Here is a 57,671-nt window from a genome sequence, read left to right as displayed (position 1 = left end):
TATGGTTATTGCCGACTGCTTAACTGATAACGTAAAACGTACTTTCACCGAAGTTCGCCAAGCATTCGTTAAAAACGATGCCAAGTTAGGCGGCCCAGGTACTGTTGGCCACATGTTCGATCATCAAGCGGTATTTGTATTCGCAGGCGATGACGAAGATGCAATTCTTGAAATGCTAATGATGGCTGACGTCGACGTATCTGACGTTGAGCTAGAAGATGGCATGATCAGTGTTTATGCACCACATACCGAGTTCTTCAAGGTAAAAACGGCATTAGCAGCTGAACTACCAGAAGACACTGACTACGTTATGGAAGAAATTACTTTCTTACCACAAACAATGACAGCGATTACTGACGCAGAAGAGATTGAGCAATTCGAGAAGTTCCTTGCTGCGCTTGAAGATTGTGATGACGTTCAGAACGTTTACCACAACGCAGAGCTTCCACAGTAAGAGTTACTACTATGTAACGCTTACTTCTGCTGACTCGCAAAACGTTAGTCAGCAAAAAGGCACTCAATGAGTGCCTTTTTTATTGTCTGCGATTTGCACTTACTTCTTCAGTAAGTAACGCAACATGACACCCTGCTGGCTGATATCGAGAACCTCGTAACCGTGGTTCTTTGCATCATTTGGAATATTATTGATCGACTGCGAGCAGTCGGTAATCACTTCCAATACTTCACCCGGCTTAAGTGATTGCATCGCTTCAAGCGTCGCAACCGCAGGGTAAGGACAAGGTTCACCGTAAATTTCTAGATTGTAATCAGGCACGACAGACGCTGTCATACTATGCTCCTAAGCAAAAATGGCTCAAATAAACTTGAGCCGAATATAGAGTAAATACTGTTATCAATACAGGCTGAAGCTTTAACCTTTGACACTAGCAGGCTCTAAAGCTTGAGCAACATTAACCAATGCAGCTTCTTTCAAGCTGCTTTGCTTTTTAAAGAAGCGTTGCTCCCAGATTAAAATCAGCACAAACGATAGCCCCAGCAATAAATAGGTGACACCTAGGCCACCTAGCGGACCAAACAGCTCAAGTAGATTGACCTTGTCCCAGCTTGTCGCTAATGGAGCGGCAATCCCGTCCCAGTAATAAGCCAAGATGGTCGCACCGATAATGTTACCAAGCCCTACCCACCAGAAGTGCACTTGCCCCTCTAATGCGCGGTACATCCAGCCAGTTTCACAGCCACCCGCGATAACAATACCGATACCAAATAGTAAGCCACCAATCACCGCATTCGGGCCTGCCCACAGGGTTTTAGGTGTCATGCCTAGCTGCACATAACTGTAAATACCGATAACACTGACTGCCATACCTAAGATAATCGCCTTAGCCATATGGGTACGGCCAGTGATCCACATATCCCTAAAAGCAGAGGTAAAACAGATCTGCGCACGTTCAATCAACAAGCCAAACATAATGCCCATTAACATGGCGATACCCAGCTTTGTCGAGCTCTGCATGATATAGAATGAACCCGCTATCATGGCTGCAAACACAAGCCAACCTAAGCGAAAACGGTTTTGAACCTGATTTGGATTAGGCTTGGCAATTTTCTTAAGCCCACCTAACTTTACCGTGGCCGTAGAACGGAAAAACGGCAGCAAGGTGATCTTAGCGCCAATATAGGTTCCCGCCGCTGCCGCAAAAGCAAAGATCCATGCATGTAGAGTAAATTGTGGAATGCCAGTAAAGAAGGCCGCTAAATTACAGCCCATAGCTAAGCGCGCGCCAAAGCCTGCAATCATGCCACCTACCAGCGCCTGTGCGATGCGCTTCTTGGAACTCGGCATACGCAATTTCAAGTTGTTGGCCCACAGTACCGCCGCCATACAACCACCAAACATACCGATAATCATCACACCACCGACACGATCCAGCGGTGTGCCATTAAGGCCGATGATCTTAAAGTATTGCCAAGATTCAGGCTCAGCGCCAAACCACTGCAATACATGACCGCCCCAGCGAGTAAACTCTCCAGTTACCGCCCAAAGTGAACCGGTAAGACCAAAAAAGTAGGTCGACAAAATACCTGCCGCAATAACGGCAGCAAAAGGCGACCAAAATTTAATAAAAAATTGATTTTTAAACGTTAACCACATATTTAAAACTTACCAACTAATATGAGAACTAAGATTAGACACTTAAATTAAGCACTTAAATTAAGCACTTTGATTAAGGGCTTAAATTAAATGCTAAAATTTACAACACAAATTAGCAGTTAAAGTAACAAATTTAGCTAGATTACAGCCAAGTTATTATTTTCAACATTACTTAGTGTTTCATTACATAAATACAACCTTTCAGGATGGGTATAGATTGTCACTCTATTTTCACGACAAAACCCAACCAAAGTAATATTCGATCTGTTTGCGATATCAATCGCTAACGAAGTTGCAGAGGAAATTGCAAATATAATACTAATATTTGAAATAGCTGCTTTTTGCACCATTTCAAAGCTGGCTCGACTGGTTAATAACAACGCAGACTGACGAATCTGGTTATCGCAGCTGATATGACCAATTAACTTATCGAGGGCCACATGGCGACCAACATCTTCGAAGCAGCACATAATATCACCTTCTGTCGACAACATGGCAGCAGCATGTGTCGCTCCGGTCAAATTAAATGCTGTTTGATGCTTATGGAGATTCATTAAGGCCTTTTTTAAACTATTTAAGTTAAACTTTTCAGCCCCGGTGACTTTTACAATCGGTTTAACCGTTTGCTCTATCTGCTCGATACCGCAAAGACCACACCCGGTACGCCCTGCGAGACTACGGCGATGTTCTTTTAGCTGCATAAAGCAACGCGGAGCGATCTCAATGTGCACTAAAACACCCGTGGCTATGGTCTCGATTTCGATGGAGCGGATCTCTTTCACATTCTCAATAATCGATTCAGACAAACTAAAACCGATAGCAAATTCTTTTAATGCCGTTGGGCAAGCCATCATTACCACATGGGAAATGCCATTATAAATCAGCGCAACTCTTACTTCTTTCGCCACAGTTTCGATTAATGCTTGCTCTCTATCATTACGAAAACAAGTGACTGAAGTCTGCTCGGTAATATTATTTAAGCCACATACAAGTTCCGTCATAGCGTTATTCCATTTGTTCTGGTAAATAATGTCTCACTTAGCGATCTAAATATCGATAAATGTAACTTGGATTCACATTTAATAAAGTTTGAAATCGACCGATATTGTTTAGCTAAACACAATTATCTATTATCTCCGCAAGTGATACGGAAGAACGTCGTTTCCGGTGAAACGTCTGGATTTCAAATCCAGGTGGGGCTGCCAGCAGTCCCGGGTAGGTTCAACTCCTATGTTCTTCCGCCAAATCACTCATTATAAAAATGCTGCCATCTCGAATGACTCTCGAATTATCCTTTTTCTTTCTCCACGTTAATCCACTGCGGTCATAAAACTCTAAAAGTTGAATGCTGGCTTTGCGGCCGAGCTTAATAATCGAATTAAAATCAGCAGTTTTTATTTCGCCACAAACATTAATTTGCTGCCTAATAACATCGGCGTAAAAATAAAGACGCTCAGTTAACATGAAGCGATCTTTAATAATGGCGGATAAATAACCCAATTGAATCAACTTGCGGCACAGCGCCCGTATGGTTGTGATCTCTAAATTAAGCTGCTTAGCCAGATCTGATGACCATAGCGGGCCATTCGCAGCCAACATCAATTGTTTAATGCTCAGCCACAGCTGCAGCTCTTGCTCCGACAAGCTCAAGCTATGTCTCGGCAGATGCAGCAGGCCCCGGGTGCTCTGCAGCAGTTGCTGCTCACGCAGACAATCCGTTAACTTAAGCAGTACAGGCAAAGGGTATTGACCGTGGGTCATACGCTGTAGACGGTTAATGCTTAGACCAAGCAGCTCAGGCGATGCCTGGTGATAATCTTCCACTAGGGTTAATAACTGAGCCTCAATCTGCTGCTTTAATGTATGAGATAACAGGTAACCATCAAGCTCTAGCAGCTGTTCATCGGCTATTAACGGAGTTTGCTCCGTTAGCTGATTTGCCCGCATGAAAGCTGACTTCTCAACGCAGTGATCTTGTGTTTGAACGAGTAAACTGCATTTAACCGAGCTGCACTCTTTTAATGCTGCTAAATAAGCCAAACGTTCGGAGCTACGCTTACCACGTTTTGGCGGATTAATATCTAATACTCGCAGCGCACCTAGCGTGGTTCTTGCCGCCGCGTCTCGCACTATGATTCGGTCTTGTTCCACACAATGAAGTGGCAACTCACACTGCAACTCCACCAAAGATTGACCATCTGCTAGCGTGTGTAATAGACCAAGGCGCGCCGTGGTATGACTATTACCTAGATGCACTTGTACGCTTTGCCAATGCTTAAACGGCAAACACGATTCAAATACGCCGCAAATCACCTTAGGCGGGGCTATCGGCTCAAGTGCGGTTAACCAATCTCCGCGCAGGGCACCACGATGCTGGTCAACCCCAGTTAAATTTAGCGCCACTCGCTGACAATGCCTTGCGTTATCACTCGCTCGACCTTGGCTATGTAGGGTCCTGACTTTTACCGCTTTACGCTGTCCCGATAGATACAAACTTTGCCCCTGTGCCACTTGGCCACTAATCACAGTGCCTGTAACCACAAGGCCCGCCCCTTTAACGCTAAAGGCTCTATCGATCGCCATACGAAAGCTCGACTCTAGGCTTGAGTGGCTCAGTGTTTTTGTTTGGGTTTCAGCCAACTGTTTAATGGCAAGGCTAAGCTCACTGACGCCAAAGCCTGTCTGAGCTGACACCACATAAATAGCACTCTGCCTGTGATGCTGCGCGAGTAGTTCACTCACCTCAAGTTTGACCATCTCAACGCGTTCGCAGTCAACCTTATCTTGCTTGGTCAGCACCACGATTAAGTGCTCGAGGTTGAGTAGCTGTAAGATGGCCAGATGCTCATGAGTTTGCGGCATGACACCATCATCACAGGCGATGATTAGCAGCGCATGTTTGGCGCAGCTCACTCCTGCCAGCATGGTATTGATAAACTTACTGTGGCCCGGCACATCGACAAAGGCTAGACGCTCGCCATCCGCTAAATCCATAAAGGCATAACCTAACTCGATGGTCATGCCGCGCTGCTTCTCTTCCGGAAGGCGGTCGGCATCGGTTCCTGTTAGCGCCTGAATTAAACTGGTTTTGCCGTGATCGACATGACCAGCGGTAACAATAATCATAACGTCACCTCCACACTTGCTGATGTGGCTAGCGTATTAATATGAGCTTGCTCAAAGTCGATTAAACTTGTTGTCAGGGCTTCGATAAGCTGGGCATCGTTGTCAGTGCCACGCAGATCCAGCCACAACTGATTGGCAGTTATACGGCCGATGATTGGCAAATTTACCGCCTTAAAGAACTTGTCGAGTTGTAACACGCTTAGCTGGCTGTTTACCTTAGAAGAGAAGCACAGCGCAACAGAGTCCAGCAATACATCCGGCTGTGATCCGCTACCCACTTGGGTTTGACATGGTTTTATCGTGATATCAAACTGGGTTTGCTGGATACTGCAACTCGCCCTTAATTGCAGCGATAAGGCCTTAAGCTCAGCTAGAGGACGTGACAGTTTTCTAAAGATGGGCAGCAGACTATGCAACGCTTGAGGATTACGATATTGCATCAAGGTGGCTTCGAGGGCGGCAAGGGTCATCTTATCGCAGCGCAGCGCACGCTTGAGTGGGTGCGCTTGCAGCTTAGCAATCAGTTCAGCGTCACCGACCACTAACCCTGCTTGGGGGCCGCCGAGCAGCTTGTCACCTGAGAAGCTCACGAGGTTGACGCCATCGCTAAGCATCTGCTGCGGCATCGGCTCTTTTGATAAACCAAAGCGTGATAAATCAGTGAGTGCACCGCTACCAAGGTCTGAGATTAACGCGATGCCCTGCTCTTTGCACAGTGCAGCTAATTCAAGCTCTTCGGTCACCTTAGTAAAACCACTGATATGATAGTTACTGGTGTGCACCTTCATAATTGCAGCTGTGTTGTCGTTAATGGCTGCAGCGTAATCTTTAAGGTGGGTGCGATTAGTGCAGCCCACCTCCACCAGCTTGCAACCCGCCTGCGCCATAATGTCGGGAATACGAAATGCGCCGCCAATCTCCACCAACTCACCGCGAGAGACAATCACCTCTTTACCTGCAGAGATGGCAGCAAGCATGAGTAACACAGCAGCTGCGTTGTTATTAACGATGCAGCAACTGTCCGCCCCCGTTAGCTCATGAATAAGCGCCGATATCGCACTATCACGATGGCCACGCTTACCTTGGCCCATATCAAACTCCAGCGGCACCGGGCTGCGCATCACTTGCGTAACCGCATTAATCGCCGCTTCACACATCTGCGAGCGGCCTAGGTTGGTGTGTAATATGGTGCCTGTTAAGTTAATAACCGGCGTCATACTTTGGCGCTGCGCGCTAACAATACGGCAAGCGAGTTCTTCGGCAATCTGGCTTGAGTCCAAGCACCAACTTGGCAAGCTTTGGCTCTTTGCTATTTGCTGGCGTGCATCTTTAAGCATTTGTGCCAGCAGGGACTTAATCCAGGGCTTGCCCTGTTGCTCGATAAAACTTATCACTTGAGGTATCAGTAGCAAGCTGTCCATTGCAGGTAAACAACGGTATAGGGCTTGGGTTGAGTTGATAGCTTGAGTCATAGGTCTTCGTCTGATTGTTTGTTTATAAAAATGAGTTAACTGCGCGAGTTAATTAAGTTAGTTCAATAAAAGAGCCGCACCGTAATGCGGCTCTTGATTGACTTGCTTACAGCTTCACTTACAGGCTGCTTACTGCCTGTTCATATAAGCTGGTTAGTGAATATCACCAACTTTAGGCTGAACCACATCACTCTCTAGCTGAGGCTCCTGCTCATGAGCTAGTAGCAGAGGGTTAACCGTGGTTGCACTGTATCCCTGCTCAACCAAATAGCTATCCATTACCAGAGTCGCTAAGTCATCTGCTGCAACCTCAAGCCTAGGGTTGATGTCGGTAAAGAACATCTTGGTGTACCCCATACAGGTATTGCAGCTTTCAACACGAATAGCGGCATTGGTTTCGGTTTCAGCCCACAGGAACACGCCCTTGCTTTCGCCACATGAGGTGCACTCGGCGCGCACTTCATGCCACTCGGTTTCACACAAGCTGCAATGCAGATAGCGCAACCCTGTACGTGGCTCTTCCTTGATCACGCTACCCACAGGGTGGCTACCACAAACGGGACATAATCGTTTGTGGGCCTGTGCCGCGTCAGCTAAACCCTGAGCAACATCAACAGCCCAATGTGACCAGTACACCGACAACGCCGCCCAGACAAATAGACTGTACTGCGCAGGGACTTCGGCAATACGTCCGCTAAGCATGGACTTGGCGTAACCTTGCAACACATCGGCTTCAGCTTTAGCTAACTCCTTTAGCACCACATGCAAGTCAGTACTGACTTTTGGCATTAACTCACTAATTAGCTCAAGCAATACCGACTGCCAATAGTTGCCCCACTCAAAGTGCTGCTGTGCCATCGGCTGACTTTGGCTTAGATCTAACTTTGGCTGAGGGCCAAAGCAGCTCCTTGCCGCCTCACCATACAGTGCCGCTACCTTTTGTTGAGCAATCACTAACTGCTCGAGTAAGCCGAAGTACTCTGCTAATCCAGACTCCTCGGCTAGAGCAGCGAGTCGCTGCGCTCTAAATTGATAAACGGCTTTTGGATCCGCTGGGATCACGGTCTTAATATCCAATGACTGGCTAGGGATCTTTTCAGCGTCGAGTATTGCTGTGCTCATAATTAGTGTTTTTCCTGCTTATTAGTCTTTAATTCAGGATCGTTTAGCATGTTAGGGTGATGCTTCTTGCACCAAGCCCGCGACACATAGCCGTACAACATGCCAGCAACCGATCCTTCCACCCACGTTGCCATCCAGAAGTGCACAATCACAAAGATCAACATGATCACTGCACAGATTGCGTGTATCAAAATGGCCCACTGGATAGTGATTGCCGCGAAGTGTGGGGCAAAATAGGGCTGCCACATCATGAAACCAGTAATCGTCAAGCCGATTGAGGTCACCACGAAGGTGCGGAACAGCACTTTTTGACCTGGGTTGTAATGGCCGATTGCGGGGATTTTGTCCTCGTTTTCGAACATCACATCCTTAATCGCTAACATCCATGTCAGATCATTCTTTTCCCACTTGTTATGGTGGTAATAACGCACCAGCATCAACATTAACGGTAAGCACATCAGCAAACCGGCAATCGGATGAACAAAGCGCGCCATCTGTGGCGTACCTGCAATCGACCCCAACCATTGAAATGATGGGAAGAAGAATGCAAAGCCTGTTAGGAATGTCACCAAACCTGCTGCAACCACAAACCAGTGACAGATGCGGTCGAACAACTTATGACGCAAAATCATATTCTGCTTATGCATGAGTGTTACTCCTTATCTGACTTATCTGAGTGAGTGTGATCAAACGCTGCAGGCTCATCTTCTTCAACGATGTTACGGCCCACTGTGATGCGGTGTAGACAGGCCACCGCCACGGTTGCGAGAATACCCGCTGTACCCAATGGCTTAACCACGTCTTGCCACAGTTTCACTGGCACACTCGTTTTCGGATCGGCTGGTAAGCCATAGTTTTCAGGCTGGCTAACATCATGCAGGATCATCATCATGCCAGTGCCACCCACGCCCTCAGGACTGTACAGACCCGCTTTAGTGAAGCCTTGTTTATGCAGTTCTTTAATTCGAAGGTCTGCAATAAACAACATATCTTCACGAGTACCGTATTTAAGCGCCCCAGTAACACAAGACTTCACACATGCAGGCTCTTGACCAACTTGTAGGCGGTCTGAGCACATGCTGCACTTGTAGGCTTTTTGATCGATTGGATCGAGTCTTGGTACATTGAACGGACAAGCCGATACACAGTAACCACAACCCGTACATTTATCAGATTCAAAATCGACAACGCCGTTAGCACGCTGAACAATGGCTCCTTTAGTCGAGCAAGCTGTTAAGCAGGCTGGATCAGCACAATGCATGCAGGCACTATGAGTAAAGTTCCAGCGTAACTTGTTGTCCTGCTCAATTTCGTTGTACTTCATTAGCGTCCAGCACTCAGAAGACAAATCCATTGGGTTTTGGTAACTACCTTGGAAGCTGCCAACTGGCGCTCTGAGGTCATTCCATTCAGAACAGGAAACCTGACAAGCTTTACAACCGCTACACTTAGTGGCATCAAATAACTTGGCCACCTTGCTTAACTTACGACGTACCTGCGCGGCAGGGGTGAGCTCTGATGTACCAGAGCTTAAAATAATATCTTGAGCAGACATGATTACACTCCCTCAGCCTTAGTAATATCCACTAGGAACGCTTTATATTCAGGTGCTTGAGTATTAGCATCACCCACTTCAGTGGTCAGTACGTTACAGCTAGAACTTCTACGAGTTAGACCGTTATAGCCACCATGACGTGGCAAGCCAACCGTATGCACCATCTGTCCGTTCACCTTGAGTGGTTGTAGACGCTTAGTCACTAAAGCCTTAGTTAATAAGCTACCGCGCTTAGAGCTAACCTTGACCCAATCACCATTATTAATACCCTTCTCTGCTGCCAGAATCTCATCCAGCTCAACAAAGGTTTCAGGCATAGAGATGGCCGCTAAACGACAGTGAATCGTCCAGAAGTTAAAATGCTCTGTTAATGAGTAAGTGGTACACACATAAGGGAACTCCTTATGTGAACCAAGCGTTTCGGCCACGCCAGGTAGCATGCGAACCGCAGGGTTACTGATCACATTCGGGTGCAATGGGTTGGTGCCGATAGGCGTCTCCATTGGCTCGTAATGCTCAGGGAATGGTCCTTCAGCTAACATTTTTAGCGCGAAGAAACGGCCCACACCCTCAGGCTGCATGATGAACGGATGCGCCGACTCTTTTGGCGATAACTTCATATTGAAGTCACCCACATCGATGCCATGCCACTTACCGTTTGTCCATTCAACGATGACGCGACTTGGATCCCATGGCTTACCGTTAACATCACAAGATGCACGGTTATAAAGTACGCGACGGTTTGCTGGCCAAGAGAATGCCCAACCCGGTGTAATACCCTTACCTGAGGTATCAGAGTTATCACGGCGGGCCATCATATTGCCCTGCTCCGTCCAACTACCCGAGTAGATCCAGCAACCACATGAAGTACTACCATCATCTTTTAACTGGCTAAAGCTATCTAGCTGCTTACCTGTTTTAAGATCGATACCGTTAAGCTCTTTTGCCACTTCTTCGCCATGTGGAGTGTGTGGATTATGGTAATCCCATTTCACTGCATCAATCGGCTCAGGTAATACCCCACCTTCGGCTTTATAAAGCTCACGCAGCTGCATCATGATCCCCGATAGGATCTCAGCATCTGGCTTAGATTCACCCGGTGGGTTCGCGCCCTTCCAATGCCACTGCATCCAGCGACCCGAGTTAACGATACAGCCTTCTTCTTCGGCAAATAGCGTAGTGGGTAAACGGAACACTTGAGTCTGAATATCGCTTGGGTCAACATTGTTATACTCGCCAGCTTTTTTCCAGAATACCGAAGTTTCAGTCGCTAACGGATCCATCACCACTAAGTACTTAAGCTTGCACAATGCAGCCAAAGTCTTATTACGGTTCGGCATAGAGTTAATCGCGTTAACCCCTTGCACAAAGTAGCCGTTAACCTGACCGTGGTACATCATGTCGATATGTTTTGTATAGTCGTACTGCAAGTCCCACTTAGGTAACCAGTCATAACCGAAGTTATTAGCCGCAGTTGCATTCTCGCCCCAGAAACTCTTCATCTGTGAGATAAAGAACTTAGGATAGTTAGACCAATAGTTAGTTTGGCCTGGACGTAACGCTTTAGGCGTATAGTTACCAAGGTATGTGGCTAAGTCTGTATCGTTATCATTTGGCAGTTTCAAATAGCCCGGCAGGTTCTGACATAGCAGTCCCATGTCGGTTGCGCCCTGTACGTTTGAATGACCACGAAGTGCGTTTACACCACCGCCTAAGACACCGATATTACCTAGCAGTAACTGCACTAATGCCATAGAACGGATGTTCTGCGCGCCTTTGGTATGGTGAGTCCATCCTAGTGCGTACAAGAATGTCGCCGCTTTATTATGAACGTGAGTGCTACCAATAAGCGCACAAACTTTCTCATAATCTTCAACGGGCGTACCAGTAATGTCACTGACCGTCTTGAAATCATAGCGATCGACATGATTCTTTAATAAGTTCCATACACAACGCGGATGCTCATAAGTGTCATCGACTTTAGCGTAGCCATCTTCATCTAACTCGTAGTACCAAGTTTCTTTGTCGTAGGTGCGGCTCTTATCATCAAAACCACTAAATAGACCTTCATTGAATTCGAAATCATCGCGCACTATGTAACTCGCGTTGGTATACGCTTTGACATAGTCGTAGTTAACTTGTTTAGTCTCAATGAGGTATCGACATAGACCTAAAAGGAATGCGATATCAGTACCACTACGAAGTGGAGCATAACAGTCAGCTAATGCTGCACTGCGGTTAAAACGTGGATCAACAACGACTAATTTAGCGTTATTGTGTTCCATTGCTTCTGTAACCCAGCCGAAACCGACAGGATGTGCTTCGGCGGCATTACCGCCCATGATCACCACGACATTTGCGTTCTTAATATCGATCCAGTGGTTGGTCATGGCACCGCGCCCAAATGTTGGAGCAAGACTTGCTACCGTTGGGGAGTGTCAGTTACGCGCAATAGTGTCGATGGCCACTAGGCCAAGAGAACGAGCAAACTTATGAGTGATAAAACCACCTTCGTTTGGCTGTGCAGACGAGGTCATCATGCCTGTGCTCAACCAACGGTTTACTGTGGTACCGTCACTGTTCTTTTCAATTAGGTTTTCATCGCGGTCGTCTTTCATTAGACGGGCGATACGGCTAAATGCCTCATTCCAACTGATGCGTTTCCACTCGTTAGAGCCAGGTTCACGCACTTCTGGGAAATGGTTACGATTAGGGCTATTAACATAGTCCACCAATCCTGCACCTTTAGGGCATAATGCGCCGCGGTTAACCGGATGGTCAGCGTCGCCTTCAATGTGGAAAATTGCTTGTTCGGCATTTTTGCCGTTACTGCCATTGCTGTACATCAACAAGCCACAACCCACTGAGCAATAACAGCAGTTATTGCGGGTCTCTTTTGCTCTCAACAACTTGTACTCACGAGGCGCGGCCATCGCAGTGCCGGGCATTAGTCCCAGCGCTGATATTGCCGATGTGGTCGCTCCGCAGGCACACAGTTTAAAAAACTGTCGTCTGTCCATATAACCCTCACACAATTAGTATTTTCTACTCTGACCGATTAACTCATCTCGGCATGTAGTTTTGTTTTTTGGTTAATCCACTTTTAGTCCAACTTATGCGACTACCCACAAGCTAAACAAAGGCTAATTAACGCGAAGTGATTATCCTCAAAGTCGGCTATACGAACAATTTATAACACAAGACAGAGATCACACTAAAATCACAACAAAATAAAACACCAATAAATACCGAGTTTAAAGCGAGTTAAACCGCAAGAAGCAAAAGAAGCCACCACATACAGAATTAAACGCCAAATAATCACAAAAAGATCAATAGAGACATATTGACGCACGCAATCAGGACAATATATCCAAACAGTAATGCAAATTAGATGTTAAATAGATTTAAGGAGAAACTGATATAGACCTACAGAAAGGGGCATGAGAGCAGGTATAGCAAAAGATAATTAGGCTGGTTGCGCGATAACAGCTCTTTAATAACAGACCCAACCCACCCTGATGCTAATAGCTAACAGGTCAAGCTTAGACAATATGGCACACCTAAAATCACAGCATGATGAACACAATGTTCTATCAGGCCTAAAAATAGAATGATTTGCCGTTGGATAAATTTGAACCACTCATCAGCTAATCATGCTATTTCTGCATTTTTCAACTTGAATGACGGTGAGTTTTCAACCACAGCGGATTCATTTATGACTCTAGATCCTGGCCTGAATTAACGGTCAGCCAGCATTAAGGGTTAGCAAACTTAGCTCTTTCCAATTCAACTAAGTAACTGGCGATTTCCATCACCTGCTCAGCTGAACTTGCCGATTCATTCAATACGACATAACGGCCATTAACTAAGATAGTTGGCGTGCCTTGGATCTCTGCCGATGACATAAGCTGCATCGCCTGTTCAAGCTTAGAGTTGATATCAGCAGAATTGAGCTTCTCGTTAAACTCCTGCTGGGTTAATCCATAACCGCTTAAGAAGTCAGCGAGTAAAGCTTGTTGCTGTTTGAGTTCGGTAACCTCGCGTAAGTCCATTATCTCTCGAAATAAAGCGCTATGGATTTGTTGTTTACCCGGCATCTGCTGCACAATAAAGAACACCTTGGCATGTAACTTCATGGCCTCATTCCACACCGCCGGCGATTGCACTAGGCTGACATCATCCCCCATGGTGCTTATCCCGCCATGAAGCGGCTTTTCAAACAGTTCACAGTGGGGACAGCCGTACCAGAAAAACTCAGTTACTGAAATATTATCGCTATTAGCTGGAATTGGTGCCGCTAATGTGCGGTAGTGCACGCCTTCAACAAAACCTTCAACAAGGTTACCGTCAGCATCTAGGTTGGATGGTTCTGAGCAAGCTACCATCACGAAGGCGAGAAACAGGCTAACTAAGCGTTTTTTCATAACATGTCCTTTTGTTGGCTTGATTGACTATATAGCTGGCTGCAGTCAGTTAGGCTCATCACGAGCACTCATCACATATTAGCCCAAAAACAAAAAGGCACTCAAATGAGTGCCTTTTTACTTACCAAACAATTCCCTGCAAAGGTTGTTTAATACCAATCAGTATAATTCTACTTATGAACAGCAATCTCGGCGCCACCAGTTTTTAGGAAGCTTATCCAAAAAGACTTTAGCCATCAGTACAGCTAGCACCACGCCTGAGGTGTAGACGATACTGGCAGGTAATAGCTCATGCTGCTCACCAATTTGTGGCATCACCACAAAACCAAAGGTATCGACTAAGTAGTTAACTAATACGCCAGAGACTAAGGCGACACCTAATACACCGCCTAGATAACCGTATAACGCACGTTTACCTAGCTCTTTGGTAACCACTCCTAAAGTAGCAATATTGGTTGCAGGACCTGCCAACATAAATACTAATACCGCACCTGGAGATACCCCAGCTAATAGCAGACCGGCCGCGATAGGCGTTGAAGCTGTCGCACAGATATACATAGGCACTGAAATCAACACCATCACTAGCATAGCCAGAATGCCGTCGCCCCACTTCGCCATAAAATCAGCCGGTACGTAAGTCTGTACCAGTGCGGCAAAGAACAAACCAATCAATAACCAAACGGTAGTATCACGCACAAGATCGGTCGCGGCGTAATGCAGTCCTTTACCGATGCGGCCAATAATCGACGTGCCTTTTAATTCAGTCGCCACATCTCTAGTGGACTCACAGCAGCTTTCACTCGCCACTGATTGCTCCGGCTTCTTACTGCTGCAACATGATGGTTTTTCAGCAACCACGGCCTCAACAGCAGGCGTCTTTTTACTTGAGCAACAAGAAGGTGCTGGCTTTGCTGTCGCCTCAGGTGCTTTCATCGCCATCACACTCGCGTCAGTCATCGGCTTCATGCTAACTTCAGCCTTTTTGCTTGAGCAACATGACGCTTTTTCAGCTTTACGCTCGACCTTTTCTTCTTTTTTGCTACTGCAACAAGAAGCGACTGGCTCAGCTTTAGAGTTAGCTTGCTCGCTAACTGCTGGCTTGCCATCATCGTCATCACGACCAACCAGTAAGCCTGCTACGATGGCACTGACCACCGCCGCAATGGGTCTGACAACGGCCATAAATGGGCCGAGCAGTACATATGATACCGTCACGGAATCCACGCCCGTTTCAGGCGTCGACACTAAAAATGAAGTAGTCGCTGCTTTTGATGCACCGCTCCGGCGTAATCCAACCGCAGCAGGAATAACACCACAGGAGCACAGAGGTAGAGGCGCGCCGAGTACTGCAGCCTTTACCGTAGTTTTAAAACCGTGGCCACCTAGTTGCTTTTGCATCCACGCCATAGGCACGAACATCTTCAACATGCCAGCTAATACTAAGCCCAGTAACAACCAAGGCGCGGACTCTAGAAACAGCTCAATAAAGTTTTCTAATAACATAACTACTTCTCGTGTGTTTTCTTCGTTATCGATCTAGCTATCGATTTAGTTGTCAATTTATCACTGCAGGTCTTAGTGAATTCATGCTTGCCGTGACTATGCTTGTCATTTTCACAGCGGATGCTGTCGGTATTCGATTCTAACGCTTCTAGTATCGAACAATGCTCTGCGCTTTCTGGGCCACCACAACAGGCTTGAGATAAGCGTTGCAGTGACAATTGAAAATGGTTTAGCTCAGCTATTTTCGCTTCAACATTAGCAAGTTTGTCATCCACTAAGCCCTTCACATCGGCGCAGGCCCAGTTAGACCTATCTAGCTCAATAGAAAGCAGTTCGGTGATCTCCGCCAAAGTAAAACCCACAGCCTTAGCGCGCAGAATAAAACGCAACCGTTGAGCATCGGCCTCGGTATAGATCCGATAACCCGAATCGGTACGAGACGATGGCGACAACAAGCCATGCTTTTCATAAAACCTTAAGGTATCGGTCTTCACTTCACACAGTTGTGCAAGCTCACCTATTCGATACATGCCAGCTCCAAATCAATCTTGAATTTAAGCTCAAAATCAGGGTGATAAAGTTTCAAATTTGCCTGATTTACTCGCTTGAGTTTCTAAAGTATAAACCTTGGAGTTGTATCCAAGGTCAAGAGTTATTCTGCGCTTAAATAAACAAGAAAGCTTGTTCTGCTGAACGTATTGTGAAATCGCGCAGAAAAAAACACCGTCACGTGAAAATTTACGTTAAAATACGCGCGCCGTGACGGGAGAGTAAAAACTTGAGGGACTTTTGGAAAGCAGTATTAGCCGTTAAAGAGGGTGAGACTGTTCTGTTTTCCGAAAGATCCTTAAAAATAACTACTGGACCCTGTACCTACAATGAATAATGCCAGACCTATTCGTCGCGCGCTGTTAAGCGTTTCAGATAAAACCGGAATCCTAGAGTTTGCACAAGCGCTGCATGCTCAAGGTGTTGAGCTACTTTCTACTGGTGGCACCGCACGCCTGCTGGCTGATAATGGCGTGCCTGTCATTGAAGTATCAGACTATACTGGTCACCCAGAAATCATGGATGGCCGCGTTAAAACCCTGCACCCTAAAGTGCATGGCGGTATTTTAGCGCGTCGTGGTATCGACGAAATCGTAATGGAGCAAAACAACATCAAGCCGATCGACTTGGTTGCTGTTAACTTATATCCATTCGCAGCAACTGTAGCGGCTGAGGGTTGTACTCTTGCCGACGCTATCGAGAACATCGATATCGGTGGCCCAACTATGGTGCGCTCTACCGCTAAAAACCACAAAGACACTACCATTATTGTTAACGCTAACGACTACGGCCGCGTGATTGCCGAGATGCAAGCGAACGAAGGTAGCACTACGCTTGAAACTCGCTTTGATCTTGCGATTGCAGCGTTTGAGCACACAGCTGCATACGATGGCATGATTGCTAACTACTTCGGTACTAAAGTGCCTGCACACAGCAAAGATGAGTGCCATGAAGACTCTAAGTTCCCACGCACTTACAACACGCAGTTAGTGAAGAAGCAAGACTTGCGCTATGGCGAAAACAGCCATCAAACAGCCGCTTTCTACGTTGACACTAATCTTGATGAAGCTTCTGTTGCCACCGCAGTTCAGCTACAAGGTAAGGCGCTTTCTTACAACAATATCGCCGATACCGATTCTGCACTTGAGTGCGTTAAAGAGTTCGATGAGCCAGCATGTGTAATCGTTAAGCACGCCAACCCATGTGGTGTGGCAATTGGTGAAAACCTACTTGAAGCCTACAACCGTGCATTCCAAACTGACCCAACGTCAGCCTTTGGCGGCATCATCGCCTTTAACGGCGAGCTAGATGCAGCAACCGCAAGCGCGATTGTTGAACGTCAATTTGTTGAAGTGATCATTGCTCCTAAAGTTAGCCAAGCAGCTCGCGATGTCGTTGCCGCTAAGGCCAACGTACGTTTACTCGAGTGCGGACAGTGGACAAGCAAGACCACCAGTCTAGATTACAAGCGTGTAAACGGTGGTCTGCTACTGCAAGACCGTGACCAAGGCATGGTTGGAATCGATGACGTTAAGGTGGTTTCTAAGCGTCAGCCAACTGCAAGCGAAATGAAAGATCTGATGTTCTGCTGGAAGGTGGCTAAGTTTGTTAAATCAAATGCGATTGTCTACGCCAAAAACAGCATGACTATCGGTGTTGGCGCAGGCCAAATGAGCCGAGTTTATAGCGCTAAAGTTGCTGGTATTAAAGCGGCTGACGAAGGGCTAGAAGTACAAGACTCAGTAATGGCGTCAGACGCGTTCTTCCCATTCCGTGATGGTATCGATGCTGCAGCAGAAGCAGGCATCAGCTGTATCATCCAGCCAGGCGGTTCTATCCGCGATGAAGAGATCATCGCAGCAGCAGACGAGCACGGCATGGCAATGGTATTTACTGGCATGCGTCATTTCCGTCATTAATTTATATGGAGCTTTAGGTCCTACATTTTAGGACCTTTGCCTAAAGTTTCTAAAAATTGATTTTTAAGGTTTAGCGCAAAGTCATCGGTTATTGAGCAAAGAAAACACATGGAGTGTATGCCAATACATGAGTATGTTTGATGCCGCTCAAGGACCGATGAAGAAGCGATTAAGGATTAAAAAATGAAAGTATTGATTATTGGTGGCGGCGGTCGCGAACATGCATTGGCATGGAAGGCGGCGCAATCTGAGCAAGTTAAAACTGTCTTTGTTGCACCGGGTAACGCTGGCACCGCATTGGAGCCGAAGCTTGAAAACGTGCCAATTAATGTTGAAGAGATCTCGGCATTGGTGGCGTTTGCTACAGAACAAAAAGTCGCGATCACCATAGTTGGCCCAGAAGTGCCGTTGGCACTGGGTGTGGTTGATGCTTTTAACGAAGCAGGCCTGCCAATCTTTGGCCCAACTAAAGGGGCTGCGCAGCTAGAATCGTCTAAAGCCTTCACAAAAGACTTCTTGGCTCGCCACGGCATACCTACAGCAGCTTATTCAAACTTTACCGAAATTGAGCCAGCTAAGGCTTATGTTAAGCAAGTTACTGGCTTAACGGGTTTCCCTATCGTGATTAAGGCCGATGGCTTGGCGGCGGGTAAAGGCGTGATCATCGCAGCAGACCAAGTTGAAGCCGATGCTGCAATCGAAGATATGCTAGCCGGTAACAAGTTCGGTGAAGCGGGTTCTCGCGTGGTTATCGAAGAGTTCCTAAAAGGCGAAGAAGCCAGCTTTATTGTAATGGTGGATGGTAAGAACATTTTAGCTATGGCCACCAGCCAAGATCATAAAGCCCGTGATAATGGCGACCATGGTCCAAACACTGGCGGCATGGGCGCATACTCACCAGCCCCCGTTGTGACTCAAGCAGTTCACGACTGGACTATCGAGCATGTTATTCGTCCAACCGTTGATGGCATGGCAGATGAAGGCAATGTTTACACAGGCTTCTTATACGCAGGCTTGATGATTTCACCTGATGGCAGTGCTAAAGTGCTTGAGTACAACTGCCGCTTTGGCGACCCAGAAACCCAGCCGATTATGATGCGTCTTAAGTCTGATCTGGTTGAACTTTGCTTAGCCTCGACTCGTGGCGAGCTTGATCAGGTCACTGCAGAGTTTGATACTCGCGCAGCAGTCGGTGTAGTAATGGCTGCAGGTGGTTATCCTGACGCTTACCGCAAGCACGACGTGATTGAGGGTCTGTCTTTGGGTAACAACGACGCTAAAGTGTTCCACGCGGGTACTAGCATGCAAGATGGCAACGTTGTTACCAATGGCGGCCGCGTGTTATGTGCAACAGCCCTTGGAAATACAGTCACTGAAGCGCAACGAGCAGCATACGGCTTAGTTGATGCCATCCATTGGGATGACGTCTACTTCCGTACAGACATTGCATACCGCGCAATAGCCCGTGAAAACGGCGAAGGCTAATCCCTTATAAGCCATTACCAGTTTAAGCCCAGTTAACGCTGGGCTTTTTTATGTCTGTGCTCTCCCCTTCATTCGTACCAAGATATTAGAGTGATGCTCCCTCTACAAGCGTTGTTTATCTATATCGATAACCCTAAGTGACTTAGTTCTAAAATGGCGCAAACACTGTGTATTTAAAAAATTTATATTATTCCTAACACTCTCAAATCCGACTATTCCAAAATCTAACGCCTCCAAAATGGGATCCAGTTCTCATTTTTTTTAAATGCAGATTATCTGCATAAACACACCAATTAATTACATCTGTATCAACAGCTTTACCATATTGTTCAAAGGTTAACCTAAAACATTGTTTTTATATGCAACTTTAATGCTGCATACGAAACTTACCACCAACAAAAAACAGCTCAACCAGTGATAAATAACGCCCTGCCACCTCATTGCAGCATATTTATCACAAACGTATACTCCCGCTTCAATTTTAAGCTGGAGGCGCCATGAAGTACTTAAGCCTGTTATTACTTCTTTTACTGACTGCATGTGGAGGTGGGGATTCAGACCCAACGGAACCACAACCACAAAAAGAACCCCACCCACCAATGAAAGTGGCTGATATCAAACAAACATTCTCGCCTAATGGCGTAATCATACCGACAATTCAAGGCCAGTTAGGAAAGATCAGTTATCAACTTGCAGCAGGCGCTCCCGATGATGTATTGCAGATCTCAGCCGACAAACGTAACCTGACGATTCTCAATGCTGGTAACACCGAACTCATCGCAACCGATTCAGGGAGTGAGCATTACCTTCCAATAAACACCCACTTCAATATCACCATCAGCAAGTCCCCTCGCCAGCCTCTAGTAACAAATGATCTAAGCTTTGCCTACCAAGCAGGCGAACGTCATCAAGCTAATGTAGATGGTGCACTTGGTGATATCGAATATGAACTTGCATCAGCTCAAAGCGATCAAGTCGTACTGATTGAACCTGGTGGTGAGTTCCTGATTTGGGGGAGCGGCAGTGTAATTATTGACGTCACCGATGATGGTGGTCGCAACTATCAAGCTGATACACAGCAATTTAAAATCACAGTTGAAACTGCGCAAACCGAATTTGCTCAGTTTAGTGATGTGATAAATAAACCTTTCCTATTAGGAGCAAAGCTGCTCCCAATATACAGCGGAACACCAACACAAAGTATTCACTACGCTTTAGTCGATGGAGCAAATACAGATGTGATACAGATTGATGAAGTCAGTGGTGAAATGCTTGTCGTTGGTGCAGGAGACACACTCGTAGAGGTGTTACAAGATGCCCCGCAATATCATAAGACTGTTGCACCTCAACAATTTAAAGTACAAATCAATCAAGCAGAAAACCTTGCACTACAAGCTACTGATGTCACGACGACATACAATGAAGATGCTCTGCAAACTCTGGCTGTCACTGGCGCAAAAGGGCTACTGTCTTTTACCCTCGCAGAGGGAGCAAATTCCGGTGTTATTGATATCATTGATGCAGAAAAAGGTCTCTTTAACTCTATTGGAATTGGTAAAACACAAGTCACCGTTGATGATACTGGTGATAAAAACTTCCTAGCTAAAACACTGTCAATAGAGGTAGAAGTAACTAGGATTAATTCTGACTCTTTAGACGGTTTAGACATTCAAGCTCGTTTTCAAGCAAATCAAACAATTCAAGCTCAAGTCATAGGTAATCATGGTCAGTTAACTTATGCATTAGCTGATAGCAGCCCAACTAATGTTATCGCGGTGAATGCCGCTACAGGCGAGATAACGGTATTGAAACCGGGAACAGCTCAAGTGGTCGTCAAAGATGATGGTGGAGATTTTTGGGCCAGCCAACAGCAAAACTTTAGCGTCACTATCGACAAGCAGGTCAACAACCAACTTATCTTAAGCAACACTCGCGTAGACTATGCAGAGAATGCAGTATTTAATCCCATAGTGTTAAATAATAAAGGCGATGTGCGCTTTACCGTCGACAATAATGGGGACGCTGTACTCAAGCAAGATCCCGATACAGGCATTATAACGATCATCGGCGCAGGTCGAGGCTGGCTAACTGCGCTTGATTCAGGAGATGACTATTTCGCTCCTGCAACAGAGCGGTTTTATGTCGATGTATCTCCTCTGTACGGCACGCTCTCTATTGCCTCAGTACGGGTGGCTTACTTTGCAGCAAGAACCCTCGACATCCCTATCTCTGGTAGTATCGGCGAGCTTGAGTGGCAATTTAAACATGGACAAAGTGATGTCATTACCATTAATGAGGCCGCACAAACCTTCACGATTAACAACGCGGGCTCTGCCACCTACATAGTGACAGACAAAGGCGATGCTGGGCATGTTTCCCAAAAAGCTGAATTTAATGTTGTGATTGATAAAGCAGCAGAGAATACCGAACTCGAACTTTCAACAACACTACTCAATACACAATTTGCCGATGGAGCGACACTTCCCTCTCCAACAATAACGGGACGAGGGGTAGGCAGTGAAATTAGCTATTACAGCGACCTGCAAACCAGCCACATTGCCAGCATTGATCCAGTAAGCGGTATGCTAAGTATTAATGGAGCTGGGCTTACGAAAATTAGCGTGATAGAGCAAAGTAGAAACTTCGAACGTACCGTCCGTGAGTTCAATGTGAATATTGAAAAGGCCAAGCACCCCGGTCTAGCTTTAGAGGCTAATATTCTAAATGTCGCGTTTTACCCTGATCGTGTTGTTAAGGCTCCGGCTGCAATAAATCAGTTCGGGAAGCTGAGCTATGAACTAGAAACTGTCGTCTCTCCAGAGCTTGCCGAGTTAGCGTCCAATGGTGAGGTCACGGTACACACCTACCCTAAGTCTCGAGAGAATAACTACTTCGGTATCGTTGTAACTGACGATGGTGGACAAAATTATCAGTCTTCATCGGCGACCTATAAATTGTTTATCTCAGAGATCGAGGCGGGGTTAGGTGAAGAAGCCAGTGTTGATTTTAATGGAACAGATCTGCAAATAGTCTCTCCTGTTGAGAACGCTGCCAATGAAGTTTCATACTTCACAGCCTTTGGCGCTAGAGGCGAATTAACCAATCAGCCCAGCGATGAGCATAGTGGTGGCTACTCAACCATGGTCGCTCAAGTCTGTAAGGATCCTATCAACATGAAGGACTGCACCTTAGTCACGTTAAGGCTGCAAAAAACCAGTCGTTGCAGTGATGGTAGTCAAGTCGCCTTCCCTATCAGCTCCAAAACTATCTATACCTGCCCAGGATTGAGCCAGCCTATTAGCTCAGAGGTGACGGTTAGCCTCAACAAAGAAGATGCTTTTAATACTTGGTTTACCGAGCCTGGTCGCTACCAGACAAGCTCACCAATAGTGCTGGTGCACTTTGCCAAACCTTATCGCAGCGGCGGAGTCATTGAAGCTGGGGATATTCAATCTAGAGCTTGGTGGTTGATCAACCTAGAATTAACCAATCCTTAGGCTTCGAGTAAGCCCAGTGAGAGCTGGGCTTAACCTTCTAGCAGATATCACCTTGCCTGTTTGACTTACTACCACCAAGCAATCAACTGTTTTGTGATCTAGATAACACACTCTCATTATTTGAAAGCGCATTCTAAACAAATCAGCAATTAGGCTCATTCAGTTAGAAATGAGTGATATACGCTAAAAGATTTTAAATAATTAAACTTAAATATCAGGGGTTAACTATGAAATATTCAATTGGCGATCTTATCTATCAAGGCGAAACATCAGGTGTCCATAATTGGGATACCCTTTCAGGCTCCTCTTTCTACTGGCATCCAGACTGGCTGCATATTGCAGAAAATATGACAGGCCATAACGCCACCACACATATTGAAGCATCAGCTGATAAAGCGACCAAAGCCGAAGCGGCTGAAGCGATTGTTAAACATCTAAATAAATAATCTTTACTCAGATTAATTAAGCCAAAAACTCGCTTATCGAGGGGTCGCAGTCAGCGACCCGACTCTACCTACCGACATGCCCCCCTTTAATCCCACACATATAAACCCTACGCGCAAATTGAGTTCAACAAGTGCTAGGCTGTTAGTATTTCTGAAACGGTTTCAGGTTGATAAGACGAGAGTGGCTGAGGTCGGCCAATGGCATAGCCTTGAGCATAGTTAACCCCGATGATCTCAAGCTTATCCATGATCTCTTGGTTTTCTACAAACTCGGCTACCGTCTCGATCCCCATCACTCGACATACATCGTTAACCGACTTAACGATGGCATAATCTTTAGCATTACTGACTAGATTTTTCACGAAGCAACCATCAATTTTCACATAGTCGACAGGCATCTCTTTTAGGTAACCATAAGACGCAAATCCACTACCAAAATCGTCTAGAGCGAAGGCAAATCCACGCCTGCGCAGACCTAATAGCATCTTCATCGCACGACTGCGATTTTGAATCGCACTGGTCTCGGTGATCTCAAAGCAAATGCAAGCGCTTGGCACACCAAATCGAGCTTGCTGACGCAAGATGAAATCTGCGATCCCTTCGGCACCAAGACTATTGCCAGACAAGTTTATCGAGAGGCAGTGATCATGCCATAGCTGTTCATTTAGCGATAACCACAAGAAGGCTTTTCTGATGACCTCTTTATCCACCTCGACAATCAACTTAAAGCGTTCGGCGGCGGCAATTAATTGCGCTGGCGGTAGCAAGCGTCCATCAGACTCTTGGATCCGTAGCAAGATTTCCAAGCGCTGACGATGGCTATGGGAGGAGAGGCGTTTGATTTTTTGGTAATAGAGGATCAGTTCATTATGCTCTATCGCCTGTACAATTCTAACCGCCCACTTAGGCGAATTACGGAGTAAGCTAAGGTCTTTATCACGACCATCAAAAAACTGTATTTGGTTACTGCCTTTCTGCTTAGCCGAGTGACAGGCAATTTCTGCATCCTTAAGTAACCCCAGCACTCCCTCTTGCGTCTTATTACCAGCCAAGGCAATACCAATACTCAAACCAACCCGATAAGCGGTATCACCATGAAGTAACATCTGTGCGTTAACGCTGGCGATAATGCTTTTCGATAGCTTAGCAATCTCAAGCGCAGTGCGATCCTTTACCGCCAAGGCAAACTCATCACCGCCTAAGCGCCCAAGTAACTCATTATTCAATAGGCAAGACTCTATCGCTTTTGCCACCTTGCTAAGCATCTCATCACCCGCATTATGACCACAGGAATCGTTGATTAGCTTAAACTGCTCCAAGTCCAAATAGATAACAGCAAGAGACTTTGCTTGCTGCGCATAGCTAACTAATCGATGCCCAAAAACGCTTCTAGTGACTAAACCGGTAATCGGGTCAAAATCAGCACCGCGCTGCAACTGCTGTTTCAGCAAAACTTGTTGAGTAATGTCTCGCAACACCAATGCCGCACCAATCACCCGTCCCGAATGACAACGTAGATGAGTTAAGCTGCCATTGACAAACATCGGCGTGTCACGATTTAGGCGCAGTAAGAGCGTAGCATCCTCTTTATCAGTATCTTGTATAAAAGCTAGCGCCTTTACACTGAGTCCAGGGTTACCGCTCAACACTTGCTCAAGACTTAGCCCCTGCGCCTGCTCACTATTAAGTGCCAGCATACGCTCAGCATAAGGGTTGATGTAACTCACCTTGGCGTTAATATCGGTAAAGATAACGACTTCAGAAATCTTGCCCAAGACAACTTGAGAGTGACTTTGCTGGCGATAGAGATTTGACAAAAGCGCATTAATATTTGTTGTTAACGGCTCTAATTCAGCGCCTTCCGCACTATCAATTAATTGGCCAGTTTTGGAGCTGACATCGAGTTTTGAGCATTGAGTAACAAGCTTTTTAAATGGCTTGATAAGCGTATGTCGCAACCAGAAATACAGCACTAATTGCAGCGCAACGATAAGCGCCAACAGTCCTAGTGTTAGCAAGGTATATTGCAACGCTATCTGCGAGAAAAAGTGATTAGAAAAACTGATAGAGAGATGAATTGGAGCATGCTCAATCATAGAGGGGAGCTTAAGCTGAGCCGTCACGATATCGTCCACAAGAACCGGTTCTGGAGTCGCTGTGCCGATTTGGATTTCAGCCTTGGTGATCATCCCGTCCGCGCTAAGGTTCAAAAGGTATTCATCCGTCAATCGACGAACTAACAGCAGACGCTCGGCGTAGGATGGCCCCTGCAGACTAATTAAGTAACTCTGCCGCTGACTATCAAGGTATACCCCGGTTCTCTCCCGCTGACTCGCTAACAACTCTGGCGGTGGAACAAATTTATCATTACCTTGCGCTCTCAAGTAGGTTAACTGCTTCCCTGCAAGACCCAGTAATTGAGTGCCTCTCAACAAACCGCCATTGTTCCCTGATAAGCTCAGCAGGTCTTGTGATGAATAAAGTGGATTGTTACGAAAAACCTGTTGAAACGAGTCAAAATCTTTATTCAACTGCGACTGAATGCTCTCAAGCTCTTTTTCTATGATATAGCTACGAATAGCATCGACATCACTGTGCAGCCAAGTCATTGCGGCTAAACAAGCTGTAACAATGAGGGGGATGAAAATCCCAAAGATCACTAAGACAATTTTATTGCCAATTTTCATCTAAAAATAACTTCTCTAATTCAAAACCAGCCAGCAACTCTGGCTACTACTCGGTTTGCGCTAGCAAAGTACCCCATTTCAGCCACAGATAACACCTGTATGAGCAACGGTCGTTGATAAAAACATCAACAAGATAACAATATTTACCTAATGTGATATTCGGCGGCATTAACGAATAAAAAGTGATGCTTACGACCTAGGCTGTGTGATAACTCTGAGAGAAAAGGCAATAACGTCGGGATTAAAGAGAGGCTTGTTAAGTGTCAAATAGCAGAAACAATAAAGGCTCAGTAAACTGAGCCTTTATTTATACCAATCAATAGTAAATCAGCATTTATGCTAATTGATTACTTGTGGTACTTAGCCGATAGCTCATGTACTGAGTTGATAAACGAGCCAGCATGCTCAGGATTAACGTGCTGGTGAATACCGTGACCCAAGTTAAATACATGACCAGTGCCTTCACCGTAAGAAGCAAGGATTTGATCCACTTCTTGATGAATACGCTCTGGAGAAGCATAAAGTACAGATGGATCCATGTTGCCTTGTAGCGCAACTTTATGACCAACACGGCGACGTGCATCACCGATATCAACGGTCCAGTCTAAACCTAGTGCATCACAGCCAGTTTCAGCCATAGACTCAAGCCATAGTCCGCCACCTTTGGTGAACAGTGTAACTGGAACCTGACGACCGTCAGCATGGCGAGTTAGACCATCAACGATTTTCTGCATGTAACGTAGAGAGAATTCACGGTATGCGTGATGAGAAAGCGCACCACCCCATGAATCGAAAATCATTAGTGACTGTGCACCGTTAGCAACCTGAGCATTCAGGTATAGCGTCACAGAGTCAGCTAGCTTGTCTAGAAGCATATGCAGAGTAGCTGGCTCTTCGTAAGCCATCTTCTTGATCTTTTCAAACGCCTTGCTAGAACCACCCTCAACCATGTAAGTCGCTAGGGTCCAAGGTGAACCAGAGAAACCGATTAGTGGCACTTCACCTTTAAGCTCACGACGAATAGTGCTTACCGCACGCATTACGTAACCTAACTCATCTTCAGGATCTGGGATGCAAAGCTTCTTAATTGAATCGATAGTATCAGTAGGACGTTCGAAACGTGGGCCTTCGCCTGTTTCGAAATATAGGCCTAAGCCCATTGCATCTGGAACCGTTAGAATATCTGAGAACAGGATAGCTGCATCTAAATCATAGCGACGTAGGGGCTGAAGAGTCACTTCGCAAGCTAAGTCTTGGTTCTTGCAAAGAGACATGAAGTCGCCTGCTTCTGCGCGGGTTGCTTTATATTCTGGAAGATAACGACCTGCTTGACGCATCATCCAGACAGGAGTTCTGTCGACAGGCTGTTTTAATAACGCACGTAAATAACGATCATTCTTTAATTCTGCCATTTGGCTTGATTCCTAAACTTATAGTGATATCCGCTTGGGGCGATAGTTTAGCATTTACGTTAATAAAGTAACCTGAATCCGTAAAATAATGTGACAGGTAACGCGACAAATTCCACCAACTCGGAGATAGTTAACATTATTGAACAGATTCAAGGCTGTATTTTCTTTCTCCTGACTACAGTTCACAGCTTTAAGCTAAAACGTGAATTAGGTTCACAACCTAGCTTAACCTAAGCTGTATGACTCGCAATGTGACAGAAAAAAGTTGCACCAAGGTGCTAGCTTTGGTATAAAAAGTCTGCGCTAGCAAGAACAATCAAGAAGCTCGTCGCATCGAGCCCGCAAAAAACTTTACTCGCCCAGCGATAGATTTCTATCGCTGGGCATTTTATTTTTTAGCACTCCATTCACAAATCTGTCGCTGGTATGTCCATTCAGTAAATCCTCATAAATCCGTCGATAATGGTTGATCAAAAGCATATTCTTCCCCTACATTAGAGATACAGAGATGGATTTTTAACGGGGAAGATCATGCTAAGAAAGCTAGAGAAAGCCGAACAAAAATGGGGCGGCTCAAATACTCTTATAGATCAATGGTTAAATAATCGGCGCAACCTACTAATTAACTATTGCCAGATAGCTGGGATCCCGCCGTACGAGGAAACCGATAAGTCACTGCCCGCCTTTGACTCAGTAAAACAGTTTTGTGATCAATTAATGGATTACGTGTCTGAAGGTCACTTTGAGATCTACAACCAAGTCGTCACCGCCTGTGAAAAGCATGGCTCAGCAAGCCAAGCGCTAGCCCAACAACTCGTGCCTCAGATCAGTGCTACCACAGATACCGCCTTAGACTTCAATGATAAATACACCGAAGCTGAAGACGAGAAAGTACTATTTCATTTAGATAAAGATCTATCTTCTCTTGGACACGCGATGGAAACGCGCTTTGAGCTTGAGGATAAACTGCTAGAAGTACTGCATACCAAGCACTCTTAAAGCTTCTAGAGGCTATAAAAGGTCCTAGCAAAAATTAAATGAACCAACAAAAAGGCCAGCTAATTAGCTGGCCTTTTTAGTATTCCAGTTTTAATGGGTTAAACCGCTGATTGGAAAATCACTTCATCGGCTTTTGCCGTGTATGATGCAATCTGATCGAAGTTCAGATAACGGTAAGTGTCAGCTGCTGTCGCATCTAACTCTTTCGCGTATGTCTGATACTCATCGGGTGATGGTAGACGACCCAGTAGCGCAGCAACGGCCGCAAGCTCTGCAGATGCTAAGTAAACGTTTGCACCAGTACCTAGACGGTTCGGGAAGTTACGAGTAGAGGTCGAAACTACTGTGGCACCTTCAGCTACACGTGCCTGATTACCCATACACAGTGAACAACCTGGGATCTCGATACGTGCACCCACACGGCCAAAGATTGCATAATAGCCTTCCTCTGTAAGCTGATCGCGGTCCATCTTAGTCGGTGGCGCAATCCACAAGCGTGTAGGTAGAGTCGATGCAAACTTGTCTAGCATCTTACCCGTAGCACGGAAGTGACCAATGTTAGTCATACAAGAGCCAACGAACACTTCGTCAATCTTAGTGTTAACCACTGAAGACAGTAGAATCGCATCATCTGGATCGTTTGGCGCACAAAGAATAGGTTCTTTGATTTCGTTCAAATCGATCTCGATAACTTCAGCGTATTCAGCATCGCTGTCAGCTTCCATTAGCTCAGGGTTTGCTAACCACTCTTGCATCGCTGTAATACGACGCTCGATAGTACGACGATCACCGTAACCCTCACTAATCATCCATTTAAGCATGACAATATTTGAGTTTAGGTATTCGATAATCGGCTCTTTATCTAGCTTAATCGTACAGCCAGCGGCGCTACGCTCAGCCGATGCGTCTGAAAGCTCAAATGCCTGCTCAACTTTAAGCTGCTCAAGACCTTCAATCTCTAGAACACGGCCAGAGAAGGCGTTGATCTTACCTTTCTTCTCAACCGTCAGCAGACCCATCTCAATGGCTTTATGTGGAATCGCATGTACCAAGTCACGCAGGGTGATCCCTGGCTGCATCTCCCCTTTAAAGCGAACCAAGATTGATTCAGGCATATCCAGAGGCATCACACCCGTTGCAGCAGCAAAGGCTACTAAACCAGAACCTGCAGGGAAAGAGAGGCCAATTGGGAAACGCGTATGCGAGTCACCACCGGTACCTACAGTATCAGGCAGTAACATACGGTTTAACCAAGAGTGAATAACACCATCACCTGGACGCAGCGCAACACCACCACGGTTCATGATGAAATCAGGCAATGTGTGGTGCGTGTTCACATCGACAGGCTTTGGATATGCCGCAGTGTGACAGAAAGACTGCATGGTCAAATCGGCACTAAAACCAAGACAAGCTAAATCTTTAAGCTCATCACGCGTCATAGGGCCGGTAGTGTCTTGTGAACCCACAGAGGTCATCTTTGGCTCACAGTACTGACCAGGGCGAATACCTGTTACACCACATGCCTTGCCGACCATCTTCTGTGCAAGGGTATAACCCTTACCTGTGTCAGCCACATCTTGTGGACGAACAAACACAGTTGATGCTTCAAGGTTTAGCGTTTCACGCGCGCGGTCAGTTAGGCCACGACCAATAATCAATGGAATACGGCCACCAGCACGCACCTCATCCATCAACACATCAGTCTTAAGCGAGAACTGTGAAATCACTTCATCAGTACCATGACGCTTAACAATGCCTTCATATGGATAGATGTCGATAACATCGCCCATCTCCATCTTGCTGACATCTAGCTCGATTGGCAGTGCGCCCGCATCTTCCATAGTATTGAAGAAGATTGGTGCAATCTTGCCACCAAGACAGAAACCACCAGCACGCTTGTTTGGTACATTCGGGATATCATCGCCCATGAACCACAGCACTGAATTAGTCGCTGACTTACGTGAAGAACCGGTACCGACAACGTCACCCACATAAACCAGTGGAAAACCTTTAGTCTTCAGAGATTCGATCTCTTTGATTGGACCTACAACGCCAGCTTCATCAGGAACGATGCCGTCACGGGCATTCTTGAGCATAGCAAGTGCGTGCAGCGGGATATCAGGACGGGACCATGCATCTGGTGCAGGAGATAAGTCATCGGTATTAGTTTCACCCGAGACTTTAAATACAGTTAATGAGATCTTTTCTGCAAGCTTAGGGCGAGAAAGGAACCACTCGGCTTCTGCCCAAGAGTGAACAACTTGTTTAGCAAAGTCGTTACCCGCCTGCATTTTTTCGACAACGTCATGATACGCATCGAACATAAGTAGGGTGTGAGATAGTGCTTTTACAGCAAGCGGAGCTTGTGCATCATTATCTAACTGGGCGATTAACGGCTCAATGTTGTAGCCACCTTGCATGGTACCTAGCAGCTCAACGGCGCGCCCAGATGATAGGATTGGAGATGATGCCTCGCCTTTTGCAACAGCATCTAAGAAGCCTGCTTTAACGTAGGCGGCTTCATCAACACCGGGGGGGATGCGGTTTTCAAGCAGATCGAGAATAAATTCCTCTTCACCTGCAGGTGGATTTTTTACCAATTCGACTAGTTGTGCCACTTGTTGGACATCTAATGGCTTAGGGACTACGCCCTCTGAAGCACGTTCTGCGACGTGTTTACGATATGCTTCTAGCACGGCAACATTCCTCTTTGTTTGGCGTTCAATACCAATCTAAGATTGATATAACAGCGAAACTGCTCGTCTTCAAATTGAAACTGACAGCTCGGCAGGCTCGACCCTTCATTCGAGCGCTATTATACTACAGCTTTACAAAAGTATGAATCCGATCACACTTCAGCAAAACTAAAACAACACCCAATCGACATCTCGAGCTATACACTAAAACTATTCGCTCAAAAAGAAAACTAGACCATAGTGGGAAAGTTTGATCTAAATTATATAAATCATAGATTTAAATGTATTAACACCTAGGTTAACTGCTCAAAATAGTCATTAAAATAGGCCTAAGGATAGTGTTATTATCTAGGTATTATTTAAAAAACAGCCCACTTTTATAGCTAATATTCACCAAAGTTATAATGAACATAATTGGACACTTATGAGTACATCAGCGCTAAAAGCCGTTATTTTCGATATGGATGGAGTTTTGATCGACTCTGAACCAATGTGGCAAATTGCCGAGCATAAGGTACTAACCGATCTAGGTTTAAACGTTTCCATTGAGGATATGGCGCTTACCACAGGCCTGAGAATTGATCAGGTTGTGGCCTTCTGGTATCACCGTTCTCCTTGGAATAACTATGATAACCAACAAACGGCTACGGCCATTGTAGATCAAGTTGTCAGCCAGATTACAGCCAATGGCAAGCCGATGAAAGGCGTTATTGAAGCGCTCCAAGCCTGCCAAGAGCGTGGTCTAAAAGTCGGCCTCGCGACCTCCTCTTCTAGCGATATCATCAATGCTGTTTTAAACAGGCTAGGGATTGAAGCATATTTTGATGCGATCAAATCAGCCGAATATTTAGCATACGGCAAACCCCATCCAGAAGTGTATTTAACCTGCGCACAGGCACTTAATATTGATCCCATCTATTGTTTGGCGATTGAGGATTCATTTAATGGATTAGTCTCTGCGCGCGCCGCCAATATGCAAACTATCGCGATCCCTGAAGCAAAACATGCCGCACTCAGCAAGTGGGCCATAGCGCATCACCGCCTAAACAGCTTGGCTGATCTAGCTGAGTTTTTGGATACGCATTGCTAGCCGAGGGCTGAAATAAAGTGTCCACCTTCTGAAGAGGGTGGTTTTAAGCTGAAAAGAAAAAGCCCATCTTTCGATGGGCTTTTAACCTCTGTGACTTGAGCTTACCAGTTCTTTCCGAGAAACAGGAATATGGTTTTTTCTCCATCATCGGATGCGCCAAAACCAAATGCGGCAGGGCCAACACTGGTATCAATTCCTAAGTACAAGCTTCCGGCATAAATAAGATCGTCTAACGACACGCTATCTTTTTGGTTCCACACATTACCCGCCTCTATACTGGTACCTAAGTACAACGGATACTCAGTCATGCCCAGTACATCTCGACCTAAGTCATACTGATACACAAAGGCACCAAAAATCTTATGGGAACCGTACAGGGCGTTCTTGTGGTAACCCGATAGGTTTAAGAAACCACCTAACTCAGAAACGTTAACGGTAAAAGCGCCGTCCTTATCGACTGTCGCCAATGACGCTATCCCCACAAAGGCATGATTCCCGACCCCAACGGCGCCACGCCAATCGGCCTCATACTGCATCGAAAAGTCATTGGAGTCGCCTACACCATCGAGTTCATAACCCTCTTTTCTGAGATAAACATTGAAGGTAAAACGATTACCCGAAGTCGGAAAGTTGATACTATTTAAGTCGTCATAGGCAAATTTAAAGTAGCCACCATATCCGGTGTAATCCACCTTACCCAAACCCCAAACATCATTTTCAAGATCGCCCATCTCCCCTAGTATGCCGATTTCAACCATGCCGTTTTGGGTGTAATTGGCACCAATTCCCAGCTCAGTGCGATAAGCCGTTTGTCTTAACTCAAACACCCGACTATTATTTTCAAAAAAACTCCAGTCTTTAAGCTCATACTCAACCCGTGCGCGGCTAAAGTAATGCTGATCTCTTGCTAACGGCTGATAAAACTCCGACGCTAATAGCTTGTCGTAACCAAGTGATAGCTCATTACGCCACTCCCCACCAGTCTCAGTTAACTCCGTCATGGTGTAAGCGACATCGAGTGAAACAGCAGAATCTAAGCTAAAATCATCTTCCCAGCTAAACCCGAGCTGAAAATAGTTCGGCCCCCAGGATTTTGCTTTAGTGGTTACGGTAAGTACTCGCCCCTCTTCAGTATCGGTAAATTCAGCGTCGACTCGCTCAAACTTATCTAAGGCATAAATTTTCTTTAAGCCAGCCTCTAGCTCTTCAACTGTAACAGCCTCACCAACATCTAAATCTAGATTTTCTGCCAGTAACTTGTTACTCACTTTTGAGTCATTATCATAAATAATCTTAAGCAGCGGCCTGTCGATGTCGGCCAACCATTGCCTGCTCTTATCTTTTTTATGGGCCAAATATTGCTTATAGTCGTTACCATCATCGCTGTACTGCTCAAGCTTATCAGTTTGCTCTCGGGCAGCGATCTCACCTAGCGGTAGTGCAATCTGCATGATAGTAAAGTCTGTAGTGCTTAACTCACCGATGTTTGGGCGGATCAAAATATCATGATCGCTCAGCAAGGCTTTTTGTCTCTCTGAGCTAGCGTTGGTTAGTATGGTTGAGAGCTGATTAAGTACTGCAACCGTACTATTGAGCTCATCCTTACCTACCAAAGGAGAGCCAATATCGACAGCAATAACAATATCCGCCCCCATCGCTTTCACCACATCGACAGGCATATTATTAGCGATGCCCCCATCGACCAACAACTTGCCGTCAATCACTGCTGGCTGCAAGGCTCCCGGAACCGAAGCTGATGCCTGCATAGCAGCGACAACACTGCCTGAGCTGAGTACTACAGGTTCACTGGTAACGAGATTGGTCGCAACGGCACGGTATGGAATAGCAAGATCATCGAAATCACCGAATTGATGAACTAAATTTGTAGAGCTACGTAGCAACAGTGACATAGTTTGCCCCCGCAGCAAGCCTGCAGGAGTTTTCACTTCATCATCACTGTAACCCACGTTTATAGGGATATTGAACTGGTCGCGAGTCTGTTTATCTCGATAACTTAATGACTCACGGGGAATGGTATCTGAATAGCCTTTACTCCAGTCGGTATTCATCATGATGGCTTCAATTTCTGCCGCACTATAGCCTAAGGCATACATGCCCCCGACATAAGCGCCGATACTGGTTCCGACAATATAATCAATGGGGATTTTTTTCTCTTCGAGTACCTTAAGTACACCAATATGCGCCGCGCCTTTAGCGCCGCCACCGCTTAGGACTAAGCCAATTTTAGGGCGCTCTTCTGCAAACGAAAATTGCGAACTAGCTAGCGCTAGGCAAAGAACAATAATTCTTTTAATCATAATGACTTATTCGACTCTTCTACTGATGTCTTAACGTATTTTATTTAATGGCAATGCGCAAGAAGTTGTGCACTTCAACTAACCTTCTAAGCTTAATTCTTGCTCTTGCTTTAGCCCCATGTAATCTTCAATTGCAGCTACAGGCATAGGCTTAGCAAAGTAATAGCCCTGAATAACATAACAACCTCGACTGAATACATGTTCGAGTTGCTCATGAGTTTCAACGCCTTCAGCAACGACATCCAACTTTAAGTTTCTTGCGAGTTCTATAATACTGCTGGCTATCGCCTGATCGGCCTTATTGGTTGCTATATCAATCAAAAAAGAACGGTCAATCTTAAGGGTATTAACTTCAAAATGCCGTAAATAAGCTAGCGACGAATATCCCGTACCAAAATCATCAATCGCCACATCGATACCTATCTCTTTAAGTGCTTTAAGGTGTTGCTTGGCGACCTTGAGCTCCTTCATCAACACCCCTTCGGTGATCTCTAATGAAAGTGCGGAGCTTGGCATATGTGTTTCAGCCATGATCTGCTGTACACCGCTAATAAAGTCTGGAAGACGAAAGTGTAACGCTGAGATGTTAACCGAGATCTTAATAGGCTCTGCTAACTGTTTAGCCCAACGTGCACCATAAAGACATGCCTCCCGCATCACCCAACGGTCTATCTCAACAATAAGCCCGCACGCCTCTGCAACCTTGATAAAAATATCTGTGCGAATAAAGCCCTCTTTAGGGTGACGCCAGCGTAGAAGGGCTTCCACACCAACGAGTTTATCATTTTGTAAAATATCTATTTGCGGTTGAAAGTGCAGCTCAAGCTGATTTCTCTCTATCGCCTTGCGTAGATCCGCTTCTAGCTTCAAGTGATAAAGTGCTTCAGCATTACGCTCTACCGAGTAGTACTTAAAGTGGCCCCGTCCCTCTTCCTTAGCATGATACATGGCCAAATCTGCATTTTTAATTAACGCCTCAGGCTGCTTAGCATCTTCAGGCCATAAACTCACACCTATACTGGTTGAGATATAAAACTCTCTACCATAGAGCATAAAGGGCCGTTCTATAGTCGCAAGTAACTGTTCACACTGGTAGTTTATCGCATCAATATTAGGGTTATCTCTAAGTAGAATAACAAACTCATCGCCGCCAAAGCGGCACAGCACATTTTCATCAGAGATAAGCGCTTGTAAGCGGTTGGATGCCTCAACTAACAAGGCGTCTCCCATACTGTGACCATAGGAGTCGTTTACATGTTTAAACCTATCTAAGTCTAAGAAAAGCAGTGCTAAGCTACTCCCCTCCTTCTCTGCCTGATACACGGATTGAGAAAGTTTACTCGAAAATAACGAACGGTTAGGCAAGCCAGTCAATACATCGTAATTGGCTAAACGACGTAGATCCGCTTCAGTGCGTTTACGCTCGGTAATATCTGAAAAAACAGCTACGTAATGGCTAGTGTCACCATTAGTATTTAAGATAGAGGAGACATTTAGCCAGACAGGCCGCTTAAGCCCCTGTCCAGCATCCACAAAACACTCACCAGTCCAACTGAGCCCCTGCTGCAATAAGTTGGTGATACTGGAACTCACCCCCTCCACCTGTAACAGTTCGAGAAATGCTAACCCAATCAAATGTTCTGGCGTTAAGCCAATCATATCTTGGGCCGATTTATTGGTAACTTGAACCTTTTCGCAACTATCAAAAATAAGCACGGCTTCTGAAGTATTTTCAAATGCTTGCGCTAATAGGTAAACGTCATCTTTGAGTTTACGTTGTTCGGTAATATCACTGTAGATCCCCGATACACGCTCTATTACTCCGGTTGATAGATTGCGCTCCACAGGGCGTCCCATGACGCGCACCCACCCCATACTGCCATCAGTTCGCCAGTATCGATACTCAATCTCAAACCTATCGGTACGCTCCTGCAGCATATCCTCCCAAGCCGCCATCACTTCGCCAGCATCTTCTTGATGAATGGGGAACTCTTGTAGGCTTAGGTATATTTGTGGCTCATGGGCACTCAATAACCCTGCAATATTTTCTAGGCGAAACAGCCCCCCTTCTCGCTGCCACTCCCACAGTTCAGAGTTACTGCCTTTCAGTGCCTGTTTTAAACGATTTTCACTATCTAAAAGTGCCAAATTAATCACTTTAAATGCTTTCACTTGGCGCTGACGAATAAAGATAAACCCTAGCGCTGTAAGTAATAGACATAACAGCAGCATTGCTTTAAACCATGAAGTCTGCCACCAGAATTTTTCCACATAAAAGTGATAGGAAAATGGCTTGTCTGACCAAATTTCATTATCCATACTGAGGATATCAAGTGCATAGGCTCCAGACTCTAAACCCGAAATATTCAGCTGCGAGTTGCCATCGAGGTAGATGTAGCTAGTTTGTTCATCAAGGCCGCTACGACGCAAACGATACTGAAGTTGCATCGGCTTCTCATCAAGGAAGTTGTTACGAGATAACTGAAAGCTAATTAATTGTGCACCGGGCAAAATATGATAGTCACTCTGTGGCATCAAGTTGAGTTCACTGCGGTCCTCAAAATAGATCTCTACAGACTCCAATATCACTGTGTCATGAGCAGTTCGATTTTCTAGCGCGCCAACATTGAGCAACATGGCACCATCAGGCGTACCTAGGTATAACCCTTCATCAGCCGCAAAATAAGCCCCCTCATTGAGCTCATCACTAATCCAGCCATCATGTGGCAAGACCGTGATAATTTCACCGTCGATGAGGTTTTGACGGATCATGGATCGGGGACAACCAACCACACGATAATGCCCTATCCTCTCAATAAAAAAGATACCGTTACAGTTAACCTTCCAATCATCGGTCACGCTTCTAAGGGAACCGGTTTGCACATCATAAGAGAGCAACCCCTGCATATCCAAGCCAAGCCATAGCTCTCCAGGGTTAACTTCTTTAATAAATCGAACATCAGGTTCACCAGGGCGAAAACTTAATGGCTCCAATACAGGGTGAAAGGTCTCCTGTGAGTCTAAGTAACCAAAAATATGCTTACCACCTAGCCATAAACGCTGACTGCTATCCCGGGTAATCGCCACGATCTCAACGGCTATATGACTATTGAGGGCACTGCCTAAACGCACAAGCTTTGGCTCTAGGAAACCTTCCTCCCAATAATATAGCCCACTGCTAGTCGCAAACCAGATGCGCCCCTTGATGAGGGGATCGAAATAAGTGCTGTAAACAATTTTATATTCAAGCGAACTTTGCCCACCAGACCAGCTAGCAAAACTTTGACTATGGAAGGTATGCTTATTAACGACAGATAAACCATTGGTACTCGACACCAATAGATAATCTTCATCTAACGAGTCGATTTTATAAATACTGTCATTTAGATTTATGCCATAAGGATTAATAACATAGGACTTCTGGGTGCGCTTATCCACCAGCATCAAGCCAGCATCGGTGCCGAACCAAAGGTGTTTATCATCGGCATAGATGGTCCAAATCACCTCGTCTTTAATCTGGTAGGGGGAGGCTTTGCTGTACTTATCAATAAGAAAGTCTGGATCGTTGGCTAAGATAGCCACTCCATCACCACTGCCACCAACCCAAATCAGGCCAGTCTCATCAACGGCAATATCGTAGGTATAATCGATATTAGATTTAAGCTTTAATTCATTGCCGTATAGCATGCCCTTTTTGGCATCGGGAAACCATCGCAGCAATCCAGTCCGAGTGGAGAGCCAGAGAAACCCCTGTTTATCTTCGGCGATACTCGTAATGTAATGTTCGAGTTGTTCGACTTTGTGTATTGCTAAGCTTGTTTGGTCGATCTCAAATAGGCCTTTACTCGAGGTGATCCAAGCTCGGCCACTAGAATGACGGAAAACATTTTTAATCTCTCCCCAAGCATCATGCCAGGGCAGAACTTCCAATCTAACCCCATGAATATCTCGAACCTCTAGATGCTTCTCCTTACCAATAAGCAATCGCTGCTCAGACAGAGGTAGCATAATACGCCATGGATGATCGGGATTACTGGGAAGGAAATTTATCCGTTCAAGTGACATGTTTTGATAGTTGAAGCGAAGTAGCTCACCATCAAAGGTCAAAAAAATCCTGTCGCCACTCGCTTCCTCTATGTGAGATACGATACCGCTACCGCGATACTCAGGAAACAACTCAGGGTTACCAAATTCAGTAAATTTATTAGCGTAAATATCATACAGATAGATTCGGTTAGCGCCACTGACAAGGATATGCTGCTTACTAAGAGGGAGCGAGAGGTAGAGCTGACTGTCGGAGAGTTTTGAGTTTAAACCGACCTTATCGATACGGCGGACTTTATTACTACTGACTCGATACAGTCCCTCTGCTGTCGCCAACCAGGTAAAACCGTGCTCATCAAAAGCGATATCCCACACGTTGCCATTGGTGAGTCCATCACTGGCAGTCAATACGCGTTGCACCACGCCGCTAGCCAAAGCAGGGGCAGCGCAGGTAAGTATTAATAGAATGAAGCTAAGCCAAAATTTTTTGATTATTGTTCTCATCTGCTTCGCGGCTCTTTCAGATTAACCTGAATGTATCATTTAGATAACAGAGATTCACCATTTGATTACCTAAATAGCGCTCGTCCGAGTAGCAGATAATAAAAAAGCGCTCAAAAGAGCGCTTTTTTGGGTTCGAGCGGTTGTTCTTACTCGCTTACTTTTTCTTCTTTGCCTTTGGATTTGGCAAGTCAGTGATTGAGCCTTCATAAATCTCAGCCGCTAGGCCAACTGACTCATGCAGTGTAGGGTGTGCATGGATAGTTAGCGCTAGATCTTCAGCATCGCAACCCATTTCGATTGCTAGGCCGATCTCACCTAGTAGCTCGCCGCCATTAACACCGACAATAGCACCACCGATAACACGATGAGTCTCTTTGTCGAAAATCAGCTTAGTCATGCCGTCTGCGCAGTCTGATGCGATTGCACGTCCACTTGCTGCCCATGGGAAAGTCGCAGTTTCGTATGCAACACCTTGCTCTTTCGCTTCTTTCTCAGTTAGGCCAACCCACGCAACTTCAGGATCTGTGTACGCAATTGATGGAATAACCTTAGGGTCAAAGTAGTGCTTAAGACCAGAAATCACTTCTGCAGCAACATGACCTTCATGCACACCTTTGTGTGCAAGCATTGGCTGACCAACGATGTCACCGATTGCAAAGATGTTTGGTACGTTAGTACGCATCTGCTTATCGACATTGATGAAACCACGCTCATCAACATTCACGCCAGCTTTTTCAGCGTCTAGACCTTTACCATTTGGTACACGGCCAATCGCAACTAATACAGCATCGTAACGTACTGGCTCGGCAGGAGCCTTCTTGCCTTCCATTGTGACGTAGATACCGTCTTCTTTGGCTTCAACTGCCGTCACTTTAGTTTCAAGCATCAAGTTGAACTTCTTCTTGATCTTCTTGGTATAGACGCGAACTACGTCTTTATCTGCAGCTGGAATAACTTGGTCGAACATCTCAACCACGTCAATTTCACTGCCTAGAGAAGAGTACACGGTACCCATCTCTAGACCTATGATGCCACCGCCCATAACCAGTAACTTACCAGGCACTTCTTTAAGCTCTAGCGCATCAGTTGAATCCCATACACGTGGGTCTTCATGAGGAATAAATGGCAACTGGATTGGACGAGAGCCTGCAGCAATAATCGCTTGTTCAAAATGAACGACTTTAACGCCATCTTCACCTTGAACTTCTAGCGTGTTCGGGCCTGTGAACTTACCTAGACCATTAACCACGTTAACCTTACGCATCTTAGACATTCCGCCTAAGCCGTTGGTTAGTTGACCGATTACCGACTTCTTATATTCACGTAGCTTATCAAGGTCGATCTGAGGCTCACCAAAAACAACACCATGATCGGCAACCGCTTTGACTTCTTCAATAACTTTAGAAACATGAAGTAAAGCTTTAGAAGGGATACAACCTACGTTTAGACAAACGCCACCTAATGTGCTGAAGCGCTCAACGATTACAGTATCTAGGCCTAAATCCGCAGCACGGAATGCAGCAGAATAACCAGCAGGGCCAGCGCCTAGTACAACTACCTGAGTTTTGATTTCGTTACTCATGTTTTCCTCTATTCTTTTTATGTCGTTGGTGGCATCGATTTAACGATAAGTACCGACTCAACGATAAACTGTGGCCAAATCCTTTGTAAGGTGGCCGCATTTTAACCTTTGTTTGATGCGGATCACAATCCTAGTAGTGCTTAATCTTGTTGATGATTCTTAATAGTTGAAAATTAAGCTATCTAGAAAATAGGCTGCTTAAATCAAGCAGCCTATTTTGTTTAAAGCACTAAGGTACGAATATCTGATAAACAGCTATTCAAATAAGTGATGAAGCGCGCACCATCGGCACCATCGATCACTCTATGGTCATAAGAGAGTGATAGCGGCAACATCAAGCGAGGCTCAAACTCTTTACCATTCCAAACAGGCTTCATGTCTGACTTAGATACGCCCAAGATGGCCACTTCAGGTGCATTCACAATCGGTGTAAATGCCGTACCACCAATGCCACCTAAGCTTGAAATGGTGAAGCAACCACCCTGCATATCTGCTGCAGTTAACTTACCGCCACGGGCTTTCTTAGACACTTCTTTCAATTCATCAGAAAGTTCATGAATCCCTTTCTTGTTCACATCCTTAAAGACTGGAACAACAAGGCCGTTCGGTGTATCAACGGCAATACCTATGTTGACGTACTTCTTCAAAATTAAGCTTTCACCATCTTCAGACAGTGAAGAGTTAAAGGTTGGGAATGTTTCCAACGCTTTAGCGACAGCCTTCATGATAAACACTAACGGCGTGATCTTCATGCCGGAGTCTTTCTTCGCTTCAGCGGCATTTTGCGCCTTGCGGAAAGCTTCTAGCTCAGTAATATCTGCATCATCCCACTGGGTAACATGCGGGATCTTCACCCAGTTACGGTGTAGGTTAGCACCTGAGATCTTTTGAATACGTGATAATGGTTTAACTTCTGTCTCACCAAACTTGCTGAAATCAACTTTTGGCCATGCTAATAGATTCAAATCGTTACCGCCACCTGCGGTATTAACACTGCCCGATTCAACTTGCTTGATCGCCGCTTTAATGTAGTTTTGAACGTCTTCTTTAATGATACGGCTCTTACGACCCGTACCTTTAACATTCCCAAGGTTAACACCTAGCTCACGTGCCATACGGCGGATCACTGGCGATGCATGAGCGTAAGCGCTGTTCTCAACAAAATCTTCTTTCGCTGCCGTTGTCGGTGCCTGACTAGAAGCTACTGCTTGGCTAGGTGTAGAAGCTGCAACGGGTGCTGCTGGCGCAGGCACTGATACTGGAGCAGCAACAGGTGCACTCCCCGCCACTTCGAAGGTCATGATTAATGAGCCAGTAGAGACCTTGTCGCCTTGAGCAACTTTAATCTCTAATACTTTACCAGCAAAAGGTGCAGGCACTTCCATCGCAGCCTTATCACCCTCAACACTAATAAGTGATTGCTCTTCGGTTACTGTGTCACCCACATTGACCATGATCTCAGTCACTTCAACTTCATCGCCACCAATGTCAGGTACGTTGACGTCTTGAGCTGTTGGCGCTGCCGATGGTGCTACTGCGGCCGCCGGAGCAGACTCAGCAACAGGTGCTACCTCTGTTGTACTCGCTGCAGCGTCAGATTCAAAAATCATAATTAATGAGTCTGTAGACACTTTATCGCCAACAGCCACTTTGATCTCTTTCACAACACCCGCTTTCGATGCCGGAACTTCCATCGCCGCTTTATCGCCTTCAACAGAGATAAGCGATTGCTCCAACTCAACCTTGTCACCAACGCTAACAAGGATCTCTGTTACTTCAACCTCATCCGCACCAATATCAGGGACATTAATTTCGATTGCCATTTTGTCTTGCCTCTTACGCGTATAGCGGGTTTGTCTTGTCAGTGTCGATGTTGAACTTAGCGATGGCTTTCGCGACCACAGACTTTTCAATATCACCACGTTTTGCTAGTTCATTCAGTGCTGCAACAACAACATAGCCAGCATTGACTTCAAAGTGACGACGTAGGTTTTCACGGCTGTCTGAGCGACCAAAACCATCTGTACCTAGTACTTTGAATGCTTCTGAAGGCATAAATGCACGAACTTGTTCCGCATAATTCTTCATGTAATCTGTTGCTGCAATGGCCGGCTCTTTGCCCATCACTTGGGTGATATACGCTTGCTTAGGCTCGGCTTCAGGATGCAACATGTTAAAACGCTCTACATCTTGGCCTTCACGAGTTAACTCGTTAAATGAAGTCACAGAGTAAACATCTGAAGCGACATCGTACTCATCACTTAAGATCTGTGCTGCTTTACGCACTTCATTCATGATAGTGCCGGAGCTCATTAGCTGAACCTTATGACTACCTTTATAAGACTCAAGCTTATAGATACCTTTACGAATACCTTCTTCACAACCCTCTGGCATAGCTGGCATCGCGTAGTTTTCATTCATCAGCGTCAAGTAGTAGAACACGTTCTCTTGATCGCCATACATGCGACGGATCCCGTCTTGCATGATAATTGCCAACTCATAAGCAAATGTTGGATCGTAAGAGATACAGTTCGGAATCGTGTTTGCCTGAACATGGCTGTGGCCATCTTCATGCTGAAGACCTTCACCGTTTAGTGTTGTACGACCCGCCGTTGCACCTAATAGGAAACCACGTGCTTGCTGATCACCCGCCATCCATGCCATGTCGCCAACACGTTGGAAACCAAACATAGAGTAGTAGATGTAGAATGGGATCATTGGTAGATCGTTAGTGCTGTATGAAGTTGCTGCTGCAACCCAAGATGACATAGCACCTAGCTCGTTGATACCTTCCTGCAAAACTTGACCTGAAGTGGCTTCTTTATAGTAAGACACCACGCTACGATCTTCAGGGGTATACTCCTGACCATACGGGTTGTAGATACCAATCTGACGGAACAGACCTTCCATACCAAAGGTACGCGCCTCATCGGCAATAATAGGAACGATATTCTTACCAATTCCCTTATTTTTCAGCAGGATGTTTAAGGTACGTACAAACGCCATAGTGGTTGAAATTTCGCGTTTTTGCTCAACAAGCAAAGAGCTGAACTCTTCAACAGCAGGCAGTTCTAACGGCTGCGTGAAGTTAGGCAGACGCTGTGGTGTATAACCGTGCAGGGCATCACGACGAGCATGCAGATAATCATACTCAGGTGAGCCTTCCTCTAACTTTAAGTAAGGTAGCTCTGATACTTTGTCATCGGTTAGCAAGTCGCCAAGACCTAAACGGTTGCGTAGCTGAAGTACATGGGTCATATCCATCTTCTTCACGCCGTGAGCAATGTTCTTACCTTCAGCAGCATCACCCATGCCATAACCTTTTACAGTTTTAGCTAAGATGACAGTTGGTTTGCCTTTGGTTTCTTGCGCATTTTTAAATGCCGCAAACAGTTTAGAAGGCTCATGTCCGCCACGCTTAAGTGCGAAGATCTCTGCATCTGTCATATCAGACACAAGCGCAGCGGTCTCTGGATACTTACCGAAGAAGTGCTCACGAACATAAGCACCATCTTTAGACTTAAATGTCTGATAATCACCATCGATGGTTTCATTCATCAACTGCAGTAATTTACCTGTGGTGTCTTTTGCAATAAGTGAGTCCCAGTTATTACCCCAGATCACCTTAACTACGTTCCAGCCTGCGCCTCTAAACAGACCTTCAAGTTCTTGAATGATCTTACCGTTACCCATTACAGGACCATCTAGGCGCTGCAAGTTACAGTTAATTAAGAAGCATAGGTTGTCTAGCTTTTCACGGGCAGCGAAAGAGATTGCACCACGAGATTCCGGCTCATCCATCTCGCCATCACCCAAGAATGCATATACACGCTGAGCAGAAGTATCTTTAAGGCCGCGACCATCTAAGTACTTAAGGAAACGCGCCTGATAAATAGCAGACATAGGGCCTAGACCCATAGATACAGTAGGGAACTGCCAGAACTCAGGCATTAGCTTTGGATGCGGGTATGAAGGAATACCTTTACCGTCCACTTCTTGACGGAAGTTATCAAGCTGCTCTGCAGTCAAGCGACCTTCAACGAATGCACGCGAGTAGATACCCGGAGAGATATGACCTTGGTAATAAACTAAATCACCACCGTCCACTTCATTTGGTGCACGGAAAAAGTGGTTAAAACACATTTCATAAAATGAAGCTGCAGATTGATAAGACGCCATATGACCGCCAAGATCTAAGTCTTTCTTAGATGCACGCAGCACAATCATGGTTGCATTCCAGCGAATAATCGAGCGAATACGACGCTCAATTGTAGTATTGCCAGGATAAGCAGGCTCTTGACTCGTAGGAATAGTATTAATGTAATTTGTAGTAATCCCCGTCGCCATATCGACACCGTCAAGACGGGCCTTATCTAGAACTTGTTCTAATAGGTATTGAGCACGCTCAACCCCCTCTTCTCGTACAACAGATTCTAAAGCAGACAACCACTCGTTGGTTTCTAGTGGATCGACATCTTGTAGCATATGTTCAGACATTTGCAGTCCTTTCCTATACGTAATACCTAAGTAACTACTGCCAGTTATTAGTGTATTTGGATTTAATCTACTTCGGTTACAAGCCTATTCTTCGAATCGAGTAAGCTTATACACCACTCTTTAAGCGGCGCAGACTACGCTGCAACCGGCTATCTTCTTCCCTTACAGACAACATCACTTCTTCGATGTAACTTAAGTGTTCATTCGAAGCTTCGCGTGCCGCTTCAGGGTCTCGACGAACAATGGCAGCAAGCAGTGCTCGCCGGTGTTCATTGGCCATCGTAGAGGCTTCTTCGCGTCGGCTTAAAAGCTCTAAGTTCTGTGCCACGTTTTTGTGCAGCACAGGGGATAAACTTAATACCAGGTGTAACATTGCCACGTTGTGAGATGCTTCAGCGACTGCACGGTAAAAACGCACAATGGCATTGGCTTGCTCTTCGATGTCTTTAGCGGCTTCCACTTCAAGAATGGTGCGCTTGATATTTTGCATATCGGCATCATTACCACGAAGCGCAGCAAAGTACGCCATCATGCCTTCGGTGGCATGACGAAACTCCAGCAAGTCATACTGACTCTCTGAATCTGAATGCATTAGTTCAACGATTGGATCGGCAAGACTTTGCCAAAGCTGCTCTTTTACATAGGTACCGCCGCCTTGGCGACGCATCAACAAGCCTTTTGCTTCAAGTTTCTGGATCGCTTCACGCAAAGAAGGTCGGGAGACTTCAAATTGCAACGCCAGTTCACGTTCAGGGGGAAGCTTCTGACCTGGCTGGATACTGCCTTCCAAGATCATCTGTTCCAACTGTCCCATAATGACGTCGGATATTTTCGGCTGGTTTATTTTGCTATAAGCCATATGGGCCTCAGCTCCTATTGTAAATTGGTCTTACCAATTTAATTGACTGAGCGCACTTTATCAAATCACACTTTGGATGTCCAGTTAGTGATCCACATCATATCTATGCGCAATGTGTGAGCATAGCTGATTTTTTTCACTATGGGGTCAGACCAATGTGCCAAGTTAGATAATTAGCGCATTGATAATTATTATCATAAGCAATTAAACATGGAGAGATTTTTAATGAATGATTAAAGATAAAAAGGTTTGTGCGAATCACTTAAACTCAGTGCTTCGCACACAAGTTTGCCTAGTTATATTAAGGCTTATTTTTTATTAACAACCTGACTGTTTGCCTATTAACTCACCACCCTTTAATTAACGACACCGAGTATAGTCATTAACGACAGCACAGTGATCAGCAAGATAAAGTTGCGTTTACTCAGTTGCAGCAATGCTATTGTCGACTGTAAACAGATAGGTGCAGATGATGCTTCAGGCAGAGTTTCTGCTGCGACCGCAACATGGGTGATAATATCTCTAGCCGAACGATTGGGCTTAGTCGCATTTTGCAGCCAGACCGCAATGGCTTGTCTAAAGTGACCACTTAGTACATAACCAAATGAGAAGATTCGACTTGGTAGCCAATCTAATACAAATAGTAGGTTATCCACCAAAGGCAATGACCTCTCACGAAGCTGGCTCTGCTCACTATAAAAACGCACACTGCAATAAAGCACTGCTCCAACCGGGCCTAGCACGATAAGATATAAGGCAATGGCACCATAGTAACGATAGTTGATCCAAGCAACGCTTTGACCAACTTTCTCACCTAAATCCTTCTCATCCACCGACTCTAGACTCTGACTCGGATCCAGTGCTTTTGCATAGTGAAAGCAAGCTTGTGAATCGCCGCGACAAGCGGCTTGAATATAGCGCTTAAAAGCCTGTCTCTGGGTATTATGACTAAAGCACAAGACAGCAATTGCCACCCAAAGTGCAACGCTTACTGCCCCCCAAAGTAAACCTGAAACCAACCAAGATAAAACATAAACCACCAGACTAGGCAGGATGATCGCCAAGATCATCGAACCCAACGAGGGCTCGTGCTCATCGGTTATTAATGTTTTATGGTACTTAGCTAATAACGCATCAAACTGCCATCCATCAGGTAAGAGCCTTAATCGCTCGACCAAAATGGCGACTAACAACGCAAACAAAGCCATAATTTCCACCTTTCCTATTTAACTGCAGCAAAACCAAAAGCTGCATGTCCATTAGCGTCCTACCTACAGTGCCGCCTTATATCGCAGCCAATCAAAGCGACTACCGGGATCCGTTTTTCTCCCTGGTGCAATATCACTGTGGCCTGTAACCCTATCCTTATTGAGTGCGGGGTAATGTGTAAATAAGCTATGAGTCAGCTCAATCAAGCGTTGATACTGCTCATCAGAATAGGCAACATCGTCTGTTCCCTCAAGCTCAATGCCTATGGCGAAGTCATTACAGTTTTGTCGCCCATCAAACTCAGACACTCCCGCATGCCACGCGCGCGAGTCACAAGAGACATACTGCACTAGCTCGCCATCTCGCCGTATCAGAAAGTGGGCCGAGACCTCTAATCCCTGTAACGCTTTAAAGCTTTCATCGGCCTCGATATCTAAACAGCCTTGAAATAACTGGTCGATATAGGGCTCACCAAAACAACCCGCTGGCAAACTGATATTGTGGATCACCAACAGGCTCACTTCATTGAGCGGTCTTAGATTAAAATGGGGTGATGGGCAAAATCGAGCCTGAATCACCCAGCCATCCTGTAAAATAAGCGACAAAACCGAGATCCAAAAGCTAATATATTAAGCGCACTTTAGCAGTTTTAACCCTATGAATATAGCTACTCTTTTGAGTTTTATCACCCTAAAAAAGCGACCAATTCAAGAGTATAAGCGCAATAATGCTAGCCTCTCCCCTAACACCAATCAGTATAAACATTTGGTCGCTCAGCGAGAATTTAGCGGCTCTAAGGCAAGGCAATGAGTGAAGAGCATAGCTATGCTACAGTTAAGCTCACTCTTGTTTAAAAAGAGTCACAGCATCAGAACCGCTAAAACTCGCCATTCTGGAGCGTTTTTGACTGCCTACTTCTGCGTTGAATAGCTTTATAAGTGAATAACCATTATTGCAGCTATTCACCTTGAATGAGTTTGCCAAAAAACGCTCTGAGTAGATCAAACTCTTATACTGATTGGTATAACCCTTTATGCTAAGATGAAAACCATTATTAAAGCGTGCCTCATATATTCCTGTAATAAGCCAGTAAGAAAGGACAGCTCACATGCTTGAAAATGACATTCGACTCTCAGTCAAATCAGCTCTTGACGAAGATTTAGGTCATCAAGATGCCAATTCGGACTTTTCCTCTAGACCACGATCCGACGCCGACATTACCGCCCAACTGATCCCTGCAGAAAAACTAGCTCAAGCCACACTCATCACCCGTGAAGAGGGTGTTTTTTGCGGAAAGGCCTGGGCAGAGCAGGTTTTCAATCAGTTAGGTGGCGAAGTCGCACTACATTGGCATGTTGATGATGGTGACTTAGTGCTGCCTAACCAACTCCTTTGCGAGCTTGAAGGTCCAGCAAGGGCCATCCTAACGGGAGAGCGTACAGCGATGAACTTCATCCAAACCCTTTCAGGTGTAGCCACGCTAACTAAGCACTATGTAGACCGTCTATCAGGCACTCACACTCGTCTGCTCGATACCCGTAAAACAATCCCGGGTCTGCGTACGGCGCAAAAATATGCAGTGACTTGTGGCGGCGGACAAAATCATCGTATTGGGCTGTTTGATGCATTTCTAATTAAAGAAAACCACATCATGGCCTGTGGCGGTATCGCCAAAGCGGTGCAAACAGCAAGAGAGCTACACGCCGACAAACTCGTCGAAGTGGAAGTCGAGAGTATTGACGAATTAAAACAGGCACTCGATGCCCAGTCTGATATCGTCATGCTAGATAACTTCGACATCACCATGATGCTTGAAGCAGTTGAACTGAACAATAGCTATAAAGCTCGAGGCCTAGGTGTGAAGTTAGAAGTCTCAGGCGATGTTACCCTAGATACGATTACTAATTTTGCTAAAACTGGCGTTGACTATATCTCAGTAGGCGCATTGACCAAGCATGTGCGCGCTCTGGATCTATCATTAAGGCTTAAATAAACGTTCAGCCTGTCCGATAGCAACTGCGGCGATACTACCAATAAAAGGCCTAAGCTAAACGCTTGGGCTTTTTGTTATCACAAACGACATTTAAAACTAGTCGAAAAATTTGTGAATAAATAACCCGCTAGCCAAATTAACTTTCCTCTTAGCTTCTCAACTTAACTTGTCTGATAACGTTATTATCGTAATGAATAGAAATGCGTTTTAAACGCCTTACCCCTCTATATTTATTCGAGTAAAAAAGAAATGTTAAACCAAGTAATAACTAAAACAGATATATTAAGCCAGCCAAACCAACCCAACTAATAGAATAAAAAACTATAGCTAAAGATTATTTAGCATCACAAACTACTAGCTAAGATTTTACTTTCGAGTCAATACAAAGGGAGCTACACAAGTGTTGCCTTAGCAGCCAAAGCCATTCAGCTTTAAGTTGCACAACGACATTAGTTTCAGCATTAACCTTTAGCTCCTTTCCTCTTCCCGTAATCCCAAAAAAGCAAAACAATCGGCGAATCACAGTTCGCACATAACTATATCCCTACAAAAAATATAGGCATCAACGCTCACAAATTAACCATCAAAAAAATGACACTTAACCAATATACGTCAATATTTACAACACAGACAGATAACCGCTATAACCAACCTACCCACAATTACTTATTTTTTAGAAAGATTAGTAATTAAAAGACCACTTTGTGGCAATCTACTATTCCATTTTTATTAACTTTGTACTAACTTGCACTTAGGCGAGATTGCCGGCTTGGTTAACTCGTTATTGATATAACAACAGCTTTGGCTTAACTAAATATGAAATAGAATATTTATTAACCAAAACTGAGTAGGCTTCAGTTGAAAGAAGTTGTTAAACAAATTATTTAGCCAAAGTAGCGAAACAAATTTGTTAATACTGAATTTTTCTGAAGATGAAACAAGTTAACAATAACGGCGGGTGACCTTTAAATTTAACTTTTATATTTAAGATAGACACGGATACCTAAAGTCGCGCTAAGCGCCACTAAGTAACTCTGGTTAGATACTCTTTTAGCGATAATCGGTATTGGCCCTAGTAGTGAGCATTAGCATAAGGAGCCGCGGCGTGCTAGCGCAGGAGCATCGAGCAGGGTTGAAGCACTACTTACTGATATACACAGTATGAATAGCGATTTGAATAGCAAAGTCTGCGTTCAAACGTGATTCAAAGCTTTCTAATGGAGATAGACATGAAAAGCATGATGAACAGATCAAAAATGAACACAGCTAAGGGCTTCACCCTAATTGAATTGATGATCGTGGTTGCGATTATCGGTATCTTGGCAGCGGTAGCGCTGCCAGCCTATCGAGATTATGTTGCTTCAGCTCACGGCGGTGCGGCAATGAAAGGAGTTAGTGCCTATACATCTAAAGCTGTTGCATGTGTACAATCTGGTGTTGGTTGCGCGTCAATTGTAACTGATAGTGCAAGAGATGAATTGACTATTACACCGACAACTGCTGGTGCTGGCGGCTGGGATGAGCAAAATGGCGGCACTATTGCCTATTCAGATGGCACATGTGTTATCACAGCTACAGTAACAGATGCAGGCCTTGTAACATATGCAGCAACAGTTGATGCCGCAGCATCAGGCGGTTCGACAACTGCTGATCAATGTGCTGATGGTGCAGGTATTTAAAATGCTCTACTTTCAGTAAGAACATTAAGGTTGAAACGTATATGACCGTTTCAACCTTAATTTTAAAATAAATTTTCAACGCTAGGACTGTAAATGCCAACAACGGGGTTACATCTAGGATTATCAACCCTTTTTATCCGCAAAAATTTGCTCACAGAAGAGCAGATAGCACTCGCTATAACTAAATCTCGTAAGAATAAAGCCTCTCTTGTCTCCACCGTTATTTCTGAAAACCTCATCGATGCCCGTAAAATAGCCGAACTCTGTTACGAAGAGTATGGGACGCCACTACTCGATCTCAACGAATTCGATATTAATTCAATCCCTGAAGAGTTTCTCAATAAGAAGCTGATTGAGAAGCATAAATGCTTGCCGCTATTTAAGCGAGGCAACCGTCTCTATATTGCTACATCCGATCCCACTAATATCGCAGCCTTAGAAGATTTCCAGTTTAGTGCAGGTCTGCACGCCGAAGCGATTCTGGTGGAAGATGATAAACTCTGCAAAGCGCTTGAAACCATACTAGAAGATGACATAAGTAGCCTTGATTTAAGCTCAATTGATGAGGAAGCTTTAGCGGGTATTGAAGTTACCGATACCGATAAACGCGATGAAGAACAGGAAGGTAATGGCAAAGATGATGCGCCGATTGTCATCTATATCAACAAAATTCTTACGGATGCGATACGTAAAGGCGCATCGGATCTGCATTTCGAGCCCTATGAGAAACGCTATCGCATCCGCTTTCGTATCGATGGCATCCTACATGAGGTCTCCGAGCCACCGGTTAATTTATCGGGCCGGATCTCTGCTCGCTTAAAGGTGATGTCTAAGCTGGATATTGCTGAGCGCCGCGTACCACAAGATGGCCGCATTAAGATGAAGCTATCTCGCAGTAAGTCTATCGATTTTCGTGTCAGCACTCTACCCACCATCTGGGGTGAGAAAATTGTAATGCGTATTTTGGACTCCTCTTCCGCCCAGCTCGGTATCGAAAAGCTTGGCTATGAGGATGATCAACGCATCATGTATGAAGAGATGCTCGCTAAGCCACAAGGCATGATACTGGTTACCGGTCCTACAGGCTCAGGTAAGACGGTATCACTCTATACTGGTCTGAATATTCTCAATACCGAAGAGCGTAATATCTCCACCGCCGAGGATCCGGTGGAGATCAACCTCGAAGGGGTTAACCAAGTCCATATTAACCTTAAGGCAGGTTTAACTTTCGCCTCGGCGCTACGTTCATTCCTTCGTCAAGATCCCGATGTGGTGATGGTGGGGGAGATTCGAGACTTAGAGACCGCGGAGATTGCCATCAAAGCGGCGCAAACGGGCCACTTGGTGCTATCGACTCTGCATACCAACTCCGCAGCCGAAACCCTGACGCGTTTAATTAACATGGGCGTGCCAGGCTATAATATCGCCAGTTCAGTCAACCTGATTATTGCCCAGCGCTTATCGCGCCGCCTCTGTCCAACTTGTAAGGAAGCTGAAGATATTCCTGCCGAGGAGCTACTAAAGCTTGGATTTAATCAGCAGCATGTTGATGCTGGTATTACTCCATTTAAACCAGTCGGCTGCGACCTCTGTTCTGGCGGTTATAAAGGCCGAGTGGGTATTTATGAGGTGATGAAGATGTCCGATGAAATCGCCCGTACCATCATGGAAGGCGGTAATTCGTTACAAATTCTTAAACAAGCTAAACTGCAAGGGATGCGCGATCTGCGAGAATCAGGCCTGTTAAAGGTCATACAAGGCGTCACCAGTATCACTGAGATTAATCGCGTAACCAGCTTCTAGCCGCCTCCACCTATTTTAGGCTTGAACAATAAACACCTCTATTAAAAGGAACCATTATGGCTACGGCAACAATAAAAAGTAAAAAGCCTCGTGCCAAAAAAACCAAAGACGAGCCTAAAGTCGTCACCTACGAATGGAAAGGGACTAACCGTGATGGGTCTAAAACATCGGGGGAGTTAAGAGGTGTATCGAGCGCCGAAATACGTGCACAGCTTAAAAGCCAAGGAGTAACGCCAAAGCTTGTAAAAAAACAAGCTGCCCCACTGTTTAAACTTGGAGCTCCAAAAATAAAACCCATGGATATCGCCATGGTCACTCGTCAAATTGCCACCATGCTTGCGGCGGGGGTTCCTCTAGTCACCACCATAGAGCTACTTGGCCGTGGCCATGAAAAAGCTAAGATGCGTGAACTGTTGGCAACAATTCTTGCTGAAATTCAATCTGGTGTGCCTCTTTCTGATGCTCTTAGGCCCCATAGGCAATACTTCGATGACCTCTATGTCGATCTAGTAGCTGCTGGTGAACATTCAGGTTCCCTCGATACGGTGTTCGATCGAATAGCCACTTACAGAGAGAAATCAGAAGCCCTTAAGTCAAAAATTAAGAAAGCGATGTTCTACCCTGCAGCCGTTGTTATCGTTGCTATATTGGTAACCTCATTATTACTACTTTTTGTCGTTCCTCAGTTCGAAGAGATCTTCAAAGGTTTCGGTGCAGAGCTTCCCGCATTTACTCAATTTGTCTTAAAAATATCCCGAGGGCTTGAAAGCTCTTGGTATATTTTTGCTCTTGCAATTGGCATTGCCGTTTATGCATTTAAAAAAGCCCATCAGAACTCTCAACACTTTAGAGATCAGGTGGATGCCTTTGTTTTAAAAATTCCCGCCATTGGCCCTATTCTACATAAAGGCGCTATGGCTCGATTCGCTCGCACTTTAGCGACCACCTTTGCAGCAGGTGTCCCCTTAATTGATGGTCTAGAGTCTGCTGCCGGAGCCTCTGGCAATGCAGTCTATCGTAAAGCCATATTAAAAATTCGCACCGAAGTGATGTCAGGCATGCAGATGAATGTCGCCATGCGCACCACAGGCTTATTCCCCGATATGCTTATTCAGATGGTGATGATCGGTGAAGAGTCGGGATCACTTGATAATATGCTCAATAAAGTGGCTAATATCTACGAAATGCAGGTCGATGATGCGGTTGATGGCTTATCAAGTCTTATCGAACCTATTATGATGGTCGTTATTGGCACCGTAGTTGGTGGTTTAATTGTTGCTATGTACTTACCTATCTTCCAGATGGGTAAAGTCGTGAGCTAATAACTAACATTACATAAAGAAAAATAATGACTGAACTAATATCTGTTTTTAGCCAGAACCCTTGGCTGTTTATTGCATTGAGCTTTGTATTCGCCGCCGTGATTGGTAGCTTTTTAAACGTTGTAATTCACCGCATGCCAGTAATGATGAAACGTGAGTGGCAGCAAGAGTGTAATCACTACTTAAGTGAGTACAAGAAACAGGTATTCGATAGCAACAAAAAGCAACTCGAAGCGCCTATCGATGCTTTCCCTGAAAAGTACAATATCGTCGTACCCGGCTCAGCATGCCCTAAATGTAAAACCAATATTAAGGCTATCCATAACCTGCCTATCCTCGGTTGGTTAATGCTTAGAGGTAAGTGTGCCTCCTGTAGCGCTAACATCTCAGCCCGCTACCCGATTGTGGAATTTATAGCGGGTGCTTTAGTCGCATTTTTAGCATGGCATTTTGGTCCAACATTTGAGTTTGCACTCGCTACTTTACTGACGTTTTGCCTGATCGCGTTAACTGGTATCGATTTAGATGAAATGCTGCTGCCTGATCAAATTACCCTGCCCTTATTATGGCTTGGTCTTATCATTAACTTAGGTGGCACCTTTACAACCACATCAGATGCATTAATTGGTGCGGCTGCAGGTTATCTGAGCTTATGGAGCGTATTTTGGCTGTTCAAACTCCTGACAGGCAAAGAAGGTATGGGCTACGGCGACTTTAAACTACTAGCCGTATTTGGTGCCTGGTTTGGCTGGCAAGTATTACCGCTCATTATCTTACTCTCATCACTTGTTGGCGCTGTAGTGGGTATCGCACTTATCCTGTTCAAGAAATTAAATCATGGTAACCCTATTCCGTTTGGGCCTTACATCGCAGCAGCGGGCTGGATTGCCATGATCTGGGGTGAAAGCATAACAAACTGGTACCTATCGACCTTATAAAGGCCATTCAGACAATAAAAGGAAAAGCGATGGCTGATTATATTGTTGGATTAACGGGTGGTATTGGTAGTGGCAAAACGACTGTAGCCAATCTGTTTGCAGAGCTAGGCATAACGCTTGTCGATGCCGATGTGATTGCCAGAGACGTTGTTATGAAAGGCTCCTATGGCCTAGCTCAAATCACCCAACATTTTGGTGATGATATCTTACTAGATGATGGCAATCTAGATAGAGCAAAGCTGAGAGAGAAGATTTTCCATAACGATGCGGAGCGAGTATGGCTAAACAGCCTACTGCATCCATTGATCCGCGAAACCATGCTCAAACAGTGTAAACAAGCACAATCAAATTATGTAATTATGGTTGTGCCCTTGCTATTTGAGAACGGGTTAGATAGCTTAGTAGATCGGACGCTTTTGGTGGATATTTCACCTGAACTCCAACAACAACGAACAATGAGCAGAGATAGCGTTACCGCTCAGCAAGTTAAAAATATAATAAGCAGTCAGGCTACTAGAGCTGAGAAACTGTCAAAAGCTGATGATGTCATAGACAATCAAGGAGAGATATCGGCGTTAAAGTGCAAGGTAGAAGCACTACATAACTTTTATTTAAAATTATCCAGTAATTCTTGAATAACGCCATGACTGAATTGATCTACGAACAGCCTCTGAATGAAAAAATCCGCAGCTACTTGCGCCTCGAGTATTTGGCTCAACAGCTGCAGGCTAACCTAGATGACGATCATCAGCATCGATGCTTTTATCCGCTATTTTCCTTATGTGAACTCTCCGAGCGTTGCGACTATAGAGGGGAAGTACTCAAAGACTTAGATAGACAACTATTCGCGTTATCAAAATGGCAATCACTCCCCTCTATCAATGACGACCAAGTCGAACTCTATATCTCAAAATTGACTGCAGCCAGAGACATATTGCAGCTAGCCCAACGAGCGGGACATCAACTTAAACAAGACCGATTCTTAACAGCCCTAAGGCAAAGGTTTAATATGCCAGGTGCGAGCTGTAATTTTGATCTGCCACAATTACACTATTGGCTAGCTAAGCCATGGGAAGAGCGTCAAGCTGAATATCAAGAGTGGATGAGTCATTTCGCAAGCCTATTATCGCCAGTAAACCTACTTCTAGACTTAACAAGACAGACAACAGAGTATCAAGTCAAGCAAGCTTCTGGTGGCTTCTACCAAGGAAATAGTGAGCAAGCGCTGTCTTTAATACGAGTTAAGCTATCTGCCGAACAGGGCTGCTATCCAACGATTAGCGGCCATAGAAATCGCTACGCCATACACTTTGTACAGTTTGATCAACAAAAACACTCAGACCAAACAGTTGAATTCGAGTTGGCAACCTGCCCCTAACGCTTTAAAATCTGCTAATACACTTTGTAAGCGTCAGCAAAACAGCTGACAAGGTCCATTATGTCTCTAACTGTAAAATGCCCCACCTGCCAAGCACCTGTAACATGGAATGCAGAATCAGAATTTAAGCCTTTTTGTAGCGATCGCTGCAAACTTATAGACTTAGGTGACTGGGCCTCTGAGAAAAATGCAATTCCCGTCAAGCCTGAATTCGATCCTGAGATGCTAGATCAACTCGGTTATGATGAGGCAGATTTTTTTCTAGGTGAAAACCCTTATAACGATGACAAAAACTGATGAGCAAACAGATCCATGTTGCTGTCGGTGTTATTCAAGATTCAAATGACCGAATACTCATTGCTAAGCGCCCACATCACCTTCACCAAGGCGGTAAATGGGAGTTTCCGGGTGGTAAGGTCGAAAAACAAGAAACCACATCAGAAGCGCTTATACGAGAGCTAAAAGAGGAAGTGAATCTAGATGTTGCCTCTACTACTCCGCTAATGGAGATTCACCATGATTACGGTGATAAAAAGGTATTTCTAGATGTCCACAGGGTAACTAATTTTAGTGGTATCGCGATAGGAGTTGAGGGGCAAAGGGTTGAATGGGTGAAGATAAGCCAGCTTAGCCAATACGAATTTCCCGAAGCCAATAAAGTGATCTTAGAAAAAATCCTCAGCTAGCAGCCAACCCCACAATATTCATGAGCTACAAAAGTGGCTCACCTAGCTTTTCCTGCGACTTAAAGCTGTCTTTTCACTCCCCCCCTAATCTACGACAATTCAAACTAGCTTGCTAGAACACCATTCCTGCAGATGTTGTGAGTCTCGATTATGCACGACCGCCATGGATGACGGAAGTGTCGATTATGCACGACTATATGGATATAGGAGGTAGAGTAACGCAGGAGCAGTTACCGAGGAGCATTTATCTACCTCCACATGGTATTGTGCCTCACTGCGTTCGGGCTTTTTATTTCCCCATGTTCGAGTGTTCAATTCAAAAGCCATTAAACGAAAAAATCCCCAACACAGAGTGCTGGGGATTTATCGTGTATTTGGCGCCTGGAAATGACCTACTCTCACATGGGGAGACCCCACACTACCATCGGCGATACTGTGTTTCACTTCTGAGTTCGGAATGGATTCAGGTGGGACCACAGCTCTATGGTTTCCAGACAAATTTGGTAAATTTAGAAAGCTGGACTCGCTATGCAAGTCTTAAAAATTGGGTTCACACTACATTAAGTGCTTCATTCTAATTCTGGTTATGACCTCCATGGATGGAGGAAATACTTAAAAATGCAGGGAGCATTTTAAGTAGAAACATTAGTCTCTCATACAAAACCCATCAGGGTTGTATGGTTAAGCCTCACGAGTCATTAGTACAAGTTAGCTCAACGCCTCACAACGCTTACACACCTTGCCTATCAACGTCCTAGTCTCGA

The 57,671-nt window shown here is 45.2% G+C and carries 39 protein-coding genes, 1 tRNA gene and 2 rRNA genes (1 of these 42 running past the window's edge); 17 read left to right on the top strand and 25 right to left on the bottom strand.

The features are described from left to right. Positions 1 to 454, top strand: partial view of a YebC/PmpR family DNA-binding transcriptional regulator gene (locus JMA39_RS17145; RefSeq protein WP_202723084.1) — the 3' portion only. 275 nt of this gene lie to the left of the window's left edge; 454 of the gene's 729 nt are visible here — the last part of the coding sequence; its start codon lies off the left edge, out of view; the stop codon is at positions 452 to 454. Positions 455 to 553: 99 nt separating this feature from the next. Here the strand turns inward: JMA39_RS17145 and yedF are convergent, their stop codons facing one another. From yedF to fdhD, 3 genes are all read right to left on the bottom strand, one after another. After that, complete coding sequence (gene yedF, locus JMA39_RS17140) at positions 554 to 790, bottom strand: sulfurtransferase-like selenium metabolism protein YedF (protein ID WP_202723083.1); 237 nt, start codon at positions 788 to 790, stop codon at positions 554 to 556. Positions 791 to 871: 81 nt separating this feature from the next. Continuing rightward, positions 872 to 2,113 carry a selenium metabolism membrane protein YedE/FdhT gene (gene yedE / locus JMA39_RS17135; protein WP_202723082.1) on the bottom strand — a complete coding sequence of 414 codons (1,242 nt, stop codon included), beginning with the start codon at positions 2,111 to 2,113 and terminating at the stop codon, positions 872 to 874. Positions 2,114 to 2,250: 137 nt separating this feature from the next. Further along, positions 2,251 to 3,114, bottom strand: coding sequence for a formate dehydrogenase accessory sulfurtransferase FdhD (gene fdhD, locus JMA39_RS17130; RefSeq protein ID WP_202723081.1), 864 nt, complete (start codon positions 3,112 to 3,114; stop codon positions 2,251 to 2,253). 148 nt (positions 3,115 to 3,262) lie between these two features. Between fdhD and JMA39_RS17125 the strand changes: the two genes are divergently transcribed. Next, a tRNA-Sec gene (locus JMA39_RS17125) sits at positions 3,263 to 3,357 on the top strand. On the opposite strand, the gene selB is transcribed toward JMA39_RS17125, so the two are convergent. The 9 genes from selB to zntR form a co-directional block, all read right to left on the bottom strand. Further along, positions 3,335 to 5,239: a selenocysteine-specific translation elongation factor gene (gene selB / locus JMA39_RS17120; RefSeq protein ID WP_202723080.1), complete on the bottom strand. Its 1,905-nt coding sequence runs from the start codon at positions 5,237 to 5,239 to the stop codon at positions 3,335 to 3,337. The two genes, JMA39_RS17125 and selB, sit on opposite strands and share 23 nt — an antisense overlap. Next, positions 5,236 to 6,711, bottom strand: a complete 1,476-nt coding sequence (gene selA, locus JMA39_RS17115; RefSeq protein WP_202723079.1) for an L-seryl-tRNA(Sec) selenium transferase — start codon at positions 6,709 to 6,711, stop codon at positions 5,236 to 5,238. Before selA ends, selB begins: the two co-directional genes overlap by 4 nt. A 153-nt stretch (positions 6,712 to 6,864) precedes the next feature. Further along, the gene (gene fdhE / locus JMA39_RS17110) at positions 6,865 to 7,833 is read right to left on the bottom strand and encodes a formate dehydrogenase accessory protein FdhE (RefSeq protein ID WP_202723078.1); all 969 of its coding nucleotides are present in this window, start codon (positions 7,831 to 7,833) and stop codon (positions 6,865 to 6,867) included. A gap of 2 nt (positions 7,834 to 7,835) precedes the next feature. After that, the gene (locus JMA39_RS17105; RefSeq protein WP_012275624.1) at positions 7,836 to 8,480 is read right to left on the bottom strand and encodes a formate dehydrogenase subunit gamma; all 645 of its coding nucleotides are present in this window, start codon (positions 8,478 to 8,480) and stop codon (positions 7,836 to 7,838) included. A gap of 5 nt (positions 8,481 to 8,485) precedes the next feature. After that, positions 8,486 to 9,388: a formate dehydrogenase subunit beta gene (gene fdxH, locus JMA39_RS17100; protein ID WP_202723077.1), complete on the bottom strand. Its 903-nt coding sequence runs from the start codon at positions 9,386 to 9,388 to the stop codon at positions 8,486 to 8,488. A gap of 2 nt (positions 9,389 to 9,390) precedes the next feature. Next, positions 9,391 to 12,408, bottom strand: a complete 3,018-nt coding sequence (gene fdnG / locus JMA39_RS17095) for a formate dehydrogenase-N subunit alpha (RefSeq protein WP_202723076.1) — start codon at positions 12,406 to 12,408, stop codon at positions 9,391 to 9,393. 735 nt (positions 12,409 to 13,143) lie between these two features. Then, positions 13,144 to 13,812, bottom strand: coding sequence for a thiol:disulfide interchange protein DsbA/DsbL (locus JMA39_RS17090; protein ID WP_202723075.1), 669 nt, complete (start codon positions 13,810 to 13,812; stop codon positions 13,144 to 13,146). A 174-nt stretch (positions 13,813 to 13,986) separates the two neighbouring features. Further along, entirely contained in the window at positions 13,987 to 15,315 is a 1,329-nt protein-coding gene (locus JMA39_RS17085) for an SO_0444 family Cu/Zn efflux transporter (RefSeq protein ID WP_202723074.1), read from the bottom strand. Between the two features lie 2 nt (positions 15,316 to 15,317). Continuing rightward, positions 15,318 to 15,845 carry a Zn(2+)-responsive transcriptional regulator gene (zntR, locus tag JMA39_RS17080; protein WP_202723073.1) on the bottom strand — a complete coding sequence of 176 codons (528 nt, stop codon included), beginning with the start codon at positions 15,843 to 15,845 and terminating at the stop codon, positions 15,318 to 15,320. A 348-nt stretch (positions 15,846 to 16,193) separates the two neighbouring features. On the opposite strand from zntR, the gene purH reads away from it, so the two are divergent. The 4 genes from purH to JMA39_RS17060 all read left to right on the top strand — a co-directional run bounded on the left by purH (position 16,194) and on the right by JMA39_RS17060 (position 23,211). Continuing rightward, the gene (gene purH / locus JMA39_RS17075) at positions 16,194 to 17,783 is read left to right on the top strand and encodes a bifunctional phosphoribosylaminoimidazolecarboxamide formyltransferase/IMP cyclohydrolase (protein ID WP_202723072.1); all 1,590 of its coding nucleotides are present in this window, start codon (positions 16,194 to 16,196) and stop codon (positions 17,781 to 17,783) included. Positions 17,784 to 17,966: 183 nt separating this feature from the next. Continuing rightward, entirely contained in the window at positions 17,967 to 19,268 is a 1,302-nt protein-coding gene (purD, locus tag JMA39_RS17070) for a phosphoribosylamine--glycine ligase (RefSeq protein ID WP_202723071.1), read from the top strand. Positions 19,269 to 19,765: 497 nt separating this feature from the next. After that, positions 19,766 to 22,765, top strand: coding sequence for a hypothetical protein (locus JMA39_RS17065; protein WP_202723070.1), 3,000 nt, complete (start codon positions 19,766 to 19,768; stop codon positions 22,763 to 22,765). Positions 22,766 to 22,992: 227 nt separating this feature from the next. After that, positions 22,993 to 23,211 carry a hypothetical protein gene (locus JMA39_RS17060; RefSeq protein ID WP_202723069.1) on the top strand — a complete coding sequence of 73 codons (219 nt, stop codon included), beginning with the start codon at positions 22,993 to 22,995 and terminating at the stop codon, positions 23,209 to 23,211. 134 nt (positions 23,212 to 23,345) lie between these two features. On the opposite strand, the gene JMA39_RS17055 is transcribed toward JMA39_RS17060, so the two are convergent. Next, on the bottom strand, positions 23,346 to 25,898 hold the full coding sequence (locus tag JMA39_RS17055; protein WP_202723068.1) for an EAL domain-containing protein: 2,553 nt from the start codon (positions 25,896 to 25,898) through the stop codon (positions 23,346 to 23,348). Positions 25,899 to 26,245: 347 nt separating this feature from the next. Further along, positions 26,246 to 27,310, bottom strand: coding sequence for a uroporphyrinogen decarboxylase (gene hemE, locus JMA39_RS17050; protein ID WP_202723067.1), 1,065 nt, complete (start codon positions 27,308 to 27,310; stop codon positions 26,246 to 26,248). A 531-nt stretch (positions 27,311 to 27,841) separates the two neighbouring features. On the opposite strand from hemE, the gene rsd reads away from it, so the two are divergent. Then, a complete protein-coding gene (gene rsd, locus JMA39_RS17045; protein ID WP_202723066.1) occupies positions 27,842 to 28,309 on the top strand; it encodes a sigma D regulator in 468 nt (155 codons plus the stop codon). Between the two features lie 98 nt (positions 28,310 to 28,407). Here the strand turns inward: rsd and acnB are convergent, their stop codons facing one another. Then, a complete protein-coding gene (gene acnB, locus JMA39_RS17040) occupies positions 28,408 to 31,005 on the bottom strand; it encodes a bifunctional aconitate hydratase 2/2-methylisocitrate dehydratase (RefSeq protein ID WP_202723065.1) in 2,598 nt (865 codons plus the stop codon). 424 nt (positions 31,006 to 31,429) lie between these two features. Between acnB and hxpB the strand changes: the two genes are divergently transcribed. After that, on the top strand, positions 31,430 to 32,095 hold the full coding sequence (gene hxpB / locus JMA39_RS17035) for a hexitol phosphatase HxpB (protein ID WP_202723064.1): 666 nt from the start codon (positions 31,430 to 31,432) through the stop codon (positions 32,093 to 32,095). 101 nt (positions 32,096 to 32,196) lie between these two features. Here hxpB and JMA39_RS17030 read toward each other — a convergent pair whose 3' ends face one another. From JMA39_RS17030 to ampD, 8 genes are all read right to left on the bottom strand, one after another. Further along, positions 32,197 to 34,413, bottom strand: a complete 2,217-nt coding sequence (locus JMA39_RS17030) for a patatin-like phospholipase family protein (protein WP_202723063.1) — start codon at positions 34,411 to 34,413, stop codon at positions 32,197 to 32,199. Positions 34,414 to 34,491: 78 nt separating this feature from the next. Then, entirely contained in the window at positions 34,492 to 38,961 is a 4,470-nt protein-coding gene (locus JMA39_RS17025; protein WP_202723062.1) for an EAL domain-containing protein, read from the bottom strand. A gap of 154 nt (positions 38,962 to 39,115) precedes the next feature. Continuing rightward, positions 39,116 to 40,543 (bottom strand): dihydrolipoyl dehydrogenase, encoded by a 1,428-nt coding sequence (gene lpdA / locus JMA39_RS17020; protein ID WP_202723061.1) that lies wholly within the window; start codon positions 40,541 to 40,543, stop codon positions 39,116 to 39,118. 221 nt (positions 40,544 to 40,764) lie between these two features. Next, positions 40,765 to 42,366: a pyruvate dehydrogenase complex dihydrolipoyllysine-residue acetyltransferase gene (aceF, locus tag JMA39_RS17015; RefSeq protein ID WP_202723060.1), complete on the bottom strand. Its 1,602-nt coding sequence runs from the start codon at positions 42,364 to 42,366 to the stop codon at positions 40,765 to 40,767. 13 nt (positions 42,367 to 42,379) lie between these two features. Continuing rightward, the gene (aceE, locus tag JMA39_RS17010; RefSeq protein ID WP_202723059.1) at positions 42,380 to 45,040 is read right to left on the bottom strand and encodes a pyruvate dehydrogenase (acetyl-transferring), homodimeric type; all 2,661 of its coding nucleotides are present in this window, start codon (positions 45,038 to 45,040) and stop codon (positions 42,380 to 42,382) included. Between the two features lie 106 nt (positions 45,041 to 45,146). After that, entirely contained in the window at positions 45,147 to 45,899 is a 753-nt protein-coding gene (pdhR, locus tag JMA39_RS17005; RefSeq protein WP_202723058.1) for a pyruvate dehydrogenase complex transcriptional repressor PdhR, read from the bottom strand. 356 nt (positions 45,900 to 46,255) lie between these two features. Beyond that, on the bottom strand, positions 46,256 to 47,107 hold the full coding sequence (ampE, locus tag JMA39_RS17000; protein ID WP_202723057.1) for a beta-lactamase regulator AmpE: 852 nt from the start codon (positions 47,105 to 47,107) through the stop codon (positions 46,256 to 46,258). A 63-nt stretch (positions 47,108 to 47,170) separates the two neighbouring features. Continuing rightward, on the bottom strand, positions 47,171 to 47,713 hold the full coding sequence (ampD, locus tag JMA39_RS16995; RefSeq protein ID WP_202723056.1) for a 1,6-anhydro-N-acetylmuramyl-L-alanine amidase AmpD: 543 nt from the start codon (positions 47,711 to 47,713) through the stop codon (positions 47,171 to 47,173). 503 nt (positions 47,714 to 48,216) lie between these two features. On the opposite strand from ampD, the gene nadC reads away from it, so the two are divergent. From nadC to mutT, 9 genes are all read left to right on the top strand, one after another. Further along, the gene (gene nadC, locus JMA39_RS16990; protein ID WP_202723055.1) at positions 48,217 to 49,101 is read left to right on the top strand and encodes a carboxylating nicotinate-nucleotide diphosphorylase; all 885 of its coding nucleotides are present in this window, start codon (positions 48,217 to 48,219) and stop codon (positions 49,099 to 49,101) included. 1,229 nt (positions 49,102 to 50,330) lie between these two features. Then, complete coding sequence (locus tag JMA39_RS16985) at positions 50,331 to 50,780, top strand: prepilin-type N-terminal cleavage/methylation domain-containing protein (protein WP_269154457.1); 450 nt, start codon at positions 50,331 to 50,333, stop codon at positions 50,778 to 50,780. A gap of 93 nt (positions 50,781 to 50,873) precedes the next feature. Next, positions 50,874 to 52,583, top strand: a complete 1,710-nt coding sequence (gene pilB / locus JMA39_RS16980) for a type IV-A pilus assembly ATPase PilB (protein WP_202723054.1) — start codon at positions 50,874 to 50,876, stop codon at positions 52,581 to 52,583. A gap of 56 nt (positions 52,584 to 52,639) precedes the next feature. Then, positions 52,640 to 53,905, top strand: a complete 1,266-nt coding sequence (locus JMA39_RS16975) for a type II secretion system F family protein (protein WP_202723053.1) — start codon at positions 52,640 to 52,642, stop codon at positions 53,903 to 53,905. 26 nt (positions 53,906 to 53,931) lie between these two features. After that, complete coding sequence (locus tag JMA39_RS16970) at positions 53,932 to 54,843, top strand: prepilin peptidase (protein WP_202723052.1); 912 nt, start codon at positions 53,932 to 53,934, stop codon at positions 54,841 to 54,843. A gap of 29 nt (positions 54,844 to 54,872) precedes the next feature. After that, positions 54,873 to 55,478, top strand: coding sequence for a dephospho-CoA kinase (gene coaE / locus JMA39_RS16965; protein WP_202723051.1), 606 nt, complete (start codon positions 54,873 to 54,875; stop codon positions 55,476 to 55,478). A gap of 8 nt (positions 55,479 to 55,486) precedes the next feature. Then, positions 55,487 to 56,221, top strand: a complete 735-nt coding sequence (gene zapD / locus JMA39_RS16960; protein WP_202723050.1) for a cell division protein ZapD — start codon at positions 55,487 to 55,489, stop codon at positions 56,219 to 56,221. Positions 56,222 to 56,281: 60 nt separating this feature from the next. Next, complete coding sequence (yacG, locus tag JMA39_RS16955; RefSeq protein WP_202723049.1) at positions 56,282 to 56,518, top strand: DNA gyrase inhibitor YacG; 237 nt, start codon at positions 56,282 to 56,284, stop codon at positions 56,516 to 56,518. After that, the gene (mutT, locus tag JMA39_RS16950; protein WP_202723048.1) at positions 56,518 to 56,907 is read left to right on the top strand and encodes an 8-oxo-dGTP diphosphatase MutT; all 390 of its coding nucleotides are present in this window, start codon (positions 56,518 to 56,520) and stop codon (positions 56,905 to 56,907) included. Before yacG ends, mutT begins: the two co-directional genes overlap by 1 nt. Before the next feature lie 379 nt (positions 56,908 to 57,286). Here mutT and rrf read toward each other — a convergent pair. Then, positions 57,287 to 57,402 (bottom strand): 5S ribosomal RNA (gene rrf / locus JMA39_RS16945). Between the two features lie 182 nt (positions 57,403 to 57,584). Further along, positions 57,585 to 57,671 (bottom strand): 23S ribosomal RNA (locus JMA39_RS16940); the annotation flags it as partial.

It is taken from the genome of Shewanella schlegeliana (genome assembly GCF_016765635.1).
Taxonomy (GTDB): Bacteria; Pseudomonadota; Gammaproteobacteria; order Enterobacterales; family Shewanellaceae; genus Shewanella; species Shewanella schlegeliana.
Note: the sequence above shows the minus strand (reverse complement) of the source record. Positions and strands in the feature narration are given on the sequence as shown.

What these genes read in the sequence shown, in the direction of transcription:
- fdhE (WP_202723078.1), bottom strand. Translation starts at nt 7,833, where the DNA reads ATGAGCACAGCAATACTCGACGCTGAAAAGATCCCTAGCCAGTCATTG.
- aceE (WP_202723059.1), bottom strand. Translation starts at nt 45,040, where the DNA reads ATGTCTGAACATATGCTACAAGATGTCGATCCACTAGAAACCAACGAG.
- yedF (WP_202723083.1), bottom strand. Translation starts at nt 790, where the DNA reads ATGACAGCGTCTGTCGTGCCTGATTACAATCTAGAAATTTACGGTGAA.
- mutT (WP_202723048.1), top strand. Translation starts at nt 56,518, where the DNA reads ATGAGCAAACAGATCCATGTTGCTGTCGGTGTTATTCAAGATTCAAAT.
- JMA39_RS17030 (WP_202723063.1), bottom strand. Translation starts at nt 34,413, where the DNA reads ATGATTAAAAGAATTATTGTTCTTTGCCTAGCGCTAGCTAGTTCGCAA.
- JMA39_RS16975 (WP_202723053.1), top strand. Translation starts at nt 52,640, where the DNA reads ATGGCTACGGCAACAATAAAAAGTAAAAAGCCTCGTGCCAAAAAAACC.
- JMA39_RS17105 (WP_012275624.1), bottom strand. Translation starts at nt 8,480, where the DNA reads ATGCATAAGCAGAATATGATTTTGCGTCATAAGTTGTTCGACCGCATC.
- pilB (WP_202723054.1), top strand. Translation starts at nt 50,874, where the DNA reads ATGCCAACAACGGGGTTACATCTAGGATTATCAACCCTTTTTATCCGC.
- lpdA (WP_202723061.1), bottom strand. Translation starts at nt 40,543, where the DNA reads ATGAGTAACGAAATCAAAACTCAGGTAGTTGTACTAGGCGCTGGCCCT.
- yacG (WP_202723049.1), top strand. Translation starts at nt 56,282, where the DNA reads ATGTCTCTAACTGTAAAATGCCCCACCTGCCAAGCACCTGTAACATGG.
- coaE (WP_202723051.1), top strand. Translation starts at nt 54,873, where the DNA reads ATGGCTGATTATATTGTTGGATTAACGGGTGGTATTGGTAGTGGCAAA.
- hxpB (WP_202723064.1), top strand. Translation starts at nt 31,430, where the DNA reads ATGAGTACATCAGCGCTAAAAGCCGTTATTTTCGATATGGATGGAGTT.
- pdhR (WP_202723058.1), bottom strand. Translation starts at nt 45,899, where the DNA reads ATGGCTTATAGCAAAATAAACCAGCCGAAAATATCCGACGTCATTATG.
- hemE (WP_202723067.1), bottom strand. Translation starts at nt 27,310, where the DNA reads ATGGCAGAATTAAAGAATGATCGTTATTTACGTGCGTTATTAAAACAG.
- JMA39_RS17060 (WP_202723069.1), top strand. Translation starts at nt 22,993, where the DNA reads ATGAAATATTCAATTGGCGATCTTATCTATCAAGGCGAAACATCAGGT.
- selB (WP_202723080.1), bottom strand. Translation starts at nt 5,239, where the DNA reads ATGATTATTGTTACCGCTGGTCATGTCGATCACGGCAAAACCAGTTTA.
- JMA39_RS17090 (WP_202723075.1), bottom strand. Translation starts at nt 13,812, where the DNA reads ATGAAAAAACGCTTAGTTAGCCTGTTTCTCGCCTTCGTGATGGTAGCT.
- JMA39_RS16985 (WP_269154457.1), top strand. Translation starts at nt 50,331, where the DNA reads ATGAAAAGCATGATGAACAGATCAAAAATGAACACAGCTAAGGGCTTC.
- zntR (WP_202723073.1), bottom strand. Translation starts at nt 15,845, where the DNA reads ATGTATCGAATAGGTGAGCTTGCACAACTGTGTGAAGTGAAGACCGAT.
- JMA39_RS17055 (WP_202723068.1), bottom strand. Translation starts at nt 25,898, where the DNA reads ATGAAAATTGGCAATAAAATTGTCTTAGTGATCTTTGGGATTTTCATC.
- JMA39_RS17025 (WP_202723062.1), bottom strand. Translation starts at nt 38,961, where the DNA reads ATGAGAACAATAATCAAAAAATTTTGGCTTAGCTTCATTCTATTAATA.
- fdhD (WP_202723081.1), bottom strand. Translation starts at nt 3,114, where the DNA reads ATGACGGAACTTGTATGTGGCTTAAATAATATTACCGAGCAGACTTCA.
- yedE (WP_202723082.1), bottom strand. Translation starts at nt 2,113, where the DNA reads ATGTGGTTAACGTTTAAAAATCAATTTTTTATTAAATTTTGGTCGCCT.
- zapD (WP_202723050.1), top strand. Translation starts at nt 55,487, where the DNA reads ATGACTGAATTGATCTACGAACAGCCTCTGAATGAAAAAATCCGCAGC.
- selA (WP_202723079.1), bottom strand. Translation starts at nt 6,711, where the DNA reads ATGACTCAAGCTATCAACTCAACCCAAGCCCTATACCGTTGTTTACCT.
- JMA39_RS17065 (WP_202723070.1), top strand. Translation starts at nt 19,766, where the DNA reads ATGAAGTACTTAAGCCTGTTATTACTTCTTTTACTGACTGCATGTGGA.
- ampE (WP_202723057.1), bottom strand. Translation starts at nt 47,107, where the DNA reads ATGGCTTTGTTTGCGTTGTTAGTCGCCATTTTGGTCGAGCGATTAAGG.
- nadC (WP_202723055.1), top strand. Translation starts at nt 48,217, where the DNA reads ATGCTTGAAAATGACATTCGACTCTCAGTCAAATCAGCTCTTGACGAA.
- purD (WP_202723071.1), top strand. Translation starts at nt 17,967, where the DNA reads ATGAAAGTATTGATTATTGGTGGCGGCGGTCGCGAACATGCATTGGCA.
- purH (WP_202723072.1), top strand. Translation starts at nt 16,194, where the DNA reads ATGAATAATGCCAGACCTATTCGTCGCGCGCTGTTAAGCGTTTCAGAT.
- JMA39_RS16970 (WP_202723052.1), top strand. Translation starts at nt 53,932, where the DNA reads ATGACTGAACTAATATCTGTTTTTAGCCAGAACCCTTGGCTGTTTATT.
- fdxH (WP_202723077.1), bottom strand. Translation starts at nt 9,388, where the DNA reads ATGTCTGCTCAAGATATTATTTTAAGCTCTGGTACATCAGAGCTCACC.
- JMA39_RS17085 (WP_202723074.1), bottom strand. Translation starts at nt 15,315, where the DNA reads ATGTTATTAGAAAACTTTATTGAGCTGTTTCTAGAGTCCGCGCCTTGG.
- rsd (WP_202723066.1), top strand. Translation starts at nt 27,842, where the DNA reads ATGCTAAGAAAGCTAGAGAAAGCCGAACAAAAATGGGGCGGCTCAAAT.
- aceF (WP_202723060.1), bottom strand. Translation starts at nt 42,366, where the DNA reads ATGGCAATCGAAATTAATGTCCCTGATATTGGTGCGGATGAGGTTGAA.